Source organism: Vogesella indigofera, assembly GCF_003633895.1.
Classification (GTDB): domain Bacteria; phylum Pseudomonadota; class Gammaproteobacteria; order Burkholderiales; family Chromobacteriaceae; genus Vogesella; species Vogesella indigofera.
Genome location: NZ_RBID01000011.1, coordinates 1 through 56,989 on the forward strand (window position 1 = coordinate 1; position 56,989 = coordinate 56,989).

General features: G+C 60.8%; 53 protein-coding genes and 1 rRNA gene (1 of these 54 cut by a window edge). 38 read left to right on the plus strand and 16 right to left on the minus strand.

What is annotated here, in order from left to right; all coding sequences use genetic code 11:
* From rrf to C8E02_RS02355, 6 genes are all read left to right on the plus strand, one after another.
* Positions 1-90, plus strand: a 5S ribosomal RNA gene (rrf, locus tag C8E02_RS17805); the annotation flags it as partial.
* 295 nt (positions 91-385) lie between these two features.
* Positions 386-811 (plus strand): ProQ/FINO family protein, encoded by a 426-nt coding sequence (locus C8E02_RS02335; protein ID WP_120810058.1) that lies wholly within the window; start codon positions 386-388, stop codon positions 809-811.
* 67 nt (positions 812-878) lie between these two features.
* The gene (locus C8E02_RS02340; RefSeq protein ID WP_120809488.1) at positions 879-1,412 is read left to right on the plus strand and encodes a macro domain-containing protein; all 534 of its coding nucleotides are present in this window, start codon (positions 879-881) and stop codon (positions 1,410-1,412) included.
* A gap of 162 nt (positions 1,413-1,574) precedes the next feature.
* Positions 1,575-2,507 carry a cysteine synthase A gene (cysK, locus tag C8E02_RS02345; RefSeq protein WP_120809489.1) on the plus strand — a complete coding sequence of 311 codons (933 nt, stop codon included), beginning with the start codon at positions 1,575-1,577 and terminating at the stop codon, positions 2,505-2,507.
* Between the two features lie 46 nt (positions 2,508-2,553).
* A complete protein-coding gene (locus C8E02_RS02350) occupies positions 2,554-2,985 on the plus strand; it encodes a hypothetical protein (protein WP_147424412.1) in 432 nt (143 codons plus the stop codon).
* Positions 2,986-2,989: 4 nt separating this feature from the next.
* On the plus strand, positions 2,990-3,403 hold the full coding sequence (locus tag C8E02_RS02355) for a YchJ family protein (RefSeq protein WP_120809491.1): 414 nt from the start codon (positions 2,990-2,992) through the stop codon (positions 3,401-3,403).
* 153 nt (positions 3,404-3,556) lie between these two features.
* Here C8E02_RS02355 and C8E02_RS02360 read toward each other — a convergent pair whose 3' ends face one another.
* Positions 3,557-4,165 carry an FMN-dependent NADH-azoreductase gene (locus tag C8E02_RS02360; protein ID WP_120809492.1) on the minus strand — a complete coding sequence of 203 codons (609 nt, stop codon included), beginning with the start codon at positions 4,163-4,165 and terminating at the stop codon, positions 3,557-3,559.
* A 138-nt stretch (positions 4,166-4,303) separates the two neighbouring features.
* Between C8E02_RS02360 and C8E02_RS02365 the strand changes: the two genes are divergently transcribed.
* Complete coding sequence (locus tag C8E02_RS02365; RefSeq protein WP_120809493.1) at positions 4,304-5,218, plus strand: LysR family transcriptional regulator; 915 nt, start codon at positions 4,304-4,306, stop codon at positions 5,216-5,218.
* Positions 5,219-5,409: 191 nt separating this feature from the next.
* Positions 5,410-6,663, plus strand: a complete 1,254-nt coding sequence (locus C8E02_RS02370) for an Hsp70 family protein (RefSeq protein WP_120809494.1) — start codon at positions 5,410-5,412, stop codon at positions 6,661-6,663.
* A gap of 112 nt (positions 6,664-6,775) precedes the next feature.
* Here the strand turns inward: C8E02_RS02370 and C8E02_RS17340 are convergent, their stop codons facing one another.
* From C8E02_RS17340 to pyk, 3 genes are all read right to left on the minus strand, one after another.
* Positions 6,776-6,925, minus strand: coding sequence for a hypothetical protein (locus C8E02_RS17340; RefSeq protein WP_170152080.1), 150 nt, complete (start codon positions 6,923-6,925; stop codon positions 6,776-6,778).
* A 16-nt stretch (positions 6,926-6,941) separates the two neighbouring features.
* Positions 6,942-7,523, minus strand: a complete 582-nt coding sequence (locus C8E02_RS02375; RefSeq protein ID WP_047966519.1) for a LexA family protein — start codon at positions 7,521-7,523, stop codon at positions 6,942-6,944.
* 408 nt (positions 7,524-7,931) lie between these two features.
* Positions 7,932-9,356, minus strand: coding sequence for a pyruvate kinase (gene pyk, locus C8E02_RS02380; protein WP_120809495.1), 1,425 nt, complete (start codon positions 9,354-9,356; stop codon positions 7,932-7,934).
* 419 nt (positions 9,357-9,775) lie between these two features.
* On the opposite strand from pyk, the gene C8E02_RS02385 reads away from it, so the two are divergent.
* On the plus strand, positions 9,776-11,230 hold the full coding sequence (locus C8E02_RS02385; protein WP_245961045.1) for an aminoacyl-histidine dipeptidase: 1,455 nt from the start codon (positions 9,776-9,778) through the stop codon (positions 11,228-11,230).
* Positions 11,231-11,295: 65 nt separating this feature from the next.
* On the opposite strand, the gene C8E02_RS02390 is transcribed toward C8E02_RS02385, so the two are convergent.
* From C8E02_RS02390 to C8E02_RS02415, 6 genes are all read right to left on the minus strand, one after another.
* Positions 11,296-13,212: a putative bifunctional diguanylate cyclase/phosphodiesterase gene (locus tag C8E02_RS02390; protein ID WP_120809497.1), complete on the minus strand. Its 1,917-nt coding sequence runs from the start codon at positions 13,210-13,212 to the stop codon at positions 11,296-11,298.
* Between the two features lie 3 nt (positions 13,213-13,215).
* Positions 13,216-13,689 (minus strand): putative pterin-binding protein, encoded by a 474-nt coding sequence (locus tag C8E02_RS02395; RefSeq protein WP_120809498.1) that lies wholly within the window; start codon positions 13,687-13,689, stop codon positions 13,216-13,218.
* Positions 13,690-13,918: 229 nt separating this feature from the next.
* On the minus strand, positions 13,919-15,547 hold the full coding sequence (locus C8E02_RS02400; protein WP_120809499.1) for a methyl-accepting chemotaxis protein: 1,629 nt from the start codon (positions 15,545-15,547) through the stop codon (positions 13,919-13,921).
* A gap of 237 nt (positions 15,548-15,784) precedes the next feature.
* Positions 15,785-16,573, minus strand: coding sequence for an NAD(+) diphosphatase (gene nudC, locus C8E02_RS02405; protein WP_120809500.1), 789 nt, complete (start codon positions 16,571-16,573; stop codon positions 15,785-15,787).
* Between the two features lie 71 nt (positions 16,574-16,644).
* Positions 16,645-17,418: an ATP-binding cassette domain-containing protein gene (locus C8E02_RS02410; RefSeq protein ID WP_120809501.1), complete on the minus strand. Its 774-nt coding sequence runs from the start codon at positions 17,416-17,418 to the stop codon at positions 16,645-16,647.
* A gap of 315 nt (positions 17,419-17,733) precedes the next feature.
* Positions 17,734-18,762: an NAD(P)H-dependent flavin oxidoreductase gene (locus tag C8E02_RS02415; RefSeq protein WP_120809502.1), complete on the minus strand. Its 1,029-nt coding sequence runs from the start codon at positions 18,760-18,762 to the stop codon at positions 17,734-17,736.
* Between the two features lie 75 nt (positions 18,763-18,837).
* On the opposite strand from C8E02_RS02415, the gene C8E02_RS17110 reads away from it, so the two are divergent.
* The 22 genes from C8E02_RS17110 to C8E02_RS02520 all read left to right on the plus strand — a co-directional run bounded on the left by C8E02_RS17110 (position 18,838) and on the right by C8E02_RS02520 (position 36,507).
* The gene (locus C8E02_RS17110; protein WP_170152081.1) at positions 18,838-19,014 is read left to right on the plus strand and encodes a hypothetical protein; all 177 of its coding nucleotides are present in this window, start codon (positions 18,838-18,840) and stop codon (positions 19,012-19,014) included.
* A 150-nt stretch (positions 19,015-19,164) separates the two neighbouring features.
* Positions 19,165-19,893: a 30S ribosomal protein S2 gene (rpsB, locus tag C8E02_RS02420; RefSeq protein WP_047966511.1), complete on the plus strand. Its 729-nt coding sequence runs from the start codon at positions 19,165-19,167 to the stop codon at positions 19,891-19,893.
* Positions 19,894-19,979: 86 nt separating this feature from the next.
* Positions 19,980-20,846: a translation elongation factor Ts gene (gene tsf / locus C8E02_RS02425; protein ID WP_047966510.1), complete on the plus strand. Its 867-nt coding sequence runs from the start codon at positions 19,980-19,982 to the stop codon at positions 20,844-20,846.
* Between the two features lie 86 nt (positions 20,847-20,932).
* Positions 20,933-21,652, plus strand: coding sequence for a UMP kinase (pyrH, locus tag C8E02_RS02430; protein ID WP_120809503.1), 720 nt, complete (start codon positions 20,933-20,935; stop codon positions 21,650-21,652).
* Between the two features lie 78 nt (positions 21,653-21,730).
* The gene (gene frr / locus C8E02_RS02435) at positions 21,731-22,288 is read left to right on the plus strand and encodes a ribosome recycling factor (RefSeq protein ID WP_120809504.1); all 558 of its coding nucleotides are present in this window, start codon (positions 21,731-21,733) and stop codon (positions 22,286-22,288) included.
* 10 nt (positions 22,289-22,298) lie between these two features.
* A complete protein-coding gene (gene uppS, locus C8E02_RS02440; RefSeq protein WP_120809505.1) occupies positions 22,299-23,048 on the plus strand; it encodes a polyprenyl diphosphate synthase in 750 nt (249 codons plus the stop codon).
* A gap of 3 nt (positions 23,049-23,051) precedes the next feature.
* A complete protein-coding gene (locus C8E02_RS02445; RefSeq protein ID WP_120809506.1) occupies positions 23,052-23,855 on the plus strand; it encodes a phosphatidate cytidylyltransferase in 804 nt (267 codons plus the stop codon).
* 3 nt (positions 23,856-23,858) lie between these two features.
* The gene (ispC, locus tag C8E02_RS02450) at positions 23,859-25,040 is read left to right on the plus strand and encodes a 1-deoxy-D-xylulose-5-phosphate reductoisomerase (RefSeq protein ID WP_120809507.1); all 1,182 of its coding nucleotides are present in this window, start codon (positions 23,859-23,861) and stop codon (positions 25,038-25,040) included.
* Complete coding sequence (rseP, locus tag C8E02_RS02455) at positions 25,040-26,377, plus strand: RIP metalloprotease RseP (RefSeq protein ID WP_120809508.1); 1,338 nt, start codon at positions 25,040-25,042, stop codon at positions 26,375-26,377. The genes ispC and rseP overlap by 1 nt, the downstream gene beginning before the upstream one ends.
* A 13-nt stretch (positions 26,378-26,390) precedes the next feature.
* On the plus strand, positions 26,391-28,676 hold the full coding sequence (gene bamA, locus C8E02_RS02460; RefSeq protein ID WP_120809509.1) for an outer membrane protein assembly factor BamA: 2,286 nt from the start codon (positions 26,391-26,393) through the stop codon (positions 28,674-28,676).
* A gap of 18 nt (positions 28,677-28,694) precedes the next feature.
* Positions 28,695-29,180, plus strand: coding sequence for an OmpH/Skp family outer membrane protein (locus C8E02_RS02465; protein ID WP_120809510.1), 486 nt, complete (start codon positions 28,695-28,697; stop codon positions 29,178-29,180).
* Positions 29,181-29,234: 54 nt separating this feature from the next.
* A complete protein-coding gene (gene lpxD, locus C8E02_RS02470) occupies positions 29,235-30,278 on the plus strand; it encodes a UDP-3-O-(3-hydroxymyristoyl)glucosamine N-acyltransferase (RefSeq protein WP_211329137.1) in 1,044 nt (347 codons plus the stop codon).
* A gap of 5 nt (positions 30,279-30,283) precedes the next feature.
* On the plus strand, positions 30,284-30,754 hold the full coding sequence (gene fabZ, locus C8E02_RS02475; RefSeq protein WP_047966500.1) for a 3-hydroxyacyl-ACP dehydratase FabZ: 471 nt from the start codon (positions 30,284-30,286) through the stop codon (positions 30,752-30,754).
* Between the two features lie 2 nt (positions 30,755-30,756).
* A complete protein-coding gene (gene lpxA, locus C8E02_RS02480; RefSeq protein WP_120809512.1) occupies positions 30,757-31,533 on the plus strand; it encodes an acyl-ACP--UDP-N-acetylglucosamine O-acyltransferase in 777 nt (258 codons plus the stop codon).
* A 2-nt stretch (positions 31,534-31,535) separates the two neighbouring features.
* Positions 31,536-32,705 (plus strand): lipid-A-disaccharide synthase, encoded by a 1,170-nt coding sequence (gene lpxB / locus C8E02_RS02485; protein ID WP_120809513.1) that lies wholly within the window; start codon positions 31,536-31,538, stop codon positions 32,703-32,705.
* The gene (gene rnhB, locus C8E02_RS02490; protein ID WP_120809514.1) at positions 32,699-33,283 is read left to right on the plus strand and encodes a ribonuclease HII; all 585 of its coding nucleotides are present in this window, start codon (positions 32,699-32,701) and stop codon (positions 33,281-33,283) included. Before lpxB ends, rnhB begins: the two co-directional genes overlap by 7 nt.
* A 10-nt stretch (positions 33,284-33,293) precedes the next feature.
* Entirely contained in the window at positions 33,294-33,779 is a 486-nt protein-coding gene (locus tag C8E02_RS02495) for a DNA-deoxyinosine glycosylase (protein WP_120809515.1), read from the plus strand.
* Positions 33,780-33,820: 41 nt separating this feature from the next.
* Positions 33,821-34,033: a hypothetical protein gene (locus tag C8E02_RS02500; protein WP_047966496.1), complete on the plus strand. Its 213-nt coding sequence runs from the start codon at positions 33,821-33,823 to the stop codon at positions 34,031-34,033.
* A gap of 74 nt (positions 34,034-34,107) precedes the next feature.
* Positions 34,108-35,295, plus strand: coding sequence for a molybdopterin molybdotransferase MoeA (locus C8E02_RS02505; RefSeq protein WP_120809516.1), 1,188 nt, complete (start codon positions 34,108-34,110; stop codon positions 35,293-35,295).
* Positions 35,292-35,636 carry a 2Fe-2S iron-sulfur cluster-binding protein gene (locus C8E02_RS02510; RefSeq protein ID WP_120809517.1) on the plus strand — a complete coding sequence of 115 codons (345 nt, stop codon included), beginning with the start codon at positions 35,292-35,294 and terminating at the stop codon, positions 35,634-35,636. The genes C8E02_RS02505 and C8E02_RS02510 overlap by 4 nt, the downstream gene beginning before the upstream one ends.
* A gap of 68 nt (positions 35,637-35,704) precedes the next feature.
* Positions 35,705-35,908 carry a hypothetical protein gene (locus C8E02_RS02515; RefSeq protein WP_047966493.1) on the plus strand — a complete coding sequence of 68 codons (204 nt, stop codon included), beginning with the start codon at positions 35,705-35,707 and terminating at the stop codon, positions 35,906-35,908.
* Positions 35,905-36,507: a 3'-5' exonuclease gene (locus tag C8E02_RS02520; protein ID WP_211329138.1), complete on the plus strand. Its 603-nt coding sequence runs from the start codon at positions 35,905-35,907 to the stop codon at positions 36,505-36,507. The genes C8E02_RS02515 and C8E02_RS02520 overlap by 4 nt, the downstream gene beginning before the upstream one ends.
* A 158-nt stretch (positions 36,508-36,665) precedes the next feature.
* Here the strand turns inward: C8E02_RS02520 and C8E02_RS02525 are convergent, their stop codons facing one another.
* Positions 36,666-38,363, minus strand: coding sequence for a cation:proton antiporter domain-containing protein (locus C8E02_RS02525; RefSeq protein WP_120809518.1), 1,698 nt, complete (start codon positions 38,361-38,363; stop codon positions 36,666-36,668).
* A gap of 677 nt (positions 38,364-39,040) precedes the next feature.
* On the opposite strand from C8E02_RS02525, the gene C8E02_RS02530 reads away from it, so the two are divergent.
* Positions 39,041-40,243 carry a tyrosine-type recombinase/integrase gene (locus C8E02_RS02530; protein WP_120809519.1) on the plus strand — a complete coding sequence of 401 codons (1,203 nt, stop codon included), beginning with the start codon at positions 39,041-39,043 and terminating at the stop codon, positions 40,241-40,243.
* 200 nt (positions 40,244-40,443) lie between these two features.
* Here the strand turns inward: C8E02_RS02530 and C8E02_RS02535 are convergent, their stop codons facing one another.
* The 3 genes from C8E02_RS02535 to C8E02_RS02545 all read right to left on the minus strand — a co-directional run bounded on the left by C8E02_RS02535 (position 40,444) and on the right by C8E02_RS02545 (position 44,590).
* Complete coding sequence (locus C8E02_RS02535) at positions 40,444-40,815, minus strand: IS3 family transposase (RefSeq protein ID WP_120809520.1); 372 nt, start codon at positions 40,813-40,815, stop codon at positions 40,444-40,446.
* A 377-nt stretch (positions 40,816-41,192) separates the two neighbouring features.
* Complete coding sequence (locus C8E02_RS02540) at positions 41,193-43,802, minus strand: hybrid sensor histidine kinase/response regulator (protein ID WP_120809521.1); 2,610 nt, start codon at positions 43,800-43,802, stop codon at positions 41,193-41,195.
* The gene (locus tag C8E02_RS02545; protein ID WP_120809522.1) at positions 43,793-44,590 is read right to left on the minus strand and encodes a response regulator transcription factor; all 798 of its coding nucleotides are present in this window, start codon (positions 44,588-44,590) and stop codon (positions 43,793-43,795) included. The genes C8E02_RS02540 and C8E02_RS02545 overlap by 10 nt, the downstream gene beginning before the upstream one ends.
* 1,361 nt (positions 44,591-45,951) lie before the next feature.
* Here C8E02_RS02545 and C8E02_RS02555 point away from each other — a divergent pair.
* The gene (locus C8E02_RS02555) at positions 45,952-51,657 is read left to right on the plus strand and encodes an autotransporter-associated beta strand repeat-containing protein (RefSeq protein ID WP_147424414.1); all 5,706 of its coding nucleotides are present in this window, start codon (positions 45,952-45,954) and stop codon (positions 51,655-51,657) included.
* A gap of 144 nt (positions 51,658-51,801) precedes the next feature.
* On the opposite strand, the gene C8E02_RS02560 is transcribed toward C8E02_RS02555, so the two are convergent.
* Together C8E02_RS02560 and C8E02_RS17115 are read right to left on the minus strand one after the other, a co-directional pair.
* Positions 51,802-52,245, minus strand: coding sequence for a CorA family divalent cation transporter (locus C8E02_RS02560; RefSeq protein WP_245961046.1), 444 nt, complete (start codon positions 52,243-52,245; stop codon positions 51,802-51,804).
* 377 nt (positions 52,246-52,622) lie between these two features.
* Positions 52,623-53,603, minus strand: coding sequence for a ribbon-helix-helix domain-containing protein (locus tag C8E02_RS17115; protein WP_147424415.1), 981 nt, complete (start codon positions 53,601-53,603; stop codon positions 52,623-52,625).
* Between the two features lie 270 nt (positions 53,604-53,873).
* Between C8E02_RS17115 and C8E02_RS02565 the strand changes: the two genes are divergently transcribed.
* The 5 genes from C8E02_RS02565 to C8E02_RS02585 all read left to right on the plus strand — a co-directional run.
* Complete coding sequence (locus C8E02_RS02565) at positions 53,874-54,080, plus strand: helix-turn-helix transcriptional regulator (protein ID WP_245961047.1); 207 nt, start codon at positions 53,874-53,876, stop codon at positions 54,078-54,080.
* A 799-nt stretch (positions 54,081-54,879) separates the two neighbouring features.
* On the plus strand, positions 54,880-55,545 hold the full coding sequence (locus C8E02_RS02570; protein WP_120809525.1) for an inovirus Gp2 family protein: 666 nt from the start codon (positions 54,880-54,882) through the stop codon (positions 55,543-55,545).
* 150 nt (positions 55,546-55,695) lie between these two features.
* Positions 55,696-56,259, plus strand: a complete 564-nt coding sequence (locus tag C8E02_RS02575; RefSeq protein WP_120809526.1) for a hypothetical protein — start codon at positions 55,696-55,698, stop codon at positions 56,257-56,259.
* A 253-nt stretch (positions 56,260-56,512) separates the two neighbouring features.
* On the plus strand, positions 56,513-56,689 hold the full coding sequence (locus tag C8E02_RS17810; protein WP_120809527.1) for a DUF4172 domain-containing protein: 177 nt from the start codon (positions 56,513-56,515) through the stop codon (positions 56,687-56,689).
* A gap of 163 nt (positions 56,690-56,852) precedes the next feature.
* Positions 56,853-56,989: the 5' portion of a hypothetical protein gene (locus tag C8E02_RS02585; protein WP_120809528.1), read on the plus strand. 232 nt of this gene lie beyond the right edge of the window; the window shows 137 of its 369 coding nt (coding positions 1-137); its start codon is at positions 56,853-56,855; its stop codon lies off the right edge, out of view.

Here is a 56,989-nt window from a genome sequence, read left to right on the forward strand (position 1 = left end):
CCCACGCCTTCCCATTCCGAACAGGACCGTGAAACGCCTTAGCGCCGATGATAGTGCAGATACCTGTGTGAAAGTAGGACACCGCCAGACGCCCCCTTAAACAAAGCCCAGCTTGAGACATCAAGCTGGGCTTTGTGCTTTGCGCGCGAGCTTACCCTGCCCCTCGCTACACTGCGGCCAGCCTTGGCTACTTGGCAAAGACATGGCATGCGCGCGCCAAGCGATGGCTTGTGTCCTATAGTACGAGTCGATGACGGTAGTCGTAGCAACAAGATCGGCTCTGCATTAAGATAGGCGTCTTTTTTCGGATCGTGCCAGAGTGGGTCGTTCACTACTTGTCGCCTCTCCGTGTTGCCCCATGAGATTAACCATGAAGAATCCTCAGATGAAGTCCAACAATGAAACCGCGCTCGGTGCGGCGCTCAAGTCTGCTGTCCAGAGTCTTAGCAAGAAAAGCCAGACAGAAATGATTGCGGCACATGTTTACGCCAAGTACGACGTGTTCAAACTATTCCGTCCCTTGGCGCTGGGGATTCATGAGGCCCTGATTGCGGAACTGCCGCAGTTTGATCCGCAACTGGTTTCGCGCATGCTGGCCAACCATTGCCGCAAGCAGCGCTACGTGAAGTCGCTGGCCCGTGGTGGCAAACGCTTCGATCTCGCGTTGAAGCCGGTGGGTGTGGTTTCAGCCGAGGAAAAAGCGGCCGCCGAGAAAATGTGTCTGCCGAAAGCGGAGAAACCCGTTGCAGTTGCCGCCGAGGTGCCGCAGCCTGTCGCTGACCCAGTGGCTTCCGATGCTTCTGAAGCGTAACATCCAGATGTTGCCAGCCCCTCTTGCGAGGGGTTTTTCTTGTGTGGTGCATGTTTGAGGTGTGGCGATGCTGACCGTTCGTAACGGCGTGCGGGTTGAGGTCTGGCGCGGCGATATCACGCAGCTGGATGTCTCGGCAATCGTGAATGCGGCCAACGTTTCGCTGCGTGGCAGCGGTGGTGTGGACGCGGCGGTGCACCGAGCAGCCGGCGGTGAGCTGCTGTCGGCCTGCTTGCAGCTGAAGGGTTGTGCCGCAGGTGAAGTCTGTGTCACGCCGGGCTTTGCCTTGCCTGCGCGCTGGATTTTCCACGCGGTCGGGCCGCGGTGGAAAGGTGGCGAAGACAACGAAGCGCAATTGCTGGTCTCGTGCTATCACAAGAGCCTGCAACTGGCGGCAGAGAAGCAGGTGGCCTCGATTGCCTTCGCCGCCATCAGCTGTGGCGCCAATCATTTTCCGCCGCTGGCTGCGGCCAACATTGCTTGGCATGTGGTGGAAACCTATCTGGCGGCGCCGCCGCCGACGCTGCGCAAGATTGTCTTTGTCGCCTTTGATGAGGAAGTCCATCGTGCTTGGCAGAAGGTGCTGGTCGGCATCAGCTGATACCGATTGGCTGAGGGGGCGGGTAACCTGTAGTGCATGCCAGCCGGGAATCCATGCGATCGGATCAATGCTTAGCAAGAATTGGTATTAGCCATCAGCAGTGGCGCTGATTAGAATAAATGGCAATATCTATCGCCATAGAATATGGACTGGAGGAATAAAATGCACATCGCAAATTCTGTAACGGAGCTGATCGGCAATACTCCGCTGGTGCGCCTCAATCGGGTCACCGAGGGTGTGGGGGCGACGGTGGTTGCCAAGCTGGAGTTCTTCAATCCGGGGCACAGCGTCAAGGACCGTATCGCCGTGTCGATGATCGATGCGGCGGAGCAGGCCGGCAAGATCGGGCCGGAGACGGTTATTGTCGAGCCAACATCGGGTAATACCGGTATCGGGCTGGCCATGGTGTGTGCGGCGCGTGGTTACAAGCTGGTGATCACCATGCCGGAAACGATGAGCCGCGAGCGTCGTCAATTGCTGCGCGCCTATGGTGCGGAACTGATCCTGACTCCCGGCCCGGAAGGCATGGGCGGTGCCATCGCCAAGGCCAAGGAACTGGTTGCGGCCAACCCTGAAACCTACTTCCTGCCGCAGCAGTTCGAGAATCCGGCCAACCCTGAGATCCACCGTCAGACCACCGCCGAGGAGGTCTGGCGCGATACCGATGGCCAGATCGATATCTTCGTGGCCGGTGTCGGTACCGGCGGTACCATTACCGGGGTGGGCGAGGTGCTCAAGGCGCGCAAGCCCGGGGTGCAGATTGTGGCGGTCGAGCCGGACGCGTCGCCGGTATTGTCCGGTGGTGCCAAGGGGCCGCATCCGATCCAGGGCATTGGCGCCGGTTTTGTGCCGGCAATCCTGAATACCGCGATCTACGATGAAGTGATCCGGGTCAAGAATGATGATGCCTTCGAGACGGCGCGCGCCGTGGCGACCAAGGAAGGTGTGCTGGTGGGGATTTCTTCCGGTGCCGCCGTGTGGGCCGCCTTGCAGTTGGCCAAGCGTCCGGAAAATGCCGGTAAGCTGATCGTGGTGGTGATCCCGTCCTTTGGCGAGCGTTACCTGTCGACGCCATTATTTGAGCACCTTGCTTGAAGTGAGTGAGCGCAGCGTTACAATAACGACCATGAAACAGATATTCATGGTCGTTTTTATTTTGGGCGCGCTGTCGGCGTGCACGGTGCTGCCGCCTTTGCCGGGCACCAGCGGCGGTGTCGCGGTGCGGCCGGCCGTCGTGTCGCCATCGCAGCGGCTGTATGAGGAAGCGCAGGCGCTGTCGGCGCGGGTCGCCAAGGGTGAACTGAGCCGGGTGGCGGTCGCCGATCAGCTGGGGGCGCTGCGCGTGCAGCTGGTTGGTCGCAATGCGGTCGATGATGACGTGTTTGCGCTCTATCGCCAGATTGCGGTGCGTCGCGATGCCGGGCAGATTGACGGTGCCAGGGCGCAGCAGCTGATGCAACAGCGCTTGCAGATGTGGCTGGAACGTTGGCCGCGCCTTGCCAGCAAGCCGGCACAGCCGGCCTTCACCAGCTTCATGCTCAAGCTGTACAGCATGCCGGCACTGGGGCAGTGACAAGATGAAACGCAAAACAGCAGGCAGTGCCGCAGTGTGTCCGTGTGGGAGTGGCCAGGTCTATGCCGCCTGTTGCGGCCAGTATCATGGTGGGCAGCCGGTGCCGAGCGCCGAGGCCTTGATGCGTTCGCGCTATAGCGCCTTTGTGCTGGGTGACGAAGGTTATCTACGCCAGAGCTGGGCGGCAGAAAGCTTACCGGACGAGCCGTTGCTGGATGCCGCGGTCAAGTGGCTGGGGTTGACCATCCTGTCGACGGAGGCCGGTGGCGAGCAGGACCAGACCGGCGTGGTCACCTTTGTTGCCCGCTACAAGATCAACGGCCGTGCCGGGCGGATGCAGGAGCGTAGCCGCTTTGTACGTGAGCAAGGCTTGTGGCGTTATCTTGATGGCGATGTGGGTGATGTCGCCGCCAGCTAGGCGAAATACTCCAAGAGCTCACTTGTCAGGGCTTGTAACTGTGCTGCGCTTGCTGGCGTGGTGAGTGGCGAGAGGTTCGTGTTGCAAGCATGTAAAAAGGCAAGCCGGTCCGGCTTGCCTTTTTGCTTTTACAACCAGAGATGGCTTGGGCGCTTAGCGCGTGGCTTGGGCGATGGCTTCTTGGGCTGCGTTCAGGGCATTGCTGCGGGCGTCGTCGCCCATGGAGACGGCTTCGGCGCGGATGAAGCGCACGTCGCTGATGCCGAGGAAGCCGAGTACGGTCTTCAGGTAGTCTTCCTGGAAGTCCATGGCTTGGCCTTGCTCGTTGCTGTAGACACCGCCGCGAGCGGAGACCACGTAGACGGTCTTGCCGCCGGCCAGGCCCACCGGGCCGGTTTCGGTGTACTTGAAGGTGCGGCCGGCGACCGCAACGCGGTCGATCCAGGCTTTCAGTTGCGACGGGATGGAGAAGTTGTACATCGGTGCACCGATGACCAGGATCTCGCTGCCGAGGAATTCGCCGATCAGCTGTTCGCTGCGGGCGCGCTCGGTACGCTGCAGATCGCTCCAGTCGCTTTCCGCGGTGAAGGCAGCGCCGAGGATCTCGCCCGACAGATGCGGAATTTCGTTGCTGGCCAGATCGTGGTAGATCACGCCGGTGCTGCCGTGTTGTGCTTGCAGGCTGTCGACCAGCGCGCGGGTCAGCTGGCGGGTAACCGAGTTGTCGTTGAGGACGCTGGAATCAAGGTGCAGGATTTTCATGGTGAACTCCGTTTCGGGTGAGTGCCGGTTGGCTGTAGCAATGGAACGTATGATAGTTTTTGCGACAATATCGGACTAGACTGCAAAATCGGGAATGATTGTCCTGAAATTGATACCAATGCCAGCGGAGCGCGCACGATGCATGACCTGAACGATCTGTATTTCTTTGCCAAGGTGGTCGAGCACGGTGGTTTCATGGCTGCGGCACGGCAGATCGGGGTGCCCAAGTCGCGGTTGTCGCGCCGGGTTGCCGAGCTGGAGGCTCGGCTGGGGGTGCAGTTGCTGCAGCGGACGACGCGGCGGCTGGCACTGACCGAGGTGGGGCAGGCCTACTTCCGCCACTGCCAGGCGATGCTGGCCGAGGCGGAGGCGGCGCAGGAGGCGATCGCACGCGCCACCGATGTGCCGCGCGGCCTGGTGCGGGTGAGCTGCCCGGATCTGCTGGCACAGTCGCTGCTGGCCCCCTTGCTGCCGGAGTTCATGGCGCAGTATCCGGAGGTGCGCATCCTGCTGGAGGTGACCGGGCGCCGTGTCGACCTGATCAATGACGGCATCGATGTCGCGCTGCGGGTGCGCTTGCGGCTGGACGACAGTGCCAGCATCGTGGCGCGTCCGCTGGGGCAGTCGTCATCGTTTCTGGTGGCCAGCCCGGCGCTGCTGGCCGAGCGTGGCCTGCCGCAGCGCCCGTCCGATCTGGCGTCATGGCCGGCACTGGTGATGTCGCGGCCTGACGGTCGCGGCGAGTGGACGATGCATGACGAGGTCGGCCAGCTGTACACCGTGCAACTGGCCTCACCGCGGCTGATGACCGATAACCTGGTGGTGCTGGCGCAGGCGGCGATCGATGGCTGCGGCGTGGCGGCGTTGCCGGTGCTGGTCTGCCAGCAGGCGCTGGCCGATGGCCGGCTGCGACGGCTGTTGCCGAATTTCTCCATGCCGGGCGGCATCCTGCATCTGGCTTTTACCGGCCGCCGCCATCTGGTGCCGGCGGTGCGGGTGTTTGTCGACTTCCTGGTGGCGCGTACGCCGCAATGGCATGCGCGCTTCGAATGACGGCTGTTGCGGCCTGCTGCTCGCCGTATGACGCGGTTCGCCACCGCTTGCTGCCGGCAGCGGGGTAAAAGGCGTAAAGGTTGGCCGCAACGACACATTCGGCGCGCGCCGCGGCATCGTATTTGTCTCGGGCGCGGGCGACGCTTCTGCTACAATCCTGCCCCCTCCTTATTGAATGAACGGGTTGCACGATGGTTATTCCGGCATGCGGTGTCGATTTTGGCACCTCCAACTCCACGGTCGCCTGTTTCCGCGCCGGGCAGAGCCAGTTGCTGATGCTGGAAGACGACAAGGCGACCCTGCCATCGGTGGTGTTCTTCAATGCCGAGGAAGAAAGCACCGCCTTTGGCCGGGCCGCGATCGGCGAATACCTGGACGGCTACGAGGGGCGGCTGATGCGCTCGCTGAAGAGCCTGCTCGGCACCAGCCTGATGAACGGCCAGACCGAGGTCAATGGCCGCGCGCTGCGTTTCATCGACTTGCTGTCCTCGTTCATCGGCACCCTCAAGCAGCGCGCCGAACAGCAGGCGGGGCAGGCATTCAGCCGCGCCGTGTTCGGCCGGCCGGTGTTTTTCATCGATGACGATCCGGTCGCCGACCAGCTGGCGCAGGACACGCTGGCCGATGTCGCGCGCCGTGCCGGCTTTCAGGAGGTCGCCTTCCAGTTCGAGCCGATTGCGGCGGCCTTCGACTACGAAAGCCGCATCGAGCGCGAAGAGCTGGTGCTGATCGTCGATATCGGCGGCGGTACTTCCGACTTTTCCTTGGTGCGGCTGTCGCCGCAGCGCCGCCACCTGCTCGATCGCCGCGACGACATCCTCGCCAATGGCGGCGTGCATATCGGTGGTACCGACTTTGACAAGCAGCTGAGTCTGCACAGCGTGATGCCGCTGCTGGGCTACCGCACGCGGCTGAAGAACAATGCCGAGGTGCCGTCCGGCTACTACTTCAACCTCGCCACTTGGCACACCATCAACTTTGCCTACACCCGCAAGACGCTGGCCGACCTGCAGGGGGTGTACGTCGACGCGCTGGAGCGCGACAAGCTGGACCGGCTGTTTTCGGTGATCAACAAGCGCGCCGGTCACTGGCTGGCGATCCAGGTGGAGGCGGCGAAGATCGCGCTGTCCGACAGCGAGACGCACCAGCTGGCGCTGGACGAAATTGCCGACGGCCTCACGCACCAGCTGACACGCAGCCAGTTTGACGAGGCGATCGAGCGCCAGATCGACAGCGTGACGCAGACCATCAGCCGCCTGTTGCAGGATGCCGGCATCACCGCCGCGCAGATCGATACCGTGTTCTTTACCGGCGGTGCCAGCGCGGTGCCCTTGCTGCGCGAGCGGGTGGCGGCGCTGCTGCCGCAGGCGGCCAAGGTCGAGGGCGACCGTTATGGCAGCATCGGCAGCGGCCTGGCGCTGGACGCGATGCGCCGCTTCGGCTGAACGGGGTTTTGCTCGCGCCGGTGTGGCGGGCGCTGGCGAAGGGAATTGCGGCCAACCTTGGGGCAAGGTTGGCCGCATTGTCTGGTAGGCCGGACGCGCCGGCAGAGGGGTGTCAGCCGACGAATTCCACCGGCACGAAATAGCTGTGGCCGATGCGGGTCAGCAGCACCTGCGGCTGGCCGGCGACCACGGCACGGAAGGCGCGCGGCAGGCGTTTCCAGTCACGGAACATCATCTTGATCGGGTCGTTGTAGCTGTTCATGGCTTGCTCCTTGCGGTCAGTCCACGGCGTGAATGACGTTGGTCACGACGCCCCAGATAAAGAAACTGGCATCCTCGGGTACTTCGATCGGCTTGAAGGCCGGGTTTTCCGGTAGCAGGCGCACCCGTCCGGCGGAGCGCTCCAGCCGTTTTACCGTCAGTTCGTCATTGATCACCGCCACCACCACCTTGCCGTTGCGCGGCTCCAGCGAGCGATCGACCACCAGCATGTCACCATCGTGGATGCCGGCATTGATCATCGAGTCGCCCTTGACGGTGACGAGAAAGGTCGACGCCGGTTTGCGCACCAGATGCTGGTTGAGGTCGATGTCGGCCTCTTTCAGGTCGTCGGCAGCGACCGGCGAGCCGGCCGGTACGCGGCTGGCAAACAGCGGCAGCGACAGGTTTTTCAGCGCCTCGCCGAGCAGGGCGATGTCGCCGATGCTGCTGTGGTTGATGCTGCGCAGGCTGCGGTATTCGTCCAGCCAGTTTTCCAGTACCGGTTTCAGCGGCTCCGGTACGCGCATGGCGACGGTCTTGTCACCGCCGAAGCGGGATTTGCGACCGGCGCCTTCGCGCTTTCCTCCTTGCGATGACATCTTGATTCCTCCTTGTTTTTGATTGTGTACGAATTCAAAAAACAAGGCAAGTTTAATTGTGGCGCGGGCTGCGGGATTGTGGTTTTTTGGCGTGACCGTTTGCGGATCAAGGGCTTGGCGGGATTGTCGGCCAGCTGGCCGCGGGGGCGAGGCCGGGGATGTCGTGGCGCTTGCCGCGGCAGACCGGCCCGGCGGCGGCTTGCGGCCAACGTTGGTCGCAAGCCGTATGGGTGAAACGGGCCGGTGTCGCGCCGGCCCATGACGGCTTAGAACCTGTTCAATGTCTGCTGCGCTTCGGCGATACCGCGTTGAAAATGCCTTCGGATGCTCATTGACCCCATGTCAACTCCGCTTTCTCAGGCATTTTCGCCTTGTCTCGATCTAGCTCGCGAGACTTTGAACAGGTTCTTAGCGGCCTTCGCCGGCCTTGATGATTTTCAGGGTGTTGGTGCTGCCCATCAGGCCGACGCTGTCGCCGACGGTGACCACCAGGATGTCGCCCTGCTCGACGCGGCCCTGCTCGATCAGCTTGCGCTCGGCGGCGGCGAGCAGCTTTTTCGAGTCGGCGGCGGTGGGCAGCAGCATCGGGAATACGTCGCGGTACAGCGCCAGGCGGCGATAGGTGCCCAGCTCCGGCGTCAGCGCGTAGATCGGCACGCCGCAATTGACGCGGCTCATCCACAGTGCGGTGGAGCCGGTCTGGGTCAGTGCCACCAGCGCGCGCACCGGCAGGTGGTTGGCGGTGAACAGCGCGGCCATGGCGATGGACTGGTCGACGCGGCTGAATTCGCGGTTGAGGAAGGCGCGCTCTAGCTGGTAGTCGGACGAGGTCTCCGCTTCCAGACAGACGCGCGACATCGACTCCACCGTCTCCACCGGATACTGGCCGGCGGCGGTTTCCGCCGACAGCATCACCGCGTCGGTGCCGTCCAGCACCGCGTTGGCGACGTCGGAGACCTCGGCGCGGGTCGGCACCGGGCTGCTGATCATCGATTCCATCATCTGGGTGGCGGTGATGGTCAGCTTGTTGCGCTCGCGCGCGAGGCGGATCATGCGTTTCTGCAGCGCCGGCACCGCGGCGTCGCCGACTTCCACCGCCAGGTCGCCGCGCGCCACCATGATGCCGTCGGCGGAGTCGATCAGGTCGTCGAGGTTGGCGATCGCCTCGCAGCGCTCGATCTTGGCGATGATGCGTGCCTGGCTGCCGGCGGCGTGCACCAGCGTGCGCGCCATGTACAGGTCGGCGCTGCTTTTCGGGAACGACACCGCCACGTAGTCGGCTTCCAGCTGTGCCGCGGTCTTGATGTCGTCGATGTCCTTGCCGGTCAGCGCCGGCGCGGTCAGGCCGCCACCCTGGCGGTTGATGCCCTTGTTGTTGGACAGCACGCCGCCGACCTTGACGCGGGTGTGGATCTGGTTGCCGAGCACCTTTTCCACGGTCAGCACGATGCGGCCATCGTCGAGCAGCAACACCACGCCGCTGGCGACGTCGTTGGGCAGCTCCTTGTAGTCGAGGCCGACGCGCTGGTCGTCGCCCAGCTCGCAGTCGGCGTCGAGGATGAAGGGCTGGCCGTTGGTGAGCGTGGTCTTGCCGTTGGCGAACTTGCCGACGCGGATTTTCGGGCCCTGCAGGTCGACCATGATTGCCACCGGCACGCCCAGTCGTTCCGCGGTTGCGCGCACCAGCGCGGCACGGTCGATGTGGTCTTGCGCGCTGCCGTGCGAGAAGTTGAGGCGGACGACGTTGACGCCGGCCTGCAGCAGGCGTTCCAGTGTTGCCGGATCGCTGGAGGCGGGGCCGAGGGTGGCGACAATCTTGGTGCGGCGGGTCATGGTGTTGCTCTCCGTTATTGAGTGTCTGTAATTATGGTACGGAATGGCGTTGTAATTAAGTGGCTACAGCGGTAATAAAATTACGCTGAGACAAGGTTGGCCGCAAACCGTCATCCTGTCGGCGCGAATGGCGGGGCACTGCATGGCAACGTTCTGGCATAAGTTGTGACGATACCGGTATTGGGCGTTGTTTTTGTGCCAAGCAGATTCGTGATTGTAATCAATCACTCGCGTTTTGACGGCGGATTGGCCGTTGCCGCCAATAACGCGAAACGCTTGCATTCAAGACGCCCTGCCGGGGGGCGTGGTAAAGTTGATTGTCTACAAAAAGGGTGATCACGAGTCACCCTGTGATTATTTTGGCGGAATTATTGGCATGAAATGTCTCCGCCGGCGGAATAAAGGAGCGCCTTGTTGTGGTGAATATTGCAGCCCTCGAACCTACCATCGTGTGGGAACACTTTCAGACCCTGTGTGACATTCCTCGTCCTTCCAAACATGAAGCGGCGCTGCGCGACTATCTGAAAGGCTGGGCGGAACTGCGCGGTCTGGAGACGGTGGTCGATGCGGCCGGCAACCTGATCGTGCGCAAGGCGGCGACGCCGGGTATGGAAGACCGTGTCGGCGTGGTGCTGCAGGGCCACCTCGACATGGTGTGCCAGGCCAATACCGGCACCGTGCACGACTTCTTCAATGACCCGATCCGTCCGCTGCTGAAGGACGGCTGGCTGATCGCGGAAAACACCACGCTGGGGGCCGACAACGGTATCGGCGTGGCGCTGGGGCTGGCGGTGCTGGCCAGCGACGACATCGCGCACGGCCCGGTGGAAGTGCTGATGACGCTGGACGAAGAGGCCGGCATGGGCGGCGCGCAGGGGCTGGAGCCGGGGCTGTTGCAGGGCCGGATGCTGATCAATATCGATACCGAGGAGTGGGGCGAGTTCTACATGGGCTGTGCCGGCGGCATCGATGTCAACGCGCGGCGCAGCTACCAGCCGCAGCCGTTGCCGGCGGGCTTCGAGGTGCGCCAGCTGACGGTGGCCGGGCTGGTCGGCGGCCATTCCGGCGCCGATATCCACCTTGGTCGCGGCAATGCCAACAAGGTGTTGATCCGCCTGCTGCGCGAGCTGGAAACGGTTACCGATCTGCGCGTGGCGTCGTTCAATGGCGGTACCGCGCGCAATGCGCTGGCACGCGAGGCCTTTGCCGTGGTGGCCTATCCGGCCGTCGACGGCGACAAGCTGGCGGCGCGGCTGGATGCGTTCCAAGCGCTGATGCGCTTCGAGCTGGCCGGTGTCGATGAAGGGGTGAGCATTGCGGCCAACCTTGCCAGCGCCAGCGAGGTGCTGGCGCCGACCGACCAGCAGGCGATCTTCCGCGCGCTGCACGCGGCACCGCACGGGGTGAAGCGCATGAGCCAGCGCGTCGGCGGCGTGGTGGAAACGTCCAATAATCTGGGGGTGATCAGCATTGCCGACGGCAAGGTGTTCACCAACCTGATGGTGCGCTCGCTGCTGGACAGCGGTTTCCAGAATCTGGCCAGCGAGATCGTCGGCCTGTTCCAACTGGCCGGTTTCGAGGTGGAAACCGAGGGCGGCTACCCGGGCTGGGCACCGAATCCGGCCTCGCCGCTGCTGGCGCTGTTCCAGCAGGTGTATCGCCAGCAGTTCGGCGCCGATTCCGGGGTGCAGGTGATCCATGCCGGGCTGGAGTGCGGCATCATCGGCGCCAAGTACCCGCAGATGGACATGGTGTCGTTCGGCCCCAATATCCGTGGCGCGCATGCGCCGGGCGAGCGGGTGGAGGTGGCCTCGGTCGGCAAGGCCTGGCAGTTGCTGCAGGCGGTGCTGGCCGCGGTGCCGGCCCGCGCCTGAGCCTGGATCGTGCATCATGAAAAAACCCGCCAACCGGCGGGTTTTTTCATGACCGAGACCGCACGTCAGGCAAGGTCGGTCCTGGTCCGGGTTTCGCGCACGTTGCTGGCGAGGTAGTGCCGGGCGTAGTCGAGGAAGGCGTCGGCGCTGAGCGGCCGCGAGTAATAGTAGCCCTGGATCTCGTTGGCGCCGATTTCGAGGATCTTGCGCAGCTCGCTTTCGGTCTCCACGCCTTCGGCGACCACGGAAATGCCCAGCTGGTGCGACAGGTCGGTAATCGCCTGCACGAAAAGCGGCAGCCGCTTGTCCCGGTCCAGATGCTTGATGAAGGACTTGTCGATCTTGAGCTTGTCGAAACTCAGGTCCTTCAGGTAGGAAAACGACGACCAGCCGGTGCCGAAATCGTCCAGCGCGATGCGGATCTGCTTTTCCTTCAGCTGGGTAAAGATCTTGCGGCTGAGCTGCACGTCTTCCAGCGCGATGTTTTCCGTCAGTTCCAGGATCAGCTGGCTGGCGGGCAGCGGGCCGCCCTGCAGCCAGTCGCTCACGCGGTTGACCAGGTTCTGGTTGAAGATCGAGCTGCTGAGGTTGATCGAGAAGTGGATGTGGCGCAGGGTGTCGGCCGGGAAGCGGGCAATATCATGGCGCATGCGGCGGAACAGCCACTCGCCCAGCTTTTCACCGAGCCCGTTTTCCTCGGCGATCTGGATGATGTCCGGCGGGTTGATGAAATTCAGCTTGGGGTGGTTCCAGCGGATCAGCAGCTCCACCCCCAGCTGTTGCGGCTGGCTGATGTTGATGATCGGCTGGTAGCACAGGTACAGCTCGGTATTCTGTGGCTCGGCCAGCAGCTCCTGCAGGTGGCCGGCCAGCAGCCGCTTGCGCTGGTACTGGTCGAGCATGAAGCGGTTGAATACCTGGTAGTGCAGCTGCTTGTCCTGCTTGGCGCTCAGCAGTGCCAGGTCGGCAAACAGCACCATCTCTTCCACCGAGCTGGCGTGCTGCGGGTACTGGCTGATGCCCATGTTCAGTTTCACGCGGTGGGCCGGGTCTTCGCTGTGCAGCAGCCGTTCGAGCTGGTTGTAGATCTTGCGGGAGTAGGCGAACCAGCTGTAGCCGGACATGTTGCCGAACATCACCAGCGCAAATTCGTCGCTGCCGATGCGCGCCAGGTAGACCTCCTCGTTCCGGTGCTGCTGCAGCAGCTCGGCGATCTGCGCCAGCAGTCGGTCGCCGGCGGCATGGCCGAAGCTGTCGTTGACCTCCTTGAAGCGGCTGAGGTCGACCAGGCACAGCACCACCTGCGCCTCCGGCGCCGCGGTCAGCTGCGCCAGCTGGTGCATGAACGCGGCGCGGTTGGGCAGCTGCGTCAGCACGTCGTTCCAGGCCAGGAAGTGCTGTTTTTTCGACTCGCGGAACAGCAGCGCCAGCATGATGAGACTGAACAGCAGCAGGATGCCGATGGCGGCAAAGTTGCGGATCTTGGCTTCGTCCAGCAGGTGGGTTTCCTGCAGCGCATTGGGGCCGGTGAAATTCTGCACCATGATGTCGCGCAGCCGCGGAGTCAGCGCGTCCAGCTCCCGGCTCATCTGCGCCAGCGTCGGGTCGCTCGGGGAGGGCACGGCAATGGCGCGCTCGTGGCGTTGCAGCACGTCGAGAATGCGGCGTACCAGCTCCTCGGCGGCAAAGCGCTGGCGGATCGCCCTGGTGGCCTCGCCGGTCAGGAACACGTCCATGCGGTTCCAGGCGATGTCGTAGCTGAGGCTGAGCTGCTTGCTGTCGGCGTGGCCGGTCTGGTACAGCTTCAGCGTTTCCTGCAGCCGGTAGACGTCGATTTCCAGCTGTGCCAGTGCCCAGGCCGAGGTCTGGGTATTGGTGGTGACGGTGCGGAAGGTGCGCTCATAGTTCCACGTCGACCAAGCGGTCACCGCGAGGAAGGTGCACATGACGGCGGCGAAGAAGAGGAACCTGACTTTGCCCATGATTCATTCGGCTTCTATGGTTCTGGCTTGCCACACCATGTAGTTGTGGTATTTCTCCTGGTTGAGCTCGGGGTGCTCGCTCAACGGCAGGATGATCCACAGCGGGCCCTTGTTGCGGCGGCTCATCGGCTGGCCATCGACGTGGGTGGCCAGGATTGCCTGGTATTGCAGCGCCACGGCGGTGGGTATCCTGGCCCAGAAGTCATTCAGCGCGTGAACCTTGAGCGCTTGCGGTGTGATCTGCAACTGCTGGAGCAGGGTGCTGATCGCGACGCCGCGATAGTGGTGCTTGCCGGTGGTCCACGGCGTGGCGGTGATGATGCTGGCTTGTGGCAGTGCGGCAAGCTGTTGCAGGGTGAAGTGGTGTGCTTGCCCGGCGCTGCGGGTCACGGTCAGGATCACGTCGTCGGCCGCCATGGCATGCGCGGCGCTGCCCAGCAGGGCCAGGGTCACAAGACTGTTGCGCCATGTGTTCATTGCTGTGTCCTTTCCGCTGTGTGCTCTGAACGGGGTGTCGCGCGGTGGCGGCCGCTTGCCATCTTGCTGTCGTGGGTCTTGTTCTTCGCCGCTTGGCCGGTCTCCGCGGCGGGCTGTTGCCTGTTCTCCAATGCTTGCCGGCGCAGCTGCCGTGCTGGTCGCTACCGTAGACAGGAAAGCCGCTTGGCAGCGGCTTTCCTTGGGGTCGGAGCTTGCCTTGCGGCCAACCTCAGGCGGTGTGGAAGCGGCTGAAGCTCTGACGGATCTCCTCGGTCAGTTCGCTCATGCGCGCGGCGGCGGAGACAGCCTCGTCGGCGGCCTCGCGGTTGCGCTGGGCGATGGCGGTGATGCGCTGCACTTCTCGCGACACCTGCTCGCCGGAGCGGGCCTGGTCGGATAGCGAGCTGGCGATCGACAGCACGCTCTGGCCGACGGTCTCGGTGCCGCTCTGGATCGCGACAATCGATTCGCCGGCGCGCTGGCCCTGTGCCGCGCTGGTGTGGGCGCGTTCCACCGACTGGTTCATCGCTTCCACCGCCTGTTGCGAGCTGACGCGGATGGCGCCGATCATCTCGGCGATTTCACCGGTGGCCTTGGTGGTGCGCTCGGCCAGCTTGCGCACCTCGTCGGCGACCACGGCAAAGCCGCGGCCCTGTTCGCCGGCGCGGGCGGCCTCGATGGCGGCGTTCAGCGCCAGCAGGTTGGTCTGGTCGGCGACGTCGCGGATGACCGACACGATGTTGTCGATGGTCTGCGACTGGCGGCCCAGCTCGTGGATGCTGCCGGCGGTGGACTTGATCAGGGTGCTGATGGCGTCCATTTCGCGTACCGCGCCCTGGATCACTTCCACGCCCTGGCGGGCATCGCCGCTGGCGGTGCGGGCCGCGCTTTCGGCGCTGCCGGCGCTGTGGTGCAGTTCCTGCACGCCGACGGCCATCTGCTGGATCACGCTGGCCATCTCGTCGGCGGCACGGTTCTGCTCTTCGGAGCGGCTGACCAGGCGCTGCATGGTGTTGCGCAGTTCATCCGAGGCGGCGCTGCTTTCCTGCACGCTACGCTCGACGGTGCGCAGGGCGCCGTTCAGTTCGCTGGTCATGCGCGACAGGTTGTACAGCAGCGAACTGTTGTCGCCCTTGTCGATCTTGACGCTGATGCCGAGGTTGCCGTGCGCGATTTCCTTCATCACTTCCGCGGCGTAATCCGGTTCGCCGCCAATCTGGCGCGTCAGCGAGCGGGCAATCAGCAGTGCCACCATGATGCTGGCGCCGACGCTGGCAATGATGGCGATGATTGCCGCCAGCATGGTTTCCTTCAGCGTGCTGGTGGTGGACGCTTTCTGCTCTTCCATCACCTGGGTGTGGTAGGCGATCAGTTTGTCCAGCTGCATGCTGAGCAGGCGTTCCTGCGGTTCCAGCTTTTCCGAGACGATGATCGAGGCGTCCCATTTCTGGCGCACGATCATCGGCAGCAGCTTGTCGACCAAGACGTTGAATTCCTTCATCGACTTGTCGATCTTGCCGACCAGTTCCACCTCTTTCGGGTCCTTGGCCAGCGTCTGCATTTCCTTGAATTCCAGCTGCGCCTTGGCTGCCGATTTCTTCAGGATGTCGAGCTTTTCCTCGACCAGCTTGTCGTCGCTTTCCAGCAGGATGGTGCGTGCCGCGTTGGTCACCGACAGCAGGGCCGCGCTCAGCGAGCGGGAGTTCTGGATCACCGGGATGCGGTATTCCACCAGTTCCGATACCCGTTCCTGAATGCCGCCGAGGCGGAACAGGGTAAAGGCCGAGCCGAGCACCAGCAGGGTGATGACGGCACCGAAGCCCAGCGCCAGGCGCTGTGCCAGTTTTAGTTTCCCCATGATTTTGTCCTTGCAGAGTATTTTTTGTAGGTGATGTCGGGTGTGCGGCGCATACGGTGTGTGCCGCGTTTTGGTGTGGTCGATATTAAATGCAATTGTGATTCTTTAGAATCTTTATCGTAATTGCCGCCACTTTGTGCAAGGACTTTACGGGCTGGCCGGCATTTTTGTCACGTTCCGTCTTGTTGTTGCGGCCAAGGTTGGCCGCAAGATGTGGTGGTCTTGCCGCAGCCCGGCTCAGTGTTCGCGGCGGCGCAGCTGCTCGACGGTGTGCTTGATCAGCCAGTGTGCGATGGAGTGTCCGGCCGGGGTTGGCGGCAGGTTATCGATATCAAACCAGTCGGCGGCTTCGATCTCGCCCGGCTGCGGCGTGATCTCGCCAGCGGCGTATTCGGCGGTGAAAGCCAGCATCAGCGAGTGCGGGAACGGCCAGGATTGCGAACCGACATACTGCAGCTGCCGGATCCGGATGCCGACCTCTTCCGCCGTTTCGCGCTCGACGCAGGCTTCCAGTGTTTCGCCCGGCTCGACGAAACCGGCGAGGGCGCTGTACAGGCCGGGACTGAAGTGCGGGCCGCGGGCGAGCAGGATTTCGCGGCCACGGGTGACCGCCACCATCATCGCCGGTGACAGGCGCGGGTAGTACAGCTCGCCACAGGACGGGCAGCCGCGGCCGTGATCGTGCCGGTGTGCTTGCAGCGGTTGGGCGCAGGCACCGCAAAAGCGGTGGCTGTGCTCGAAGCGCCGCAACTGTGCGGCACGGGCCAGTAGCGGTACCGTATCGGCCGGGAGGCCTTGCAGCGCCTGGCGCAGGGTGTGGGCCTGCCACTGTGGCGGGGCCGCACCGATCAGCTCGGCGCTGAACAGGTTGAACTGGCCGTTGTGGCCGATGAAGTGCAGATTGCTGCTGTGCGCCGGGCGTTGTGCGGGAAAGGTGCCGGCATCGAGCCAGACTTGCTGGCCATCAAACAGGCACCAGCGGGTGGGCAGGCTAGGGTCGGCAACGGCGGGTAAATGGAGTGTCATGGCGGCTGGGCTGGAGACGGATGTGGCGATTCTATGCCCTCGGTGCGTTTGGTGAAACCGGGGCGCGCATTTCAGGCGGCGAGGCGGGATGGCCAGGTCGCGGCGGGATGCTGGCTGCCAGGCGTGCTGGCGAATGGCGTGGCATGGTGCGGCGGGTATCCGCTTGCGGCGGGCTGCAGCTGTGCCGGGCTGCCTTGCGCCAGCAGGCGGCCGCCGGCCAGCAATACCAGCCACTGCGCGTGACTGGCGGCGGGACTGTGCTCGGGCAGGGTGCACACGATGGTGCGTCCGGTCGGCGCCAGCCGCGCCAGTCGCTGCATCAGTAGCAGTTGTTGCTGTGCAGAGAGGTGCGCGGTCCATTGATCGAGCAACAATAGCGGCGCGGGCTGGGCCAGACTGCGGGCGATGCGCGCCAGTTGCAGTTCGCTGGGAGTCAGGTTGGCCAATCGTTGTCCGGCTTGTGCCTCCAGTGCGACCAGTCGCAAGGCCAGGGTGGCGGCGTCACGATCCAGTGGCGACGGTCGCAGCAGCCAGCGCGAGGCCGGCAGGCGACCTTGTAGTACGTAATCGCACAGCCGTTGTCGCGGATTGGTGGCGGCTGGCGCCAGTCCGGCAATGCGGGCATCGTGGTGGCCCGCTTGCGGCAGCGGCTGGCCAAACAGGCGGCCCTGCTGCCGGCCGTGTGCGCCGGCCAGTGCCTGCAGCAGCAGGCTGTGTTCCGGGGCATGGGTGGCAATGACGGCGGTGACGCGGTGGGCCGGGATTTGCAGTTGCTGGCAATCGAGCAGGCTGTCGTTGCCGCGGCGAACCTGTAGTCGCTCAATCTGGTAGGCGAGATCTGGCATTGGCTGCTCCTAAGTTGATTGCCGGGTTGTGGTGATCCGGACTTGCGCTGGCCGCATGGCAGGCTGTGTGCCTGCCGGTGCCGGGACGGGGTCGCCGGGCTTGCCTTGTCGTTGTGTGGGCGGATGCTTGCGACTTGCGGCCAACGTGCGTGCGCTGCTGTGCTAGGGCGTCTGCCGGCACGTGGTCCACATCCAATTTTTACTAAACAAGAATCATTATCAAATGATAACGACTCTGCGCCTTGTCGGCAAGTGGGGGGGGGGTCTGGCGGGGGGGGGGGGGCGGGCGCAGCGGCGGCTGCGCCCGGGTGGTATTCAGCTGGGCAGCTTGTCGCGCGTGGCGCGTGCTTCGCTCACCAGACGCTGGAACAGCTCGCTGACGGTGGGGATGTCGTCGAGCAGGCCTTGCACCTGGCCGATCAGCTGTACCCCGCGCTTGTGGTCGCCATCCTCGATCGCCAGTCGGATCGATTCGGTGGCGGCGCCGAATTGTGCCAGCTGGCGCAGGTTCTGTGGCTGCGTCAGCATGCCGCCCAGTACCGTCTTGCCGAGTGGCAGTTTCATGCGGCGCGCCGTGCCCAGTGCGCGCCAGCCGGCCACCAGCAGGCTCAGCGGCTTGCGGGTCAGCTTGCGCGCGGTCGGGGTGTCCATCACCCGGCACCACAGGCCGTCGAAGTTGCGCGAGTAGATGGTGTCGCCGACGCTGCGCTGGCGAATCATGTCCTTGGTGGTGTGGTGTACCGGGCTTTCCTGGGTCATGGCGAGGCGGCTACCCATGGCAATGGCGTCGGCGCCCAGTGCCAGTGCCGCGATCAGCCCCTGGCCGGTGCCAAAGCCGCCGGCGGCGATGATGGGCAGCGAGCTGACCTTGCGGATGGCCGGAATCAGTACCAGCGAGGTGACTTCACCGCCGTGGGCGGCTGCCTCATGGCCGGTGACCAGCAGGGCGTCGACGCCGATCTTCTCTGCAGCAATGGCATGCTTCTCGGTGACCACGGTGGCGATGACCTTGCCGCCATAGCTGCTGGCGCGCTTGACGATCCAGTCGCCCTTGCCGAGCGAGAAATTGATCACCGGCACCTGCTCCTGCAGTGCCACTTCGGCGTTTTCCCTGGCACCGGGCATCATCAGGGTGCAGCCGATGCCGAACGGTTTGTCGGTCAGGCTGCGGATGTGGCGGATGGCGCTGCGTGTCTGCTCCGCGGTGAGCGGGCCGGTGGCAAGGATGCCGAGGCCGCCGGCGTTGCTGGTGGCGGCGACCAGTTCCGGGGTGGCGATATAGCTCATGCCGGGGCAGAGCAGGGGTAGCTGGACGCCAAAGGTCTCGGTGAAACGGGTGTGCATGATCGGGCGGCTCCTGAGGGCGGGAATGCGCTATTCTTGACACACTATTGGTTTTTTTTCAAACGGTCGTTTGATATGTATCTGATTGTGATTGCGTGGCTGTATGTGGTGCTGATGCTGGCGGTGGTGCAGGACAGCCTGATTCGCGCAGGCATTCTGCTGTTTTTCCTCGGTTTCCTGCCGACGCTGATCATGTTGCGTTTGCGCCGCCGCCGCATCCGGCGCCTGAAAAACCCGGACGGCGAATTTTGAGCGGCTGACGGCTTGAACCCGCCGTCGCGGCAATGCTACAATTGCGAGTTCCCTCAATGTCTGGGGGATATCACGCACATCCGTACCAAAGGGTGCCTTGTACGCAAGGTTGTCTGTACGGATGGAGGCATAACCCTTTAGGAGATTTAAATGTCCAACAATGTGACCATGCGTCAAATGCTTGAGGCCGGCGTTCACTTCGGCCACCAAACCCGTTTCTGGAACCCGAAAATGGCTCAGTACATTTTCGGCAGCCGTAACAAGATTCACATCATCAACCTGGAAAAGACTCTGCCACTGTTCGTTGGCGCCCAGGACTATGTGCGTCGTTTGACTGCTAACAAAGGCAACGTGCTGTTTGTGGGTACCAAGCGTCAGGCGCGTGAGATCGTCCGTGAAGAAGCGTCCCGTGCAGGCGCGCCATTCGTGGATCACCGCTGGTTGGGCGGTATGCTGACCAACTACAAGACCGTTAAGCAGTCCATCAAGCGCCTGGAAGACAAGCGCGCTGCCCTGGAACTGGCTGGCGATTCCGGTTTCAACAAGAAAGAGCTGCTGGACATGCAGCGCGAAGTTGAAAAGCTGGAGCGTTCGCTGGGTGGTATCAAGGACATGAAGGGCCTGCCAGACGCGATCTTCGTAATCGACACCGGCTACCAGAAAGGTGCCGTTGTTGAAGCCAAGAAGCTGGGCATCCCGGTTATCGGTGTTGTTGATACCAACAACTCGCCAGAAGGCATCGACTACGTAATCCCAGGTAACGATGACTCCAGCCGTGCCATCCGTCTGTACGCTCGCGGCATCGCCGACGCCGTACTGGAAGGTCGCGCCCAGTCGCTGCAGGAAATCGTTGCTGCTGAACCAGCTGCTGCTGAATAAGCTAAAGGGCAACGCGAAAAAGGGGCGCAAGCCCCTTTTTTCAAACCCTGATGAGACGTAACCGTATACTTTTGAAGGAGTAAGTCATGGCGGAAATTACCGCAAAGATGGTTGGCGACCTGCGCGCAGCGACTGGTCTGGGCATGATGGAATGCAAGAAGGCACTGGTTGAAGCCGAGGGTGATCTGGCCAAGGCCGAAGAAATCCTGCGCATCAAGTCCGGTAACAAGGCTTCCAAGATGGCCGGCCGTGTTGCTGCCGAAGGCATCATCGGTTCCTGCATCGAAGGTGGTGTTGGCGCGCTGGTGGAAGTGAACTGCGAAACCGACTTCGTTGCCAAGGATCCGACCTTCCTGGCACTGGCTGCTGCTGCTGCCAAGGCTGTGGTTGTGGCCAACCCTGCCGATGTCGAAGCGCTGTCCGCCGTTGAAATTGACGGTGTATCGGTAGAAGAAATCCGCAAGGCCGCCATCGCCAAGCTGGGCGAGAACATGACCATCCGTCGTTTTGTTCGCTACAGCACCGAAGGCACCATCGCGACTTACCTGCACGGCGCCAAGATCGGTGTCATCGTTGACCTGAACGGCGACGAAGCCCTGGGTCGTGATGTTGCCATGCACATCGCCGCTTCCAAGCCGATCTGCGTGTCGAAAGACCAGGTTCCGGCCGAAACGCTGGAACAAGAGCGCAAGATCTACACCGCACAGGCTGCCGAATCCGGCAAGCCAGCCGACATCGTTGCCAAGATGGTTGAAGGCCGCGTGAACAAGTTCCTGGCCGAAGTGACCCTGGTGGGTCAGCCTTTCGTTAAGAACCCGGACGTGACTGTAGAAAAACTGCTGGCCGAGAAATCGGCTAAAGTGAATGCATTCGCGATGCTGGTTGTTGGCGAAGGCATCGAAAAAGCCGTAGTTGACTACGCTGCTGAAGTGGCCGCTGCTGCCAAGCTGTAATCCCCGTTAACTGAACGGTCCAACGGCACCCTGCTTGCAGGGTGCCGTTTTGCAAATTGAATTCTAACCCCACGCCCGAGGTGATCATGAGCCAAGCTCCTGCCTATAAACGAATCTTGCTGAAATTGTCCGGTGAGGCCCTGATGGGTGATGACAGTTACGGGATCAACCGTGCCACCATCGAACAAATTGTCGGCCAGATCAAAGAAGTGGTGGCGATGGGGATCGAGGTGGGTATCGTCATTGGTGGTGGCAACATCTTCCGTGGCGTGGCGCCTGCCGCTGCCGGCATGGATCGCGCCACCGCCGACTACATGGGCATGATGGCAACGGTGATGAACGCACTGGCGCTGAAGGATGCGATGACCAAGGTTGGCCTCATCGCCCGCGTGCAGTCGGCACTGACCATGCAGCAGATCGCCGAGCCTTACGTGCGCGGCAAGGCGATGCAGTACCTGGAAGAGGGCAAGGTCGTCATCTTCGCCGCCGGCACCGGCAACCCGTTCTTCACCACCGATACCGCGGCTGCACTGCGCGGCATGGAAATGAACGTGGACATCATGCTGAAGGCGACCAAGGTGGACGGCGTGTACACCGATGACCCGAAGAAAAACCCGGATGCGGTGCGTTACCAGACGCTGACCTTCGACGAGGCCATCTCGCGCAACCTCAAGGTGATGGACGCGACCGCGTTTGCATTGTGCCGCGACCAGCAGCTGAATATCAAGGTGTTCAGCATCTTCAAGGACGGCGCGCTCAAGCGCGTGGTGCTTGGCGAAGACGAAGGCACGCTGGTACACTGCTGAGCCTAATGAATATGGATAGGGCGGAAGCGGCGTCAGCCGTTTTCCGCTTTGTTTTTTAGAGATACAACGGGAGTAATCATGATTAATGACGTGAAAAAATCGGCCGAGCACAAGATGCAAAAGACCCTCGAAACCTTCAAGGCAGACCTTGCCAAGGTGCGTACCGGTCGTGCCCATACCGGTCTGCTCGATCACGTCATGGTGGAATACTATGGCAGTGACGTGCCGGTCAACCAGGTGGCCAATGTGACGCTGATCGACGCCCGTACCATCGGCGTGCAGCCGTGGGAAAAGAACATGGCGAGCAAGATCGAAAAGGCCATTCGCGACTGTGATCTGGGCCTGAACCCGGCCAGCATGGGTGACCTGATCCGCGTGCCGATGCCGATGCTGACCGAAGAGCGTCGCCGCGACCTGATCAAGGTGGTGCGCAGCGAAGCCGAAGGCGCGCGCGTGTCGGTACGCAATGTGCGTCGCGACTCCAATAACGACTTCAAGAACCTGCTCAAGGACAAGGCGATCACCGAGGACGAAGAGCGCCGCGGCCAGGACGAAATCCAGAAGCTGACCGACAAGTATACTGCCGAGATCGACAAGGCACTGGCGACCAAAGAAGCCGAACTGCTGGCCGTATAAGGGGTATCGCTTGTTCGCGAGTTCCACGCAGGATGTGCCCGAGGTACGGCCCGTACCCCGGCATATCGCCATCATCATGGATGGCAACGGCCGCTGGGCCAAGAAGCGCTTTCTGCCGCGCGTTGCCGGCCACAAGCGCGGGCTGGAGGCGGTACGCGACACCATCAAGGCCTGTGCCGAGCTGGGCGTCGAATACCTGACCCTGTTCGCGTTTTCCACCGAAAACTGGCGCCGCCCGCCGGATGAGGTCAGCTTCCTGATGGGGTTGTTCATGACCGCGCTGGAGCGCGAGGTGGACAAGCTGCACCGCAACAACATCCGCCTGCACGTGATCGGTTCGCGCGAACGCTTCTCCGCCGAAATCGTCGAGCGCATCGAGCGGGCCGAGGCGCGCACCGCCGGCAATGCCGGGCTGGTGCTGACCATCGCCGCCGATTACGGCGGTCGCTGGGATGTGATGCAGGCCGCCAACCGGCTGCTGGCACAAGGTGCAACCCGGCTGGACGAGGCCGCCCTTGCGGCCAACCTGTCGATGGCCTACGCCCCGGAGCCGGATCTGTTCATCCGTACTGGTGGCGAGCAGCGCATCAGCAATTTCCTGTTGTGGCAGCTGGCCTATACCGAGTTGTTCTTTACCGATTTGCTGTGGCCGGATTTCGATGCGCAGGCATTGACCTCGGCGGTGGCATCGTTCCGGTCTCGTGAGCGCCGTTTCGGCCGTACCAGCGAGCAACTGCCCGAAACCCAACGCCGAGGCTGAGTCATGCTCAAGACGCGTATTCTGACGGCGCTGGTGCTGCTTCCGCTGATGCTGGCGGCGCTGTTCCTGTTCAATGGCGTGGCCTGGGCCGGTTTTTCCTGGCTGATCATCGTGCTGGCGCTGTGGGAGTTCGCCCGCATGGCCCGCCTTGATGGTGCCGTACGCTACGCCTATCTGGCGGTATCGACCATGGTGGCCGCTGGTCTGTGGCTGCAGGGCTTTGTCGCGCCGGCGGCGCTGATGGCGCTGTCGCTGCTGGTGTGGCTGCTGCTGGCGCCGTGCTGGCTGGCCAAACGTTGGCCGCTGCCCCGCGGCTGGTCGGCGATGCTGCTGGGCTGGCTGCTACTGTTTCCGGCGTGGTTTGCCTTCCTGGCATGGCGGCCGCAACCTACTGTCGCCGATGGCCTGCAGCTACTGGCGGTGATGGGACTGGTGTGGGTGGCCGACATCGCCGCCTATTTTGCCGGCAAGGCCTTTGGCAAGCACAAACTGGCACCGACGATCAGTCCCGGCAAGAGCTGGGAAGGAGTCGCCGGCGCGGTGGTCGGCGTCTCGCTGTACAGCTGGCTGGTGACACAATGGGGCTGGCTCAACGTGCCGCTGTCGCCGTTATGGCTGCTGCCGCTGGCGATCGGCCTGACCGCGGTCAGCGTGGTCGGCGACCTGCTGGAGTCCTGGTTCAAGCGCAGCGCCGGCATCAAGGATAGCAGCCAGCTGCTGCCAGGTCATGGCGGGGTGTACGACCGTATCGATAGCCTGATTGCCGTGCTGGCGGTGTCCCATGCGCTCCGTCTTTTGCTGGTCTGAATCATGAACCGTTCTCAAGGTATTACCGTACTTGGCGCCACCGGCAGCATCGGCGTCAACACCCTCGACGTGGTGGCTTGCCACCCCGGGCGTTATCACGTGGTGGCGCTGACCGCGCATCGCCAGGTCGACAAGCTGTTTGCGCAATGCTTGCAGTTCCGTCCCTTGCTGGCGGTGGTGGCCGATGCGTCGGCCGCCAGCCAGTTGCAGCAGCGGCTGCGTGACGCGGGGTGCTCGACCGAAGTGGCTTACGGCGAGGCGGCGCTGGAAGTGGCGGCGACCCTGCCGGAGGCGGACATGGTGATGGCGGCCATTGTCGGTGCCGCCGGCCTGCGGCCAACGTTGGCCGCAGCGCGGCTGGGCAAGCGCATTCTGCTGGCGAACAAGGAGTCGCTGGTGGTTGCCGGCGAGCTGTTCATGCGCACGGTGCGTGACAGTGGTGCCGAACTGCTACCGGTGGATAGCGAGCACAATGCGCTGTTCCAGGCCTTGCCGGCGGCCTATGACGGCAACCTCGACCGCAATGGCATCGAGCAGCTGATCCTGACCGCGTCCGGCGGCCCGTTCCGCCAGCGCGATGCGGCCAGCCTGCGCCACGTCACACCCGACGACGCCTGCAATCATCCGAACTGGGTGATGGGGCGCAAGATTTCCGTCGACTCCGCCACCCTGATGAACAAGGGGCTGGAGGTGATCGAGGCGCACTGGCTGTTCAATGCCCCGGCCGACCGTATCGACGTGGTGGTGCATCCGCAAAGCGTGATCCACTCCATGGTGCGCTACAAGGACGGCTCGGTATTGGCGCAGCTGGGTTCGCCCGACATGCGCACGCCGATCGCCTACGCGATGGGCTGGCCGGAGCGCATTGCCGCACCGGTGAAGGCGCTGGACTTCCTGGCCCTGTCCGGGCTGACGTTCGAGGCGCCGGACCTGCAGCGCTTCCCCTGCCTGCGGCTGGCGTTCGATGCCTTGCGCGCCGGTGGGGCTGCCTCGGCAGTGCTCAATGCCGCCAACGAGATCGCCGTCGAGGCCTTCCTGCAGCAGCGCATTGCCTTTCTCGATATTCCCGGTCTGGTGGAGCGCGCGCTGCAAACGCAGGACCTGTCCGCCTGCCACGAGCTGGAAGCCCTGCTGCAGCGTGACGCGGATACCCGTCGCCAGGTGCAGGCCTGGGTAGCCGCATAATGGCCTTGCTGGCCTTTCTGCTGGTGATCGGGGTGCTGGTCACCTTTCACGAGTTTGGCCACTATGTCGCCGCTCGCTATTGCGGGGTCAAGGTGCTGGAGTTTTCCATCGGCTTCGGCAAGCCGCTGCTGACCTGGCAGCGCGGCGAAACCAGCTGGAAGATCGGCTGGATTCCGCTGGGCGGCTTCGTGCGCATGCTCGACAGTCGCGAGGCAGCGGTGTCGGCAGCAGACTTGCCGCGCGCCTTCAACCAGCGTCCGCCGTGGCAGAAAATCCTGATTTCGATCGCCGGGCCGCTGGCCAACCTGCTGCTGGCGGTGTTGCTGTTCTTTGTGGTGATGCAGGGCGAGCAGACCCGTCTGCTGCCCTACGTCGGCAGCGTCGCGCCGCAGTCGGCGGCGGCGGCGGCCGGCGTGCTGCCCGGTGATCACATCCGGGCGGTCAACGATACCGAGATCGCCGACTGGCATGCGCTGCGTGGCGGACTCAGTGACGCCATTGCCCTCGATGGCCGCATGGTGCTGTATATCGCCCGTGACGGCGTGGACATGACGCTGGCGGTGGACTTGCCGGCATTCGGCCTGCAGCAGCTCAACGAGCAGAGCCTCGCCCGGCTCGGCTTGTCGCCGTTGCGTTACCATCTGGCGCTGGGCGAGCTGGCACCGGATGGCGCGGCGGCACGGGCCGGTCTGCGCCAGGGTGACCGTTTGCTGGGCGCGGATGGTCAGCCGCTGGCATCGTGGCCGGCGTGGGTCAGCTATGTGCAGGCCCGTCCCGGGCAGGCCATCCGCTTGCGCATCCAGCGCGACGGCCAGTTGCGCGAGGTGGTGCTGACGCCGGACAGCAGCGAGTACAACGGGCAAAAGGTTGGCCGCATCGGTGCCGGCGCGCTGCCCGATGTGGCGTGGCAGCAGAAAATCGAACAGCAGGTGACGGTGGGGGTGGGCGAGGCGTTGCAGCAGGCGCTGGCACGCACGGCTAGCCTCATGGCATCCAGTTTGCGTATGATTGGTGCGATGTTTACCGGTACGGTGGCGCTGGAAGCGCTGAGCGGGCCGCTGACCATCGCCGACTATGCCGGCAAGAGCGCCGACCTGGGGCTGGTGCCGCTGCTGGAATTCATGGCACTGATCAGTGTCAGTTTGGGGGTATTCAACCTGTTGCCGGTGCCGGTGCTGGATGGCGGGCACTTGCTGTATCATGTCGCGGAGTGGATACGCGGGCGACCGTTGCCCGATCGAGTATATGAAATCGGTCAGCGTTTGGGGATGGCTTTCATCATGACAGTCATGTTGCTGGCCCTGTTCAATGACTTCGGCCGGCTTTTTGCCGGCTAGGATTATAAAAACCATGAACAAACGCTTTCTTGTGGCGGCGCTTGCCGCCACTTTCCTGTCGCCGGTCTGGGCTGCCGACAGTTTTGTGATCAAGGATATTCGCGTTGAAGGTCTGCAGCGTACCGAGCCCGGTACCGTATTCAGCTACCTTCCGCTCAAGGTGGGGGATACCTTCACCCAGCAGCAAGCCGCCGATGCCATCAAGGCCCTGTTCGCCACTGGCTTCTTCAACGACGTGCGCATCGAGACCGAGGGCGACGTGCTGATCCTGGCGGTCAGCGAGCGTCCGGTGATCGCGCAGTTGCAGATCAATGGCGCCAAGGAATTCAGCAAGGACCAGCTGGTCAAGGCGCTGAAAGACAACGGTCTCGCCGAGTCGCGCATCTTTGATCAGGGCCTGCTGGACCAGGCGGTACAGGAACTGAAACGCCAGTATTTCAGCAAGGGCAAGTACTCGGTGGAAATCCAGCCGCAGCTGACGCGATTGGAGCGTAACCGTGTGGCGGTGACACTGGATATCGTGGAAGGCATTACCGCCAAGATCCGCGATATCCGCATCGTCGGTGCCAAGGCGTTCGAACAGGACGAGCTGCTGGAGGAAATGGCGCTAACCCCGTCGGGCTGGCTGTCGTGGCTGTCGCGTTCCGACCAGTATTCGCGTCAGCAGCTGTCTGCCGACCTAGAGAAGCTGCGTGCCTTCTACCAGAACCAGGGTTACGTCGAGTTCAATATCGAATCGACACAGGTGGCGATCAGCGCAGACAAGAAGGACATGTTCGTCACCGTCAATATCCGCGAGGGCGAGCAGTTCCGTATTGCCGATGTCCGTCTCGGCGGCGACCTGAAACTGCCGGAAGCCGAGCTGCGCAAGCTGCTGCTGGTGAAGCAGGGCGATCTGTTCAACCGTGAGCAGGTCAACGAAACCGTGACCGCGCTGTCCGACCGGCTGGGTGCGGAAGGCTATGCCTTCGCCAACGTCAACGTCGCCCCGGAAGTGGACGCTAAGACCAAACAGGTGACGCTGACCTTCTTCGTCGACCCGGGTCGTCTCACCTCGGTACGCCGCGTCAGCATCGCCGGCAACACCCGTACCCGTGACGAGGTGATCCGCCGCGAGTTACGCCAGCTGGAAAGCGCGCAGTACAACGGCGAGGGCGTCAAGCGCAGCAAGGAACGTCTGGAGCTGCTCGGCTACTTCGAAAGCGTCAATATCGAAACCCCGCCGGTGGTCGATACCCCGGACCAGGTGGATATGAACGTGACGGTGAAGGAACGCCCGACCGGCTCCATCCAGGCCGGTGTCGGTTTTGCCCAGGGTGACGGCCTGCAGTTGAGCGCCTCGGTGTCGCAGGCAAACGTGCTGGGTTCCGGCAAGTCGCTGTCGGTCAGCTTTGCCAACGGCAAGACCAACAAGAACGCGTCGATCTCGTTTACCGATCCGTACTACACCGTCGATGGCGTCAGCCTTGGCTACGACCTGTACAGCCGCAGCTACAATCCGCAAAAAGCGGACCGCGCACAGTACAGTACCAAGACCACCGGTCTGGCCGCCCGCTTCGGCGTGCCGATCACCGAGTACGATCGTATCAGCTTCAGCTTCGGCGCTGAAAACACCACGATCAAGCTGTACGAAGACAGTCCGCAGCGCTACGAGGACTTTGTCGCGCAGTATGGTGCCAGCAACATGACCCTATTGGCCTCTGCCGGCTGGTCGCGTGATACCCGTGATAGCGCCTTGTGGCCGACGCGCGGTGCCAGCATGAGCGTGTACGCCGATGCCGGTCTGCCGGGCGGCGACATCCAGTATTACCGCCTGTCGCACAACCAGACCTGGTTCTGGCCATTGTCGAAGAACTACACGCTGGCGTTGGGTGGCGAAATCGGCATGGCCAACGGCTATGGCCGGACCAGCCGCTTGCCGTTCTTCCAGAACTACTACATCGGCGGTATCGGCTCGGTGCGCGGCTACGACAACGGCAGCCTCGGCCCGCTGGACAGCAATGGCGACGCCCTGGGCGGTACCCGCAAGCTGTCCTTCTCGGCGGAACTGCTGTTCCCGTTCCCCGGCATGAAGGATAATCGCAGCCTGCGCAGCAGTGTGTTCTTCGATGGCGGCACGCTGTGGGATGACAAGGACACGTCGGTGACGGCATCCAGCGGCGCGCGCTACTCGACCGGTCTGGCACTGTCGTGGTTGTCGCCGGTGGGGCCGATGAAGTTCAGCTACGCGTTCCCGATTGGCAGCAAAGAAACCGACAAGTTGCAGCGCTTCCAGTTTACATTGGGGCAGGTTTTCTAAGGATTCAGGGTGGCAAGAATGATGCTGAAGGCAGTGCTTTGCAGTGTTGGGCTGATGCTGGCGATGCCGGCGTCGGCGGCCGACTTCAAGATGGGCTACGTCAACACCGAGCGCGTTTATCGCGAGGCGGCACCGGCGGTCAATGCCCAGAAAAAGCTGGAAAAGGAGTTCGCGGTACGCGAGGCGGATCTGAAGCGCCTGGCGGCCAAGGGCAAGGAGCTGGAAGCAGGCATCGCCCGCAACAAGGTGCCGGAAGCCGAGCGCAAGGCGATGGAGCGTGATCTGGCCGCGACCGAGCGCGAGTATGCCGCCAAGATGCGCGACTTCCGCGACGACCTGAACCAGCGCCGCAACGAGGAGTTCGCGTCGGTGCAGGAACGGGCCAATCGCATCATCAAGACCATCGCCGATCGCGAGCAGTACGACGTGATCCTGCAGGATGTGGTGTACGTCAGCCCCAGGCACGACATTACCGGCAAGGTCCTGAAAGAACTGGAAAAGTAAACCGGCACCGTCCGCCTTGTTACCTGAAGCCGACTCGCGTCGGCTTCATTTTTGATGCATACCATGAAACTATCTGCAATTGTGGCCGCCCTGGGCGGCGAGCTGCGTGGCGACGATCGCGAGATCCAGCGCCTGGCGCCGATGGATGAGGCCGGGGCGAGTGACATCACCTTCCTGGCCAATCCCAAGTATCGCAGCCAGCTGGCGTCCAGCGCAGCTGCGGCGGTGATCGTGAAGCCGGCGCTGGCGGAAGAGGCGGCCAAGGTTGGCCGCAGCCTGATCCTGGCGGCGGATCCGTACCTGTATTTTGCCAAGGTGGCGCGGCTGTTCAGCCCGCTGCCGCTGGCGCGTGGCGGCGTGCACCCGCGTGCGGTGGTGGCCGACGGCTGCCGCATCGCCGCCAGCAGCGAAGTGCGCGAGCTGGTCAGCATCGGCCGCAACGTGACTATCGGCGAGCGCTGCATCCTGCATCCCGGCGTGGTGCTCGGTGACGATGTCTGCCTCGGCGACGACGTGGTGCTCTATCCCAATGTGGTCATCTATCATGGCTGCCGTCTTGGCTCGCGGGTGATGGTGCACGCCGGCGCGGTGATCGGCGCCGACGGCTTTGGCCTCGCCTGGAACAGCGACCGCTGGTTCAAAATCCCGCAAACCGGCGTGGTGGTGATTGCCGACGACGTCGAAATCGGCGCCAATACCACTATCGACCGTGGCGCGCTGTCCGATACCGTGATCGGCGAGGGCGCCAAGCTCGACAACCAGATCCAGATTGCCCACAACGTGACGGTCGGCGCCCACACCGCGATGGCCGGTTGCGCCGCGGTGGCAGGCAGCACCCGCATCGGTGCGCGCTGCACCATCGGTGGTGCGGCACGTATCATCGGCCATCTGGAGATTGCCGACGGCACTCATGTCGGCGCTGGTACCCTGATTTCCAAATCCATCCGCAAGGCGGATGCCTACACCGCGGTCTACCCGATGGCGACGCACAAGGAGTGGCTGGCCAATGCCGCCCATGTCCGTCATCTGGACGACCTGGTGACCCGTGTCAAACAACTTGAAAAAGCGCTGAGCACAGCGCAACAGAACAAGGACTGAACAGAATGACTGAAGCCGTATCTGCCGAAAACTGCGCCGTATCGATCGATGTACGCGAGATCATGCGTTACCTGCCGCACCGTTACCCGTTCCTGCTGGTAGACCGCGTCACCGAGTTCGAGGCCAACAAGCGCATCAAGGCGCTGAAGAACGTCACCATCAACGAGCCATTCTTCATGGGCCACTTCGAGCAGTATCCGGTGATGCCGGGCGTGCTGATCATCGAGGCGCTGGCGCAGGCCGCCGGCATCCTGTCGATCCGCAGCGTTGGTGAGCGTCCGGAAAACGAGCTGTACTTCTTCGTCGGCATCGACAGCGCACGCTTCAAGCGCCAGGTGGTGCCGGGCGACCAGCTGGTGCTGGAAGTGGAACAGCTGTCGATGAAGCGCGGCATTGCCAAATACAACGCCCGTGCCCTGGTCGACGGCCAGGTGGCGTGCGAGGCGCAGATCATGTGCGCAAAACGCGAGGTCTAAGCATGGCCATTCATCCGACTGCCATCATCGCTGACGGGGCGCAGATTGCCCCCAATGTCGAAATCGGCGCATACAGCATCATCGGCGCCAATGTCAGCATCGACAGCGGCACCTGGGTCGGCCCGCACGTGGTGATCGAAGGCCATACCCGCATCGGCAAGAACAACCGCATTTTCCAGTTCTGCTCGCTGGGAGCGATGCCGCAGGACAAGAAGTACGCGGGCGAGCCGACACGGCTGGAAATCGGCGACAACAACACCATCCGCGAATTCTGCACCTTCAACATCGGCACCGCGCAGGATGGCGGCGTGACCCGCATCGGCAACGACAACTGGATCATGGCCTATGTCCATCTGGCGCACGACTGCCAGGTCGGTAACCACACCATCTTCGCCAACAACGCGACGCTGGCCGGCCACGTGCACATCGGTGACTGGGTGATTCTGGGCGGCTTCACCAGCGTGCACCAGTTCTGCCATATCGGCGCCCATGCCATGACCGCGTTCTCCAGCGCGGTGGCGCAGGACGTGCCGCCGTATGTGATGGCACACGGCAACCGTGCGGTACCGTCCGGCATCAATGCCGAGGGCCTCAAGCGCCGCGGCTTTACCGCCGAGCAGATCCGCAACATCCGCAACGCCTACAAGTCGCTGTATCGCAAGGGCTTGTCGTTTGACGAGGCCAAGGCCGAGATCACGGCGCAGGCGGCGGAAGGCCGGGACGAGCTGGCGCTGTTCGTGCAATTCTTCGACACCGCAGGCCGGGGCATCATCCGTTAACCATGACTGAAAAGCTGTTTGCCCGTCCGGCCAAGCTCAAGGTCGCCATGGTGGCTGGCGAAGCCTCCGGCGACCTGCTCGGCGCCCACCTGATGGATGCGTTGAAAGCGGCGCATCCCGACATCGCCTTCGCCGGCATCGGCGGCCCGCGCATGCTGGCGCGCGGCTTTGTCAGCCAAGTGTCGCAGGAGCGGCTGGCGGTGCGCGGTTATGTCGAGGTGTTGTCGCGCCTGCCCGAGCTGCTGCGCATCCGTCGTCGCCTGCGCGACACCCTGCTGGCGGAAAAACCGGACGTGTTCATCGGCATCGACGCGCCGGACTTCAACCTGCAGCTGGAAAAATGGCTGAAGCAGGCCGGCATCCCCACCGCGCACTATGTCAGTCCGTCGGTGTGGGCGTGGCGGCCGGAGCGGGTGGTGAAGATCGGCGAGTCGGCGGATCAGGTGCTGTGCCTGTTCCCGATGGAAAAGCCGCTGTACGACGCCGCTGGCGTCAACGCCACCTTTGTCGGCCATCCGCTGGCCGGCGAGATCGCGATGCAGCCGGACCGCGAGGCGATGCGCGACCAGCTCGGCCTGCCGCGCGACGTGCCGGTGTTTGCCTTGCTGCCGGGCAGCCGCAAGAGCGAGCTGGACTACATGGGCGGGCTGTACATCGAGACCGCGCGCCTGCTGTTGCAGCAGTTTCCCGATGCGCAATTCCTGGTACCGCTGGCGACGCGGCCAACCCTGGACCAGTTCGACCGCCTGCTGTCCGAGCACAAGGCGTGGGACCTGCCGATCCGCAAGCTGATCGGCCACGCGCAGATGGCGATGATCGCCGCCGACGTGGTGCTGGTCACCAGCGGTACCGCGACGCTGGAAGTGGCGCTGACCAAACGGCCGATGGTGATCAGCTACAAGCTGTCGTGGCTGACCTACCAGCTGGTCAAGCGCAAGCTGAAGCTGCCCTACGTCGGGCTGCCCAATATCCTCGCCAAGCGCTTCGTGGTGCCGGAGCTGCTGCAGCACGAGGCGACGCCGGCCAAGCTGGCCGCGGCGGTGGCCAACCTGTACCAGAACACCGAGGCACGCGACGAGGTGATCAGCACCTTCACCGAGCTGCATCGCTCGCTGCAGCAGGATTCGGCGCGCCTGGCGGCGCAGGCCATCCTCAAGTTGGCCGCATGCTGATCTGTGGCGTGGACGAGGCCGGGCGCGGGCCGCTGATCGGCTCGGTGTTCACCGCCGCGGTGATCCTCGATCCGGCGCGGCCGATCGCCGGCCTCGCCGACTCCAAGAAGCTGAGCGAAGCCCGGCGCGAGGCGCTGGCGCTGGAAATCAAGGACAAGGCGCTGGCCTGGCACATCGCCTTCGCCTCCGCCGCCGAGATCGACCAGCTGAACATCTTCCAGGCCACCATGCTGGCGATGGTGCGCGCCGTCGACGGCCTGGCGATCACGCCGGGCAAGGTGCTGATCGATGGCAACAAGATCCCGAAGACGCTGACGCTGCCGGCGGAAGCCATCGTCAAGGGCGACGCCAAGGTGCAGGAAATCTCCGCCGCCTCAATCCTGGCCAAGACCGCGCGCGATGCGGAAATGATCGCGCTCGACCGCCTGCATCCGCAGTATGGCTTCGCCCGCCACAAGGGCTATCCCACCGCCGAGCACCTGAAAGCCTTGCAGGAGACTGGGGTGCTGGCCGAGCACCGCCGCAGCTTTGCCCCGGTGCGCGAGGCGCTGGGGCTGGCACAGGGCAGCCTGTTCTAAGGTTGGCCGCATGCGCAAGACCAGTTTTCCGCCCGTCGTTGACGCCGATACCCGCCTGTTGATCCTCGGCTCGCTGCCGGGTGATGCCTCGCTGGCGGCGGCGCAGTACTACGCCCACCCGCGCAACCAGTTCTGGCGGCTGCTGTCGGCGCTCGGCGCGGTGGAGCTGACCGAGCTGGCCTACCCGCAGCGGCTGGCGGCACTGCAGGCGCTGGGCATCGGCTTGTGGGACGTGGTGGCCTCGGCGCAGCGCCGCGGCAGCCTCGACAGCGACATCCGCGAGGTGGCACTCAATCCGCTGACCGAGCTGCTGGCAACGCTGCCGGCGCTGCAGGCGGTGGCCTTCAACGGCAAGACCGCTGCCAAGGCGGCGCCAACCCTGGTCGCCAGCGACCTCGACATCCTGCTGCTGCCGTCGTCCAGCCCGGCGCTGACCACGCCGTTCGAGAAAAAACTTGCCGAGTGGCAAGTGCTTGGCCGATATATCCTTCAATAATCAACCCGTTGCCGTACGCGCGGCGGGCCGGGAGGAAGGTCATGAACCACTACTGCATCTGGTTTGTCAGTCCCGATGATGCCGCCACCCGTCGTGCCGAGGTGACGCTGGACGGCACCATCCACAGCCATCGCGTGCTGGAGGAGATTGAGGCGCGCATCGCGCGCGATTGCGGCCTCAGCACCATCCTGATTACCCACTGGCAGCGCTTCGAGGAACCGCCGGCGACGCTGCCGCTGGAGCGCGCCGCCTGATCCGCCAAGCGGCGGATGTCCGCCTCGCCGTGTCTGTGAGAAGATGCGGCTTTCTCTTGTTCCGGTTTCCCATCATGCAAACAGTTGACCAAACCCGTGACTGGCTGCTTTCGCGTGCCCGTGTCGTCGATGCCATCGAGCAGGTGCCGCTGCTGGACGCTGCCGGTCGCGTGCTGGCGCGCGAGCTGGTCTCGCCACTGGACGTACCACCCCATGACAACAGCGCGATGGACGGCTACGCCGTGCGCGCCGCCGATGCGGCCAACGTTTTGCCGGTCAGCCAGCGCATCCCGGCCGGCGCCGTGCCGCAGGCACTGGCCGCCGCCAGCGCGGCGCGCATCTTTACCGGCGCGGTGATCCCGCCGCAGGCCGACGCGGTGGTGATGCAGGAGCAGGCCGAGGTGCAGGCGGACGGTAGCGTGCTGTTCACCGCGCCGGTACGCATCGGGCAGAACATCCGCCGCCGCGGCGAGGACATCGCCGTCGGCCAGCTGGTGCTGGCCTGCGGCCAACGTTTGCGCGATGCCGACCTCGGCGTCGCTGCCGCCATCGGCCAGCCGCAGCTGGCGGTGTTCCGCCGCCTGAAGGTGGCGGTGTTCTTCACCGGTGACGAGCTGGTGGAGCCGGGCGAAGCAGCGCCGGCCGGCAAGATCTACAACTCCAACCGCTACTGGCTTGTGCCGGCGCTGCGCCAGCTCGGCTGCGAGGTGATTGATCTGGGTATCATCGCCGACCGGCTGGACGCCACCCGCGCCGCGCTGCGCGATGCCGCCGCGCGGGCCGACGTGGTGATGACCTGCGGCGGGGTGTCGGTGGGGGAGGAGGATCACGTCAAGGCGGCGGTAGAGGCCGAGGGCGAGCTGCAGCTGTGGAAGATCGCGATCAAGCCGGGCAAGCCGCTGGCCAGTGGCCGCATCGGCGACGCCGACTTCATCGGGCTGCCCGGCAATCCGGTGTCCGGTTACGTCACCTTTGCGGTGCTGGTGCGCGATTTCCTGCGCGCGCGCATGGGCGAGACGGTGCAAGGTTGGCCACAGCCGCGCCTGCTGCCGGCCGCCTTCGACTGGCTCAAGCCGGACCAGAAGCGCGAGGAATTCCTGCGCGTGCGCATCGTGACGCAGGACGGCCAGCAGCAGCTGCAGCGTTTCGGCAACCAGGGGTCCGGGGTGCTGACTTCCTGCGCCTGGGCCGATGGCCTGGTGCGCCTGCAGCCGGGGCAGAGCGTGCAGCCGGGTGACCTGTTGCCGGTGTATCCGCTGTGACCACGCTGCAATTCCTGCGCGACGGGCAGCCGCTGGCCGAGGTCGACGCCAGCGCCGGCGACCTGCTGATCGACGTGGCGCGTTTTCACGAGGTGCCGCTGCACTGGCGCTGCGGGCAGGGCACCTGTGGCACCTGCGCGGTGCACATCGCGCACGCCGGCCAGCCGGCCACGGTCAAGGTTGGCCGCAAGGAGCGCAACGTGCTGCTGCGCGCCGGCTTGATCGACGCCGCGCAGGCGGCGGCCGACACCTGGCCGGACACGCCGCAGACGGTGCGGCTGGCCTGTCATCTGCTGGTCACTGATGCGCCGTGGCAGGTCACGCTGCCGCAAGATAGTTAAGCCGCTGCCACCAAAGCCGCGTACAATGCGCGGCTGTTTTTATGTTGACGATTCAAGAGGATACGGCGATGGCCAAGAAAAAAGACCACGATCTGGACGACGAAACCCTAGCACTGCTGGCCTGGTGCGAAGAAGTCGAAGGCTTCCTGGTAGCCGGTGGTGCCACCCTGGCGCAGGCGCAGGAACACATCGAAGAGCAGGCCGAGTGGTTTACCGACCAGTTCTACGACGGCCTGAGCCCGGAAGAAGCCGCCAAGGCGGCGCTGGCATGATCGAACGTGTGGCCGTGATCGACTTCGAGACCACCGGCATCACGCCGGGGCGGGAAGGGCGGGCCACGGAAATCGGCATCGTGATGCTGGAGGGCGGCGTCATCGTCGACCGTTTCCAGAGCCTGATGAACGCCGGCGTGCGCGTGCCGCCGATGATCGAGCAACTGACCGGCATCAGCAACGCCATGCTGCGCGCGGCGCCGCCCGCGGCGGGCGTGATGCGCGATGCGGCCAACTTCGTCGGCACCACCCCGCTGGTGGCGCACAATGCCAGCTTCGACCGCAAGTTCTGGGATTTCGAGCTGGCGCAGTGTGGGCTGGCGCGGACGCAGGACTTTGCCTGCACCCTGTTGCTGTCGCGCCGGCTGCTGCCGCAGGCGCCGGATCACAAGCTGGGCACGCTGACGCGCTGGGCCGGGCTACCTGCCACCGGCCGCGCCCACCGCGCGCTGGCCGATGCCGAAATGGCGGCCAACCTGCTGCTGCACCTCGGCCAGACCGTGGCCCGCAGCTGTCGCCAGCCGGTGAATCACGCGCTGCTGTGCAAACTGCAGGCCGTCACCGCGGCCAAGGTGCCGCAGTTCCTGCAGCAGCACTGAGAACCTGTTCACGATCTGCTGCGACTTGATCTCAATGGGGCGATACGGTGTTGAAAACGGCTTCGGCATGCTTGTTTATCTCTGGATAAAGCCGCTTCCTCAGCCGTTTTTGCCTTGTCTTGCGTGAGCGTGCGAGATCGTGAACACGCTCTGAGTCCTCAATGCAGCACCGGCCGGAAGCGCCCGGCAATGTGCTGCGCCATGCCGTCGGCCAGCACCTGTTTTTCCAGGAATACATGGCCGCGGTGCTCGCTCTCCAGCAGCATGCCTTCCTCCTCGTTGTCAGTGCGCAGGATGACCTCGATCGCCGGATTCAGGGTGCGGGCAATCTGGATCATCTGCCGGGTCTTGAAGATGTCCGGCGCGGTCACTACCAGCATGCTGGCGCGAGCGACATGCGCCTGGATCAGCACCGCCGCCTCGGCGGCATCGCCGCATACCGCCGGAATGTGGCTGGCGCGCAGCGCTTCGATCAGCTCACGGTTCTCGTCGGCCACTACGTACGGGATCGCCAGCCGGTCGAGCTGGCTGGCGATGCGCTGCCCCACCTGACCGTAGCCCACCAGCACCACCTGGCCGCTGAGCAGCGCTTGGTCGACCGACATCGGCAGCTCGGCCAGCGGGTCGTCGCGCCGTTCCAGCTTCTGTGCCAGCGGCGAGTGCCGGCGCAGCCAGCTCTGCAGCGGGGCGATGCTGCCAAACAGCGCGGCGTTCAGCGCGATCGAGATCAGTGCGCCGGCCAGGATCAGGCTTTGCCCGGCCGCCGACAGCAGACCCAGGCTCATGCCGAGGCCGGCAAGGATGAAGGAAAACTCGCCGATCTGCGCCAAGCTGACGCCGACCGTCAGCGCGGTATTCAGCGGATAGCGGAACAGCAGTACCAGCGCGATGGCGGCAATGGTTTTGCCCAGCATGATGATGGCGACCACAGTCAGCACCTTCAGCGGCTCCTGCAGCAGGATCGCCGGGTCGAACAGCATGCCTACCGACACGAAGAACAGCACCGAAAAGGCATCGCGCAGCGGCAGCGATTCGTCGGCAGCGCGGTGGCTGAACTCCGACTCGCGCATCATCATGCCGGCAAAGAAAGCGCCCAGTGCGAACGACACGTCGAACAGCTTGGCCGAGCCCAGCGCCACACACAGCGCCGCGGCGATCACGCACAGCGTGAACAGCTCGCGCGAGCCGGTGCGCGCCACCAGCCACAGCAGCCGCGGAAACAGGCGGCGGCCGACGATCAGCATCAGCGCGATGAAGGCCGCGACCTTGGCCAGGGTGATCAGCAGTGTCATGCCCATGCCGTTGCTGGCGCCGCTTGCGGCCTCGCCGCCGAGCAGGCTGCTCAGTGGTGGCAGCAGCACCAGCACCAGCACCATGGCGAGGTCTTCGACGATCAGCCAGCCGACGGCGATGCGACCGTTGATGCTGTCCAGCACCCCCCGGTCCTCCAGTGCCCGCAGCAGCACCACGGTGCTGGCCACCGACAGGCACAAGCCGAACACCAGAGCCTCACCCGCCGGCCAGCCCCAGTACAAGGCTGTCGCCGCCCCCAGCGCGGTGGCCACCGCGATCTGCACGATGGCCCCTGGCACTGAAATGCGTTTCACCGCCATCAGGTCCGACAGCGAGAAGTGCAGGCCGACGCCGAACATCAGCAACATCACGCCTATCTCGGACAATTGACCGGCCAGCGCCACATCGGCAACAAAACCGGGCGTGGAAGGGCCGATCAGCACCCCGGCCAGCAAATAGCCGACCAGCGGCGGCATGGCCAGGCGAGTGGCGGCATAACCGAACAGCATGGCCAGGCCCAGCCCGGCGGCGATAGTGGAGATCAGGGAGATATCGTGCGGCATCGCTTTCCTTTTATGAATCGAACAGTCAATGACAAGGATCGTTAAATCCGGTGTAGTCCGGAAACGGGATGTTGACCAGCGAGGATGCGGCCATATAGGCTGGCCCGGTTTACCTAGGTTGGCTATTGATTGACTGTCTCAGTCTGACAAGTTCCTGAAATATCGTGAAATTACCGTGTTAATCATAAAAAATCGGATTTTTAGACGATTAATATCGTGATATGGCTGGTTTTAACGGTTTATGAAGATGGAGCACAAACGGGGCGGAGTGGTGGGAGCCGTGGCGACGGCTCTGGCGGTCGACGGTAAGACTTGGTGGTAGCTGGCTTGTGCCAAAGCAAGCGCAAATTATGTGGTGGAGCAGGATGGTTGCCTGTGACAAAAATCGCGCAAAACTGTGCCAAAAATAACGCGAAGTTACACGGTCATTGTGTAGCACCCACAGGTAACAGGCAAAGAAAAAAGCCATTAAAAACCAGTAATTTACTGATCTTCAATGGCTTTTGTATCCGGTGGTGGAGGCGGCGTCCACCATTGGCATGTCTATTGTTGTCTACAAAATTCCATCTTTTCTTTTATTTTACATGATGTTACGAATTTTGTTGTCCACGAAAGTCTACCGATGTACGCTTGAAGCCATCTAAAAATGGCTACCATGATGGCTACTAGGTTTCTCCATGGCACTTCTTACTGACCGCAAAGCAAAGTCCCTCAAACCGACTGATGCAGCTCTCCCACACGGTGGGATAGTCGGCCTAGCCCTTCATCCACTAAAGACTGTAGGGCATGGTCAATGGAAGTTACGCTACATCAGTCCGATTACTGGTAAGCGTCGTGCCATAGGGCTTGGCAGCTACCCCGGCATCTCTATTGCAGAGGTAACGCAAAAGGGACTCGAAGTTCGCGAGTTGCTTGCCCAAGGTAAAGATCCACTTGAACAGGCAAAGCTTGCGGCTCGCATCAAGGTACAGGTGCCTACATTTGCCGAAGCTGCCCGCTTGCTCCATGCAGAGCTCTTGCCTGGCTGGCGCAACAAAAAACACGGTTTCGACTGGATAAATAGCTTGGAAATGTATGTGTTTCCCATTATCGGCGACGTCCTTGTTAACGACTTGAAGCCCAGTCATTTTGCTGACGTACTGCGCCCAATCTGGCTGGAAAAAAAGGAAACCGCTTCACGCGTTAAACAGCGCTGCCACGCTGTGATGGGATGGACGTGGGCACATGACTTTGTTTCCGGCAACCCATTGGACGTCGTGACCAAATTACTTCCAACTCAAAAGCAAGCTGTACAACACCATCCTGCTATGCCTTGGAGAATCGCGCCATGTTTCTGGAGGGGGAGCCTTGCGAATTACCCGCGTGGAGAAACCACAAGACCCCTCTTGGGGTTCTTGATTCTGACGGCAACGCGATCAGGTGAGGCCCGTGCAACCACATGGCAAGAGATAGATCTTGCTCGTAAGATTTGGACCATCCCGGCAGAGAGGATGAAAGCTGGCGTTCAGCACCGGGTTCCTTTGAGCGCACAAGCAATTTCTATTTTGGAAGGCCAGGTTGGGTTACATGATGAAATCGTGTTTCCAAGCCCGACGGGCAAGATCCCATCGGACATGATCCTGACTGCTTTCTTGCGTCGCGAACGTGCGCCAAGCGACGCCGAGGGTCGTCCAGCCACTGCTCATGGTTTTCGCTCTAGCTTTCGAGACTGGGCAAGCGAGAACGGCTATCGCAAGGATCTGGCGGAAAGGGCTCTTGCGCACACGATAGCGAATCAGGTCGAAGCGGCTTATCACCGCACCGACTTACTGGAAGAGCGTCGATCTATGATGCAGGCTTGGGCTGACTTCTTGTCTTCCTCAACTGACGGATGTGAGTAGCAATTTCCGCTACCGAATCGATTGAACCTCATCACAATAAGCCGGCTTGGTGGCCATGCTGCTGCCACATAACCCAGCCTAGGCGACACTATGGCCGTTCAATCACAGAGTGCAGCAACGCTTAGTGCACGATATAGGGCGGCTAGTGGCTCGGTGCAAAGCCTTCACACTGGTCTGTCCCGCTCTCCATGGACTACGGGTTAAGCACTAAGCACTGAACGACTTTGTTCGAATTCAACCGGGGTCAGATACCCCAGTGTCGAATGGCGTCGTTGGTGATTGTAAAAGCGGATGTAATCAAACACATCAGTACGCGCTTTCTCGTAGCCCCAATAACTGGTTAGATAAACCCGTTCCGACTTCAGCGAGCGGAAGAAGCTTTCCATCGCAGCATTATCCCAGTAGTTCCCGGCGCGGGAGTGACTCGGTACCATCCCAGGCTGTTTCAGCAATGCCTGGTAGTCAAAGGCACAGTACTGACTCCCCCGGTCCGAATGCAGAATCACCGCTCCTGAAGGCTTGCGACGTGCCACGGCCATCGTCAGGGCGGCATGAACCAGCTCTTGCTGCATTCAATGATGCATGGTACATGCCCACTATCGCCAGGGAATGCAAGTCGAGTACCACTACGAGATACAGCCACCCTTCACCGGTCCGGATATAGGTCATCTCAGATATCCAGCGCTGATTGATGTCGCCAGCGGTGAATTGTCGCTGCAGCAGATTGGGCGCTACGGGCAGAAGATGCTTCCCGCCACTGACTGGTCGCCAACGTTTACTGGTTCTGACCCTGATGCCGTTTCGCCGTAGCAAGTCCTCAATGCGTTCCCATTGGTCACCTCTCAGCGCGTACTATTTGTCATGGGCAATTATTAGTAGGGGCAGGATTTTTTCTTCAATACCCGGCAGAGAATTGATGACATGGCCTATCACCTGTTGGCTGTGCGCACTAAAGTGCGCAATCCGCCAATCGTGTCAACGTTGCCATATCCAGCTGTTGGGCGGCGCGGATGATCTGTGTCGCCAGTGGGCGCTGTGTCGGCTCTGTATCACCCAAGGTCTGTGCCCAGACCTCGAGATCACTAATCCGTCCGTCCTGTAGCAGGGTAGTCAGCTCGGTAAGCTGGGTGTCGCTCAGCGCGGCTGCTAGCGTGGAACGTGACTGCGGCAGCAGCGGGTGCAGTAATTGCTGTAATTGCGCCGGGCTGGCCGGTTTTTGCAAATAGCCATCAAAATCCAGTGTCGGCGGCAGATGTGCTGGACGACAGGCAACCATGCTGGAGAACAGCAGCACTGGCGGTGATGTCTGTTGCTGGCGCAGGGTTGCCAGCAAATCCCAGCCATCACAGGCCGGCATCTGCTGGTCCGACACGATGGCATCGACGGTGTGATAGGCCAGCAATGAGAGCGCGGCATAGCCATCGGCTGCTTCCAGTACATCGTGTCCGGCACTTTGCAGCCAATCGACGGTCAGAGCGCGGCTCTGCGCGTGATCATCCACCAGCAGGATGCGGTAGCCAGAGGCTGATGGTGCCGTCTGGGGCTGTAATGTGGTCGCTGCGGGCGCAGCTATGTGCGCCAACGCCACCGGAATGCAAAAGGAGAATGTGCTGCCCACGCCCAGTGTGCTGTCGGCCTGCAGCTTGCTGCCCATTTTTGCCAGCAGGCCGGCGCTGATCACGAGGCCCAAACCGGTGCCCTGAGTATGCTGCACATTGTCGCCGCGCCTGAACGGTTGAAACAGGCGGCCAAGTGTGTCATCCGACATGCCGATACCGCTATCGCTGACGCAGATTGTCAGCAGCCATTGTCCATTTTGTTGTCGTGCCTGCACTGCCAGCCGGATCACACCATCACGGGTGAACTTGGCGGCATTAGACAGGAGGTTGGCCAGCACCTGGCGCAAGCGCTTGAAGTCCAGATGCAGCAGCGGCGGTATCTCGTCATCGGTCACCAGCTCGAAGCGGTTGCCGTGCGGTGCGGTCAGCTGTTGTGCGTCATTGACTATGCTGCGCAGGAAATCGGCCCAGGCGCCGTCTTGCGGTCGCAGGGTAATCTCTCCAAGATGATTAGAGGAAAAATCAATCAGCTCGTCAATCAGCGCCAATTGATGGCGGGCGTTGTCCTCGATGGCGCGCAGGCATACCGCGCTGTCGGTACGCGGCTGATACAACAGTCGGGTGTAGCCGATGATGATGGATAAGGGCGCGCGCAGATCGTGGCTAATATGCGCCAGCAGGCGGTTTTTGGCCTGATTGGCCTCGTGTGCCTCGCGCAAGGCGACATCCAGTGCGACGGTGCGCGCAATCACTTGCTGTTCCAGCTTGTCACGCTGCTGTTCCTTCAGTACCAGCAAGGAGGTAATCGCCTGCTCCTTCTGGATGCGCACTCTGCGCATCTGCAGGGTAAACGCGGTCAGTAACATGCCGGTACTGGCGATGCTGCCTAGCGGCGCACCATACTCCGACATCACATCGGATACCCTCCAGCCGAGGATTTCCATCACCCGTGCCAGATTACCCAGCATGCAGGCAAAGCTTGCCAAGCCATAGGCCCAGCCACCCACCGGGCCCCGGTATAACAGCACCAAACACAGCACTGGCATGGTTACCGTCACCACCAGACTCAATACCGTGCCCAGCTGAGCACCGAGACGGTAATCAAGCAGTAAGATGCCAATTATGGAACACAGGCAGAACAGCAGGCCCAATAAAAAACGATCCCAGCGCAGTGCATGCTGGCGGGTGTCCAGAAATTCGCGGAACATCAGCAAGAAAAAGGCAATCGACAGTGTCGCGCTGAGCGAAATGATGCGGGTCGCCCAAAACGTCGCTTCTGGCCACAGATAGTGGAAACCAAAGCCGGTAATGCTGATCTCGTAGATCACATAGGTCAGCACTGATAGCGCGTAGTAGGCAAAACCGTAGCGGCGCAGGGAAAAAAACAGCATCAGGCTGTACAGCGCCATGATGGTCAGCGCGCCAAACTCCACACCGTGCAACAGGCGGTGCGCCCCCTCGTTGGCGCGAAAGTGTTCCGGAAGCCACAGCCGGGGTAGCAAGGAAATACTGGTCTCGCTGGCGATGCGCCATACCAGCTCGCGGCTTTCTCCTGCGGCCAACCTTACCGGAAAAACCGGTGTGGTCGTATCCAGTGGCCGGACGGCGAACGGACGCTTTGTGCCGGCTTCTTCCGCCTGCCAGCGCCCGCCTGCGAGCTGGTACAGGGTTACTTCCTGCAGGCGTGCGGTACCGGTTTCCAGCCATACCGTTACCGGATGGGAGGACGGATTCCGCAAGCGGGTTCGCAGCCAGAACGCGGAGTGCGAATAACCCGGCGTTAGTTGCCTGCTGCTGGCTGGTTGAAAGCGCGGCTGTGCCAGGATGTCTGTCAGTGAGGCATTCGCGTTGACGTCCTCGGTCAGCAACACATAAGGCTGAAGCAGGACGCCATCTTCCGTGCCGTTTACGACATAAGACTTGTCCGTGCTTACCGCCAGCGCTGCACCACCTAGCCACCAACACAGTCCGCAGAGCAGCAGTAAGAGCTTTATGCGCATTGTTCGCCAGGGGCAACATCCCCTTGTCGCAGCAATTTGCGATAGGCCGTCGGCGGTAGACCAAAGCGCTCGCGGAATGCGGTGGAGAAATTGCCGGCATTCTGAAAGCCCAGCTGTTCGGCAATCATCTGTACGCTGGTGTCGCCTTGCTCCAGCCATTGCTTGGCCACCCGCAGCCGTTCCTCGCGCAGATAGGCAAACACGGTCAGGCCGGTGCGTTCCTTGAACACGGCGGACAGTTTTTTCTCATGGCTACCTACGCTGCTGGCGATGTCGTCCACGGTAATTGGCTCGCCTAGGTGCTGGCAGATCACGGCAATGCCTGCCTGTAGCAAAACCTCATCCGGTGCAATGGCCGATGGTGACAGCTGCATAGCCAACCCGGATGCCGGCGCCATCCTTGCCGACAAGCTCAGATGAATGCGCACGCGGGCCAAGACCTCCTCGGGCAGAAACGGCTTGTTCACATAATCGACCCCGCCGATGGAAAGTCCGGTCAGCCGCTCTTCTGCGGCATTGGCCGCTGACAGGAAAATCACTGGGATGTCGCGGGTCAGCGGGTCTGCCTTTAGCAGGCGGCAAGCGCTAAAACCGTCCATTTTGGGCATGCGCACATCAAGCAGGATCAAGTCCGGGTGTAAGGTCTTGGCACGCTGATAGCCTTGGTGTCCATCAAATGCAATCGACATTCTGAAGCGGTGAACATCAAGCACATCTTTCAACAGTCGCAACTCATCCAGCGAGTCATCAACCAGCAGGATATGCGCTGAAAGCAAGTCTGTTGGCATGGTTGTTCGTATTTTTGAAATATGAATCAAGAATAAGATTCTAGCTGTTAAACCGGGGGCTGTAATGAATTTTCAGCCGAATAAAAATGCCGTTTCTTTAGATGACATTTGAAATCAATTAACATTGAATGGCAGTATTATTGCTTATGTTTTAGTTTAATATTATTTGCTGGCGTGATGGTTTTAATGTCTTGTCATTGCTATTTTTGCATTTATGTAACAAGAAACTGCCAAGGCAATGAATTTACTATTTTTAATGTGGATTTGTTTTCATGTTGTTGATTTTTAATGAATTTATGCTTTTTTCTCAAGGTTTCTTCCTCTGCGTGTCTAGCGGTTATTTCCCGGGCGTCCCGTTTTCCAAACATTCTATACGCCAATTCAAATATTGCCATTTACATATCGACATAGCATCGCAAGCAACTGAATTCATTCAGATTGCTCGGCATCGCATCATTTGTCGCTAGCGCCGCCATGGAGTCATCGTTTGGGGCGGACGAGGCAGTACGAGCCAATTTGAAATTCCGGTGCCGCCCCGCTTGCGGTGTGCGCTTTCAACTTCACTACTGGCCTGACATAACGTGAACACATCCCGACACAATGCTCCCCAATTTCAGCGCAGTGCTACTTCGCACGCGGTATTGATCGCCCTGTCCGGTCTGGTGCTGGCTACTTCCGGCGCACATGCCGCAGGCGGTATCGTGACCGGCTCACAAACCGTGAGCGACCAGAAGATCGATGGACAACAAGGCAATGGCTATTTTGTCCAGAGTGGCAGCCTGAACATCAGCAATAGCACGCTGGCCAACTTCACCACCACCGGTGGTGCCGGTAGCGGCGGCGGCGCCGGTATGGGGGGCGCCATCTTCATTAATGACGGTGCCAGTGTGGTGCTGGACAACGTGAAGTTCTCCGGTAATACCGCGGTCGGCGGCAAAGGGGGCGTGGGCAGTGTTGGCGGTTCCTTGAATAACCTGTTTGGCACAGGCGTTCCGGGCGCAACCGGTTCTGCAGGTGACGACGCCGATGGCGGTGCGGCCTATGTTAATGGCGGTAACGGTTTTGGCGGCTATAACGGCGAAGATGGCGGAGATGGCATCATAGGTGTTGGCGGTACCGGAGGCGCAGGGGGAAGTGGTTCGAATGGTGCAGCAGTTACCGCCGACACCGTATTGGCAATAGCCCAGTCCGTCTACGATATTGCGACCTCTGTCGGCGACACTAGCGAAGCTGCGTTTTACACCGGATTGGCAACGGAAATGACTGCTCAGGCAGCAGCGGCTACAGCGGGGGTGACCACAGCCGGTCTGGCGCCTATTTATACGGCACTAGCGGCCACTTACACCGCCCAGGCTGCGGCGGTGACCACTACCAAGGTAACTGCCGATACGGTTATAGCAGTAGCAAATGCGGCTTATCTGACCGCCATTACTGTAACCAGTAGCGAATTGGGGCTCAGTGGTGCCGGTGGCAATGGCGGTGCTGGCGGCGATGGCGGTACCGGTGCGAGCTTCTTTGGCGGCGGAACCGGTGGTGCCGGTGGTAGTGGTGGTGATGCCGTTTCCACCACGGGTGCTATCGGTGGCGAGGGTGGTAGTGGCGGCACCGGTGGTACCGGCGGCTTTGGCGCTGGCGGTGGCCAAGGTGGCGCAGGTGCCAATTCTGGCGACGACGGTAATGGTGTTACCCATAACGGCGGCAAGGGCGATGGTGGCGACGGTGGTCTTGGCGGCTTTGGCGGCGGCGACGGCGGCTCCGGTGTGGGCGGCAGCACCCTGGGCGGCGGCAACGGCGGCTCTGGTCTCGGCGGTTCGATCTTCGTTCGTGACGGCGGCTCGCTGACCATCAAGGGCGATACTACCTTTGGTCGCGGCAAGGTGCGCGGCGGTGCCGGCGATGTGGCCAACCACGGTAGCAGTGGCGATGCCGCCGGTACCGATCTGTTCATGATGAAGGGCTCCAATGTGGTGCTGGATGCCGGTGCCGGTAAAACCATTACCTTTAACGGCACTATCGCAGACGACAGTTCGGCGTCCATTGATGGTTACGGTAATGCCGAGGGCGATGGTGCCAGTCTGACCATCAGGAGCGGCCTGGTGGTGTTTAACGGCGAGAACACTTACACCGGCCAGACCATTCTGGAAGGCGGCGTCCTCAAGGCAGTCGATGGCGAAACCCTGCACGCCAGCAGTAATATCAATTTTGCTTCAAACCGCGAAGGCGGCATCCTGCTGGTCAATACCGGCGTATTCGACCGCTTCACGGGTACTGCCGGCGATCGCGTGCAGTGGACCGGCTCCGGCGGTTTTGCCGCCGAAGAGCAAGACCTGAGCGTTGAGCTCAGCGGCGGGCTGGAACGTACCTGGGGTGTCGAGGGCTTTGTCGGTGGCAACAATGCCCTGATTCTGGGTGCCGCAGATTCCACCCATAAAGTCACGCTGGAAAACGACATCAACCTGAATGGCCAGAACGGCACGGTGCTGGTCAAGGCCAATGCCAATAATGACAACTACGGCATCCTGAATGGCGTACTACGTAATGGCTCGCTCACTGTAGGCGATGCCAACCATACCGGCACCCTGCTGCTGACCAAGGCCAATACCTATGCTGACGGCACCGTCGTGAACGGCGGCGAGCTGCGTCTGGTCGAAGAGGGTGCATTGAATGCCAACGGCAAGGTCGAGGTCAATAATGGCGCGACGCTGGACACCTCCAGCACCGGCGATCAGGCAATCGGCACCTTGGCGGGCAATGGCGCAGTCAAGCTGGGTAGCAACACCCTGACACTGAACCAGAATGGCGATACTACCTTCGCGGGCAATATCCAGGATGGCGGCGTGGCAGGTGGCACAGGTTCCGGCATCGTGAAAAACGGTAGCGGTACGCTGACCATCACAGCTCAGAACGCTTACACCGGCAAAACCCAAATCAACGCGGGTCAAATCGTACTCGATGGCAGCCTGAGCACGGATGCCGTCCACGTTGCCACCGGTGCCACGCTGACTAATAACAGTGGCGGTCTGGAAGCCGACGTGGCGCTGAGCAACGATGGCCTGATCAATCAGAACCATGACGACACCGTCGCCAGTCTGGTCAACACCGGCACCATCAACGGTAGCCAGACCCTGACTGCCCAGACCTATGCGCTGAACGACGGCTCCGTCATCAACGCCCATCTGGGCAGTGGCGTACTGACGGCGAATGGCACAGTGCAGGTCAACGGCACCAGCAAGGCGGAAGCCGTCACCATTGCCTCCGGCACCACCACGCTGGGCAGCGCCGAACGTCTGCTGGATAGCAGCGACGTCACCGTTGACGGCAAGCTGGTCATGGGCGGTGATGAAACCATCGGCACGCTGGCAGGCAATCAGAACGGTGTGCTGGAGTTGTCCGGCGCCAAGCTGACACTGAACCATGCTGGCAAGGAGACCACCTACGCCGGCGTGATTCAGGACAACCAGAACGGTGCCGGCAGTGTGCAAAAAGACGGCAACGGCAAGCAGATTCTGACCGGTGCCAACACCTACCGTGGTCATACCCAGATCAACGGCGGCATCATCGCGCTGAACGATACCGGCAGCCTGCAAAGCCAGACGGTGACCATCGCCAAGGACGGCACACTGATCAATCACAATCAGGATAATAACGGCCTGTCCGATACCAGCGTGGTAACCAGTGCTGGCGTGATTGAACAAAACAGCGATGACACGATCAAGACCCTGATCAACACCGGCACCATCAACGGCGACAAGACCCTTTCCGCCGATACCTATGCGTTGAATGACGGCTCTGTCATCAATGCCCATCTGGGTAGTGGCGTACTGGCGGCGAATGGCACGGTACAGGTCAACGGTACCAGCAAGGCGGAAACCGTCAACATAGAAACCGGCACGACAACACTGGGTTCGGCGGAGCGTCTGCTGGACAGCAGCGACGTTACCGTCAACGCCAATCTGGTGCTGGGTGGCGACGAAACCATCGGCACATTGACCGGTGCGGCTAGTGGCAATGTCGATCTGAACGGCGGCAAACTCACGCTGAAGCAAAACACGGATACCACCTTTGCCGGCGTGATCCAGGATAGCGAAAGCGGCCAGGGCAGCCTCCAAAAAGACGGTAGCGGCAGCATCACCCTGAGCGGTGCCAGCACCTACGCTGGTCACACCCAGATCAATAGCGGTAAAGTGGTGCTGGATGGCAGCCTAGCAAGCCAGAGCATGACCGTCGCCCAGGGCGCCACGCTGGATGACAACAACGGTGGCCTGTCCACGTTGGCCGCAGTGAGTAACGACGGAATTGTCAATCTCAACGCCGATGACACCATCGCCAGCTTCAGCAGTACCGGCACCCTCAATAACGCCAGCCATACGCTGACTGCCAACACCTACGACCTGAACGACGGCTCGATCATCAACGCCAATCTGGGCACCGGTACCCTGACCAGCAATGGCAATGTGCTGCTCAATGGCAGCAGCAGCGCGGCAACTGTCACCATCGCCTCCGGTATCACTACGCTGGGTGCGCCCGAGCGTCTGCTGGACAGTAGTGATGTCAGCGTCAACGGCAAGTTGATCATGGGTGGTGCCGAGACCATCGGCACACTGGCAGGTAATGGCGACGGCGTGCTGGAATTGTCCGGCGCCAAGCTGACCCTCAAGCAGAACAAGGACACCACCTTTGCCGGTGTGATTCAGGACAGCAGCTTGCCGAACAGCGGCAGCCTGCAAAAAGACGGTAGCGGCAAGCTGACCCTGTCGGGTGCCAACACCTACACTGGCAACACGCAAATCAACAGTGGCAAGCTGGTGCTGGATGGCAGCCTGGAGAGCCAGAGCATTACCGTTGCGAGCGGCGCGACGCTGGACAACCAGCAAGGTGGCCTGTCGGCTACCGCCGCGCTGAACAACAGTGGCACCCTGAACCAGAACGCTAATGACAGTATCAAGACCCTAGTCAACAGCGGCACCATCAGTGGCAGCGGCACGCTGACTGCCGACAGCTACACGCTGAATGGTGGCGCCGTGATCAATGCCAATCTGGGTAGCGGTACGCTGGAAACCCATGGCAAAGTCACTCTCAACGGCACCAGCCAGGCCGCATCGGTACGCGTGTATGACGACAGTGAGCTGACCCTCAACGGTGAAAACCGGTTGTACACCGCCGCCGATGCCCGCGTGGACGGCAAGCTGATTCTGGGCGGTGGCAACCAGACCCTGCGTAGCCTGATCGGCACTGGCCTTGTGGACGTGACTGCTTACAAACTGACGGTCACCCAGGGTGGTGCCTTCAGCGGCAACATCAACGCTGGTAGCACCGATTTGGATGTCAGCAGTGGCCAACTGGATCTGACCCAGGGCACCACCACCACCCAGAGCACCACGGTAGCCGCCGGCACTACCCTGAGTGTGACCGATGGTGCCACGCTGAATAGCGCCACCACTACCGTCGGCGGTACTTTGACACTGGGAAGCAGTAGCAACCTCGTCTACACAACCCTGAGCGGTCGCGGTACGGTGCAGGCCGCCAGCTTTGACAACAAGGTCGGTAGCACCGTTAAGGGCTTCTTGACCTTTACCGGTGATTATGTGAACAACGGCAAGCTGGCACCGGGCAACTCGCCGGGCCAGACCGTCATCATCGGCAATTTCATCAACAACGGTTTGTTTGAAGCCGAACTGCAGAACACTACGCCAATTACCGGCTACGACCAGACCAGCGTCGGCGGCACGGTTACCCTGGGCGCTGCCAGTGAACTGGTGGTGCAGACCTATGGGGGCACCGCACCGGTACGCGGCAACAGCTACCAGATCATTGCCGATCTGGCCGGCAACGCCAAAGCCGTTAACGGTACTTTTGGCAGCGTGAAATATGATGCCGATGGTCTGGCCGGAGCGGGCATCGCCGTCAGCAATGCTGCCATCGTGTTTGACGTTGCCACCGGCAAGGTGCTAGCCACCGGTCAGAACGGCGCAGCAAGCACTTTTGCCGATATGGGCAGCACCACCAGCCAGCGTGCTGCGGCTGCCGCCTTGCTGAATATTGCCACCACTGATGTCGGCCAGAACCAGATCGACTCTGCCAGCACGGTGGGCCAGCTGGCGGCCCAGTTCATTACCGCCAACGGCAGCAGTGCCGCAGCCAACGCCGAGCGGTTTACGCCCGAGTACTACGGTGCCATGGCCGACAATGCCCTGCGCACGGGCGAGCTGGTATCCGGTCTGCTGCTGCAGCGCACAACTACCGCACTGGACAGCGCTACGCCGGTAGGCCAGGGCAGTGCCTTTGTCGGTTATCTGTACGACGAGATGGAGACCGCCAACAAGACCGGGCTGGAGCGTCGTGACTTCTACGTTGGGGGCGAATACCGTATCGGCGAAGCGTTCACTCTCGGTACGGTGCTGTTGGATGGCAGTGGCGATCTGAGCGCCCGCTTTGGTAGCGGCAACAGCAAGGTGCATGGTGCCAGCCTGTTTGCCCGTCTGAGTGTCAACCCGTCGCTGGATGTGTTGGCCAGTGTTAGCCACAGCAGCTACGACTACCAGCTGAGCCGCAGCACCGTCGTGGGGCAGACCAGCGCCAACACCGAAGCCAAGGCACTGACTGCCAGCCTGGCCGCGGTCTACCGCGCGCAAATCACCCCGCAGCTAGCGATCCTGCCACGCGTCGGTCTCAGCCACGGCAAGGCTTCGGTCAATGGCCTGCTGGAACAGGGTAGCGCCACCGACCGTCTTGATCTGGCTGGCTTCGACGCACAGCAGAGCAAGGCGCAGATTGGTGCCACCTGGTTGTGGACATCGTTGGATCAGGGCCAGCGCTGGAATGTGGCGCTGGATCTGGGGCTGGAACATGCCTTCTCTGACCGCAAGGACGCGATGCAGGCCACACTGGCGAGCGATCACCGTGTGAGCTTCCCGGTGACTTTCGCCAGCGAGCGCAAGACACTGCTGAACTTCGGCATCAGCGCCAACTATGGCTTCAGTAAAAACCTGTCGCTATCCGCTTCGCTGGAAGGTCGCAGCAATGTTGACGGTCAAAGTGGCAAGCTGGGTATGAACTACATCTTCTAAACCTGCAGCTTGCGGCCAACGTTGGCCACAATCCGCACCGCAAGGGCAAGCCATTTGGCTTGCCCTTTTACCATCGAAGTGACTGCCCATAAGCGGCCTAACAGACCAGGAATAGTTCACCTAAAATGGTGGACCGCATAAAGTTCAGTTACGTTTTCCTCTGAAAGCCCAAGTACCGGCGAGCCCGGTGAAGCCGGCGACAAAAGCAACCAGTACCCAGAAGCCATGTGGGTGCTCCGCTAGCGGAATTCCTCCCACATTCATCTCGAAGAAGCCGGCCACAATGTTGATCGGTAGTGCAAGCACCGTCACCATCATCAGGGTGAACAGTGTCTTGTCGGTCTGTTCGTTCAGTTGGGCGGCCAGTTCTTCCTGCAGTAGCTTGATGCGCTCGACCAAGGAGGTGAAGTCATTCAAGACCAGCGAAAACTCTTCTGTTGATTCTCGTAGGTCCTGAACATCTTGTTCTTGCAGCCAGTCCGGTGGGTGGTTCAGCCGAAACAGGGCGCTAGACTCTGGGGCCAGCAGGCGTTGTAAACGCACCGGGGCGCGGCGCATGGAGGCCAGCTCGACACTGTTTTCATTCAAGCCGTCTGATTGTGCAACCCTCGGTATGCCATTAGGAACATCAATGACACGAAGATGTTTTCACACAGCCTCGCCGACCTGTTGCCGGCCAGATAGGAGTAGTTGCTGATCATCGGCCAATCCGGGAGGCTTCATGGATGAATAGTAGAAATAGTCGCTTCAGTAGGGGGGCTTGGTAAAGACCCCGGTTATGGCGCCGCGTAGTGCCTTGCCGTAGCTAAGCAAGTCACCAAACAGCGCCTTCAGCTCTGCAATTAGCTCCGTATCCTCGGATTGCCTATGCTGACGACTACTGCGCCAGACTGATGCCCTGATCAAAGCACACCTCAAAAAAATATTTCAAAACAGCCATCCTGCTACTTCCAAATTAATACTTATCAGTTTTTGGTTTGGCTTTTATTTTGATTTTCATTTTTATTATGCCATAAAGGGTGTGTTGCATTTGTTTGGAAGTTTCCTGAAATGTCATTGTGTATTTGCATTTCTTTCTTTATTAAAGTCTCCATCATGGCGGCTAATGATATACCTAGTTTTCCTGCAATGGCCTTGGCATTTTCGTGTAAATATGATTCTATTTTTATATTTAACTGTTTCTTGGCATGGATGGGGGATTTTTTGTTTTCGTTTTGCTCTTTTTCTTTTTGATTATTGTTATAGTGAAATTTCACTATTTTTTTGAAATTTTCATCGAATTTTTTGTCTATCAGTAGTAATTTGTCAAATAAAATGTATGCGTCTTCAATTTCTTTTGGCTCGTCGCACTGGGTGGCGATGTTGTAATGGTTGTTAATAAACCAAAGCCAAATTGATTTTAATTTCTTTTTCTGTCTGTTTTTGTTCGTGTTTATCCAATCAAATATTTCTTTGTCAGATGCTGTTGACTTTTCCCATTGTGAGTACAGGTCATTGTACATTGCACCTTTTCTTTGGTGGGGGAGAGTGATGTCAAATTGTACTAGCGCACTTTCAATCCTGCTGATCCCTTGGTATTTGTTCGGAGTGATTTTTGGGTTGGTTATTCTAAAGTTAATTTTATTTTTTTCTAAAATAATTTCTAAGCAAGTTTCGATAAAGGAAGTTTGGCGCTTGCTTTGAAATTGGTACGGATTGAAAAATGAATTCCTGGTTCTTTCTTGAATTATATAAATTAGTGGCTGCCAGTTATTGAATTGAATGGTTTGAATATCTTCCTTGATGGAATCAATTATTTTTTCTGACGAAATTTGAATTTTGCTGCATTTACTTCCTGGTATGTTTGACAAAAAGAAAAATGCTAGATGTGTTGGGTGGTGATCAAGTGAAGCTATAGAATTTGCTATTTCTTCAATTATGTATTTGACATAATTTTGATGTTCCATATTTTTCTCACTTTAGTAGTATTGCTTTATTAAGTAATACTTGATTAAGTAATATTTCTACTGTTAGAAATTAATATTTTTACTATAGTTAGAAAAATAGTAGTAATCAAGAAGATTCTTTCTAGATGAATAAAATAATCTAGCTTAGTACATGTACAGTCAGTACAGGGGGATTTACGGAATCATGGCGCATCCATCTCTCGTGATTGCATCGGGTAGGAGACTAAAAATTTGCTGTTGAAATAAAAAATTACGCGGGTGCGGAATGTGATGAGCACATCACCCGAGGTAAACAAAATGAAAATTTTGCGCTTAAAACAAGTAATGGCCATAACTGGTCTAGCCCGCTCGACACTCTACAAATACATGGTGACAGAAGATTTTCCGGATCAGGTTAAGCTGGGGCCAAGGGCCGTTGGCTGGCTGGAGGTGGAAGTGTTGGCGTGGCTGCAAAGCCGGATTGAGAAGCGGGCATAATGCCCGCTTTTTTCATGTTTTAGTGTATTGATTTACGAGAGTGACTAAACAAAGGACAAAGCAGGCTTTGTTTGGGATTGTTTGCTGGCTACGCTGAGATCAGTCTGGTGATGGTGATTTTGATGTTTGCTGTAATAGATATATTTGTATCTTTACTAATTGCATTGTTATTCGTTACTAGCTTCAGTATCTATCCTTGTTGCTTTGCCATGTCTTGCATAGCGTTCATCCTTGTTATTTCCTTTGCTTGTTTCTAACAGGTAACAGTCTTAGTCATGGTCGCTGCTTTATCAGTAGCGTTACTCACAGACTTGTTCAGCAGGTCAGCTAGCGCATCGTCTAGCACAGGCTGGCAAGCCTGTTAACGATCAAATCAACAGTCAAGTCAACCATGATTTCGTGACTGAATTCATTTCGTCTAGAAATCTCAGTACAAGAAATCGGATGCACTTGCACCACTATCAATAGCTCGGGCAGAAATCAGTTCTGCCTTATGCCAGCATTGTCTTCCCATCTGAGTTCACCTTATCACCATTCTGTATTGCTCAGCCATTGATCGTGATTGCACCAGCTGTGTGATGCAGATTTTCTATTCTTTCTGATTCATCAGGCAACAGTAACTGTGGCCATTACAGCTGCTTTGCTAATACGGATATCGCACTGATCAGGCTGAGTACTGGCATGCAGTGGCATGGCGCTGCAGGTGGTCAATGAAGGTACTGATAGAGCAGGGGCGTAGGTCTCGACAAAAATCACAGCACAGTACAGACGCTATGTGCCAATCAAAGGAAACCATCACATGCAACGCAATCCACTCAACCGTAACCAGATCCTCTACACCCAGCCTTACTACCAGGGACTGCCGGTGCTGCCTCAGCCTGGCGGGATGATCGAAAGCTATCTGGGAAGCTTACAACAGGTCATCGACACGACATTGGATGACTACCCCAGGGTGTTTGCCTTTCGTCTGGATTTGCGTTTCCCTGCCTACTGCCAGGGGGTGTCATCGCTGTTGCAGGAGACCGGTAACGTTGCCATCACCAAGTTTCTCGCTTCCTTCAAGGCAAAGATAAAGCATTGCCGGGCGGTAGCCAGGCAGAGCAATCCCTATGCGCATGATTCGGTGGTGCGCTACGTGTGGACGCGAGAAGTCGGGGCGGAGGGCATGCTGCATTACCACCTCGCCATTCTGCTGAATCGGGATGCTTTCGCCGCGCTGGGGGCGTTTGAGTTAGGGAGAAGCAACATCTACAACCGCCTGACAGAGGCGTGGGCCAGTGCGCTGGGGATCACGGTCGAGGCAGCGGCAGGGTTGGTGAATATTCCTGACAACGCGGTCTACCACTTGAACCGTGATGATCATAGAGGGCAGGCGGAGTTCTTTCGTCGGGCGAGCTACTTGTGCAAGGCCAGTAGCAAGAGCACAGGCAAGAGCCATCATGGCTTTGGGGCCAGCCGGAATTGAATCGTAGGGGGAGGGACGCTCATTGGGAGGCCTCCCACTACGGTAGGAGCAGGAGAGAGCGACAGGCGTCAGGACCACGGTGTGAATCGTGGTCTTTTTTTACAGGGGTGCGCTATCCGATGAGGCAGACCATTTCATCAGGAGGACACCATGGACGTAGGAGTCTGCCATCAGACTGGTAAGACTGGCACCTCATCATCGGTACAGAGTGCTGGCGAGTTTATCCAGGGCTTAGCGCAGCAGGGCTATCAGCGCTTGACCATTATCAGGCTGGCGTTGGCGGTACCGACGACGGTATCACCTGACCAGCTACATCAACAGGTGACCGCCTTGCGGATGGCGGTGCGGGCCAGAAGGGGCGTATTCGAGCATGTACTGGGGCTGATCTGGACGTCCTCATCGGTGGGCCAGGATGGAAAGGTCATTCACAGCCTACTGATCTACGATGGTGCGCAAGTCGAGGACGATATCCAACGTGGACATGAGGTGGGCCGCTACTGTGTCAACAGCGTGATGGACGGGCAGGGGCGCTATCGCAATTTCAATCAGCACCGGCAGCTGCACGGTGTTGTCAGCGGACTGGGGTGCATCCGGACCGACGTAGTGTCTGAAATGGGCTGGCTGGGTTTTCAGCTCTGCTATGGGATGGGACTAGTAGGCCGGCCGCTGACGATTGTGGGCGTGCCGCATGGTGAGTCGCCAGCGCGTTGGTGACGAGGAGCATTCGGTGAGCAGATTCGGTTGCTGATTTCTGGGTGGGCCGTGGCTAAAAGGAGGCGCGAGGGTGTTGTTGAGCGGTGTGTCGGAAGCGTCACCGGTAGCGGCTCATGATTAGGAAGGCGGATCGCTGCGGAATCTGGTTGAGGCACCCGTGCCGGGAGCACAGGCTTTGGGGCACCGTAAGAACAGTCTTATTCATGAAGCGAATGTATCGCACAATCGCCTCAATATTTGGAGCAAATAAGTGATGCAATCATCTCACCGCTGGATCTGGCAGCATCCACATTGGCCACCGTTTACTTGGGATCAGGCTGCGCTCACGGAGCCCTTGGCTCGTGCCCGGCTGGCCCAGGGCAAGGTATTGGGGGCGGCGCGGTTGCTGGAGTGTTCGAGCATTGTTCAACCGATCAGCAAAGTGCTCTGAAATCACTGGAACACACCCTTCATACGGCCACTTTTTGATATGTGTGCCCGCGCAAATTCTTAGCTTGGGTGGATTGGGCATCGGCTGCGCCCGCATCAGAAAGCAGCTATTCTGGTGTTGGGTGCTTTCCTTTTTCAGTTCTTTTCACCTACACTTCGCCCCCATGAAATTGCTGCGGCTTATGTTTTCTCTCGTGCTGATGCTGGCGATCCCGTTCCTGGGCACGTCGGCACTTGCCATGCCGCAAATTTCGCCGTGCCCGATGCAGTCTGATATGGCGCACGGTATGGGTATGTCGGC

Coding starts and splice junctions, on each gene's coding strand:
- C8E02_RS02335 (WP_120810058.1), top strand. CDS start 386: ATGAAGTCCAACAATGAAACCGCGCTCGGTGCGGCGCTCAAGTCTGCT.
- C8E02_RS02340 (WP_120809488.1), top strand. CDS start 879: ATGCTGACCGTTCGTAACGGCGTGCGGGTTGAGGTCTGGCGCGGCGAT.
- cysK (WP_120809489.1), top strand. CDS start 1,575: ATGCACATCGCAAATTCTGTAACGGAGCTGATCGGCAATACTCCGCTG.
- C8E02_RS02350 (WP_147424412.1), top strand. CDS start 2,554: ATGGTCGTTTTTATTTTGGGCGCGCTGTCGGCGTGCACGGTGCTGCCG.
- C8E02_RS02355 (WP_120809491.1), top strand. CDS start 2,990: ATGAAACGCAAAACAGCAGGCAGTGCCGCAGTGTGTCCGTGTGGGAGT.
- C8E02_RS02360 (WP_120809492.1), bottom strand. CDS start 4,165: ATGAAAATCCTGCACCTTGATTCCAGCGTCCTCAACGACAACTCGGTT.
- C8E02_RS02365 (WP_120809493.1), top strand. CDS start 4,304: ATGCATGACCTGAACGATCTGTATTTCTTTGCCAAGGTGGTCGAGCAC.
- C8E02_RS02370 (WP_120809494.1), top strand. CDS start 5,410: ATGGTTATTCCGGCATGCGGTGTCGATTTTGGCACCTCCAACTCCACG.
- C8E02_RS17340 (WP_170152080.1), bottom strand. CDS start 6,925: ATGAACAGCTACAACGACCCGATCAAGATGATGTTCCGTGACTGGAAA.
- C8E02_RS02375 (WP_047966519.1), bottom strand. CDS start 7,523: ATGTCATCGCAAGGAGGAAAGCGCGAAGGCGCCGGTCGCAAATCCCGC.
- pyk (WP_120809495.1), bottom strand. CDS start 9,356: ATGACCCGCCGCACCAAGATTGTCGCCACCCTCGGCCCCGCCTCCAGC.
- C8E02_RS02390 (WP_120809497.1), bottom strand. CDS start 13,212: ATGGGCAAAGTCAGGTTCCTCTTCTTCGCCGCCGTCATGTGCACCTTC.
- C8E02_RS02395 (WP_120809498.1), bottom strand. CDS start 13,689: ATGAACACATGGCGCAACAGTCTTGTGACCCTGGCCCTGCTGGGCAGC.
- C8E02_RS02400 (WP_120809499.1), bottom strand. CDS start 15,547: ATGGGGAAACTAAAACTGGCACAGCGCCTGGCGCTGGGCTTCGGTGCC.
- nudC (WP_120809500.1), bottom strand. CDS start 16,573: ATGACACTCCATTTACCCGCCGTTGCCGACCCTAGCCTGCCCACCCGC.
- C8E02_RS02410 (WP_120809501.1), bottom strand. CDS start 17,418: ATGCCAGATCTCGCCTACCAGATTGAGCGACTACAGGTTCGCCGCGGC.
- C8E02_RS02415 (WP_120809502.1), bottom strand. CDS start 18,762: ATGCACACCCGTTTCACCGAGACCTTTGGCGTCCAGCTACCCCTGCTC.
- C8E02_RS17110 (WP_170152081.1), top strand. CDS start 18,838: ATGTATCTGATTGTGATTGCGTGGCTGTATGTGGTGCTGATGCTGGCG.
- rpsB (WP_047966511.1), top strand. CDS start 19,165: ATGTCCAACAATGTGACCATGCGTCAAATGCTTGAGGCCGGCGTTCAC.
- tsf (WP_047966510.1), top strand. CDS start 19,980: ATGGCGGAAATTACCGCAAAGATGGTTGGCGACCTGCGCGCAGCGACT.
- pyrH (WP_120809503.1), top strand. CDS start 20,933: ATGAGCCAAGCTCCTGCCTATAAACGAATCTTGCTGAAATTGTCCGGT.
- frr (WP_120809504.1), top strand. CDS start 21,731: ATGATTAATGACGTGAAAAAATCGGCCGAGCACAAGATGCAAAAGACC.
- C8E02_RS02445 (WP_120809506.1), top strand. CDS start 23,052: ATGCTCAAGACGCGTATTCTGACGGCGCTGGTGCTGCTTCCGCTGATG.
- ispC (WP_120809507.1), top strand. CDS start 23,859: ATGAACCGTTCTCAAGGTATTACCGTACTTGGCGCCACCGGCAGCATC.
- rseP (WP_120809508.1), top strand. CDS start 25,040: ATGGCCTTGCTGGCCTTTCTGCTGGTGATCGGGGTGCTGGTCACCTTT.
- bamA (WP_120809509.1), top strand. CDS start 26,391: ATGAACAAACGCTTTCTTGTGGCGGCGCTTGCCGCCACTTTCCTGTCG.
- C8E02_RS02465 (WP_120809510.1), top strand. CDS start 28,695: ATGATGCTGAAGGCAGTGCTTTGCAGTGTTGGGCTGATGCTGGCGATG.
- lpxD (WP_211329137.1), top strand. CDS start 29,235: ATGCATACCATGAAACTATCTGCAATTGTGGCCGCCCTGGGCGGCGAG.
- fabZ (WP_047966500.1), top strand. CDS start 30,284: ATGACTGAAGCCGTATCTGCCGAAAACTGCGCCGTATCGATCGATGTA.
- lpxA (WP_120809512.1), top strand. CDS start 30,757: ATGGCCATTCATCCGACTGCCATCATCGCTGACGGGGCGCAGATTGCC.
- lpxB (WP_120809513.1), top strand. CDS start 31,536: ATGACTGAAAAGCTGTTTGCCCGTCCGGCCAAGCTCAAGGTCGCCATG.
- rnhB (WP_120809514.1), top strand. CDS start 32,699: ATGCTGATCTGTGGCGTGGACGAGGCCGGGCGCGGGCCGCTGATCGGC.
- C8E02_RS02495 (WP_120809515.1), top strand. CDS start 33,294: ATGCGCAAGACCAGTTTTCCGCCCGTCGTTGACGCCGATACCCGCCTG.
- C8E02_RS02500 (WP_047966496.1), top strand. CDS start 33,821: ATGAACCACTACTGCATCTGGTTTGTCAGTCCCGATGATGCCGCCACC.
- C8E02_RS02505 (WP_120809516.1), top strand. CDS start 34,108: ATGCAAACAGTTGACCAAACCCGTGACTGGCTGCTTTCGCGTGCCCGT.
- C8E02_RS02515 (WP_047966493.1), top strand. CDS start 35,705: ATGGCCAAGAAAAAAGACCACGATCTGGACGACGAAACCCTAGCACTG.
- C8E02_RS02520 (WP_211329138.1), top strand. CDS start 35,905: ATGATCGAACGTGTGGCCGTGATCGACTTCGAGACCACCGGCATCACG.
- C8E02_RS02525 (WP_120809518.1), bottom strand. CDS start 38,363: ATGCCGCACGATATCTCCCTGATCTCCACTATCGCCGCCGGGCTGGGC.
- C8E02_RS02530 (WP_120809519.1), top strand. CDS start 39,041: ATGGCACTTCTTACTGACCGCAAAGCAAAGTCCCTCAAACCGACTGAT.
- C8E02_RS02535 (WP_120809520.1), bottom strand. CDS start 40,815: ATGCAGCAAGAGCTGGTTCATGCCGCCCTGACGATGGCCGTGGCACGT.
- C8E02_RS02540 (WP_120809521.1), bottom strand. CDS start 43,802: ATGCGCATAAAGCTCTTACTGCTGCTCTGCGGACTGTGTTGGTGGCTA.
- C8E02_RS02545 (WP_120809522.1), bottom strand. CDS start 44,590: ATGCCAACAGACTTGCTTTCAGCGCATATCCTGCTGGTTGATGACTCG.
- C8E02_RS17115 (WP_147424415.1), bottom strand. CDS start 53,603: ATGGAACATCAAAATTATGTCAAATACATAATTGAAGAAATAGCAAAT.
- C8E02_RS02565 (WP_245961047.1), top strand. CDS start 53,874: ATGAGCACATCACCCGAGGTAAACAAAATGAAAATTTTGCGCTTAAAA.
- C8E02_RS02570 (WP_120809525.1), top strand. CDS start 54,880: ATGCAACGCAATCCACTCAACCGTAACCAGATCCTCTACACCCAGCCT.
- C8E02_RS02575 (WP_120809526.1), top strand. CDS start 55,696: ATGGACGTAGGAGTCTGCCATCAGACTGGTAAGACTGGCACCTCATCA.
- C8E02_RS17810 (WP_120809527.1), top strand. CDS start 56,513: ATGCAATCATCTCACCGCTGGATCTGGCAGCATCCACATTGGCCACCG.